The organism is Mycobacterium dioxanotrophicus (assembly GCF_002157835.1).
GTDB lineage: Bacteria > Actinomycetota > Actinomycetes > Mycobacteriales > Mycobacteriaceae > Mycobacterium > Mycobacterium dioxanotrophicus.
In genome coordinates this window covers 3,423,395-3,478,944 of the sequence record NZ_CP020809.1, presented here as the reverse complement: position 1 = coordinate 3,478,944, position 55,550 = coordinate 3,423,395, and the positions used below count along the sequence as shown (strand labels likewise).

Annotated in this window: 55 protein-coding genes and 1 pseudogene (2 of these 56 running past the window's edge); 33 read left to right on the top strand and 23 right to left on the bottom strand. The window is 66.5% G+C overall.

The annotated features are described in order from the left end of the window. The 3 genes in view from BTO20_RS16825 to BTO20_RS16815 are tightly spaced (each overlapping or abutting the next) and all read right to left on the bottom strand, a layout consistent with a single transcriptional unit that may run on beyond the window. A protein-coding gene (locus BTO20_RS16825; RefSeq protein ID WP_087077491.1) for a diol dehydratase reactivase ATPase-like domain-containing protein crosses the window boundary here: on the bottom strand, nt 1–840 show its 5' portion. It extends 729 nt beyond the left edge of the window; 840 of the gene's 1,569 nt are visible here — the first part of the coding sequence; it begins with the start codon at nt 838–840; the stop codon falls past the left edge of the window. Further along, the gene (locus tag BTO20_RS16820) at nt 837–1,196 is read right to left on the bottom strand and encodes a diol dehydratase small subunit (RefSeq protein ID WP_087077490.1); all 360 of its coding nucleotides are present in this window, start codon (nt 1,194–1,196) and stop codon (nt 837–839) included. The genes BTO20_RS16825 and BTO20_RS16820 overlap by 4 nt, the downstream gene beginning before the upstream one ends. Continuing rightward, on the bottom strand, nt 1,193–3,475 hold the full coding sequence (locus tag BTO20_RS16815; protein WP_087077489.1) for a propanediol/glycerol family dehydratase large subunit: 2,283 nt from the start codon (nt 3,473–3,475) through the stop codon (nt 1,193–1,195). Before BTO20_RS16815 ends, BTO20_RS16820 begins: the two co-directional genes overlap by 4 nt. 259 nt (nt 3,476–3,734) lie before the next feature. Between BTO20_RS16815 and BTO20_RS16810 the strand changes: the two genes are divergently transcribed. The 3 genes from BTO20_RS16810 to BTO20_RS16800 all read left to right on the top strand — a co-directional run bounded on the left by BTO20_RS16810 (nt 3,735) and on the right by BTO20_RS16800 (nt 6,926). Next, complete coding sequence (locus BTO20_RS16810; protein ID WP_087077488.1) at nt 3,735–5,168, top strand: APC family permease; 1,434 nt, start codon at nt 3,735–3,737, stop codon at nt 5,166–5,168. A gap of 148 nt (nt 5,169–5,316) precedes the next feature. Continuing rightward, complete coding sequence (locus BTO20_RS16805; RefSeq protein ID WP_087077487.1) at nt 5,317–6,369, top strand: PucR family transcriptional regulator; 1,053 nt, start codon at nt 5,317–5,319, stop codon at nt 6,367–6,369. 131 nt (nt 6,370–6,500) lie between these two features. Further along, nucleotides 6,501–6,926: a PASTA domain-containing protein gene (locus BTO20_RS16800; RefSeq protein WP_087077486.1), complete on the top strand. Its 426-nt coding sequence runs from the start codon at nt 6,501–6,503 to the stop codon at nt 6,924–6,926. A gap of 4 nt (nt 6,927–6,930) precedes the next feature. Here BTO20_RS16800 and BTO20_RS16795 read toward each other — a convergent pair whose 3' ends face one another. Further along, nucleotides 6,931–8,181, bottom strand: coding sequence for a S1C family serine protease (locus BTO20_RS16795; RefSeq protein ID WP_087082214.1), 1,251 nt, complete (start codon nt 8,179–8,181; stop codon nt 6,931–6,933). Nucleotides 8,182–8,680: 499 nt separating this feature from the next. Here BTO20_RS16795 and BTO20_RS16790 point away from each other — a divergent pair, with 499 nt between their 5' ends. Next, nucleotides 8,681–9,328: an FKBP-type peptidyl-prolyl cis-trans isomerase gene (locus BTO20_RS16790; RefSeq protein WP_198344416.1), complete on the top strand. Its 648-nt coding sequence runs from the start codon at nt 8,681–8,683 to the stop codon at nt 9,326–9,328. 78 nt (nt 9,329–9,406) lie between these two features. Here BTO20_RS16790 and BTO20_RS16785 read toward each other — a convergent pair whose 3' ends face one another. Genes BTO20_RS16785 through BTO20_RS16775 form a run of 3 tightly spaced genes read right to left on the bottom strand, consistent with a single transcriptional unit; the run spans nt 9,407 to nt 11,418 of the window. Beyond that, entirely contained in the window at nt 9,407–10,072 is a 666-nt protein-coding gene (locus BTO20_RS16785) for an FMN-binding negative transcriptional regulator (protein ID WP_087077485.1), read from the bottom strand. A 10-nt stretch (nt 10,073–10,082) separates the two neighbouring features. Next, complete coding sequence (locus BTO20_RS16780) at nt 10,083–10,808, bottom strand: B3/B4 domain-containing protein (protein WP_087077484.1); 726 nt, start codon at nt 10,806–10,808, stop codon at nt 10,083–10,085. Beyond that, nucleotides 10,801–11,418 carry a helix-turn-helix domain-containing protein gene (locus BTO20_RS16775; protein ID WP_087077483.1) on the bottom strand — a complete coding sequence of 206 codons (618 nt, stop codon included), beginning with the start codon at nt 11,416–11,418 and terminating at the stop codon, nt 10,801–10,803. Before BTO20_RS16775 ends, BTO20_RS16780 begins: the two co-directional genes overlap by 8 nt. Nucleotides 11,419–11,846: 428 nt before the next feature. On the opposite strand from BTO20_RS16775, the gene BTO20_RS16770 reads away from it, so the two are divergent. Continuing rightward, nucleotides 11,847–12,491 carry a GntR family transcriptional regulator gene (locus BTO20_RS16770; protein ID WP_087077482.1) on the top strand — a complete coding sequence of 215 codons (645 nt, stop codon included), beginning with the start codon at nt 11,847–11,849 and terminating at the stop codon, nt 12,489–12,491. A gap of 37 nt (nt 12,492–12,528) precedes the next feature. Further along, on the top strand, nt 12,529–13,146 hold the full coding sequence (locus BTO20_RS16765) for a 3,4-dihydroxy-2-butanone-4-phosphate synthase (RefSeq protein WP_087077481.1): 618 nt from the start codon (nt 12,529–12,531) through the stop codon (nt 13,144–13,146). A gap of 107 nt (nt 13,147–13,253) precedes the next feature. Here BTO20_RS16765 and BTO20_RS16760 read toward each other — a convergent pair whose 3' ends face one another. Genes BTO20_RS16760 through BTO20_RS16750 form a run of 3 tightly spaced genes read right to left on the bottom strand, consistent with a single transcriptional unit; the run spans nt 13,254 to nt 14,938 of the window. Continuing rightward, complete coding sequence (locus BTO20_RS16760; protein ID WP_087077480.1) at nt 13,254–13,952, bottom strand: GntR family transcriptional regulator; 699 nt, start codon at nt 13,950–13,952, stop codon at nt 13,254–13,256. A 33-nt stretch (nt 13,953–13,985) separates the two neighbouring features. Then, nucleotides 13,986–14,504 carry a flavin reductase family protein gene (locus BTO20_RS16755; RefSeq protein WP_087082210.1) on the bottom strand — a complete coding sequence of 173 codons (519 nt, stop codon included), beginning with the start codon at nt 14,502–14,504 and terminating at the stop codon, nt 13,986–13,988. Between the two features lie 5 nt (nt 14,505–14,509). Then, nucleotides 14,510–14,938 carry an ester cyclase gene (locus tag BTO20_RS16750; protein ID WP_087077479.1) on the bottom strand — a complete coding sequence of 143 codons (429 nt, stop codon included), beginning with the start codon at nt 14,936–14,938 and terminating at the stop codon, nt 14,510–14,512. 339 nt (nt 14,939–15,277) lie between these two features. Here BTO20_RS16750 and BTO20_RS16745 point away from each other — a divergent pair, with 339 nt between their 5' ends. The 16 genes and pseudogenes from BTO20_RS16745 to BTO20_RS16670 form a co-directional block, all read left to right on the top strand. Continuing rightward, a complete protein-coding gene (locus tag BTO20_RS16745) occupies nt 15,278–15,898 on the top strand; it encodes an amino acid synthesis family protein (protein WP_087077478.1) in 621 nt (206 codons plus the stop codon). Then, complete coding sequence (locus BTO20_RS16740) at nt 15,895–16,446, top strand: amino acid synthesis family protein (protein ID WP_087077477.1); 552 nt, start codon at nt 15,895–15,897, stop codon at nt 16,444–16,446. The genes BTO20_RS16745 and BTO20_RS16740 overlap by 4 nt, the downstream gene beginning before the upstream one ends. Before the next feature lie 6 nt (nt 16,447–16,452). Further along, nucleotides 16,453–17,196 (top strand): alpha/beta fold hydrolase, encoded by a 744-nt coding sequence (locus BTO20_RS16735; protein ID WP_087077476.1) that lies wholly within the window; start codon nt 16,453–16,455, stop codon nt 17,194–17,196. After that, nucleotides 17,189–18,676 carry an aldehyde dehydrogenase gene (locus BTO20_RS16730; protein WP_087077475.1) on the top strand — a complete coding sequence of 496 codons (1,488 nt, stop codon included), beginning with the start codon at nt 17,189–17,191 and terminating at the stop codon, nt 18,674–18,676. Before BTO20_RS16735 ends, BTO20_RS16730 begins: the two co-directional genes overlap by 8 nt. A 1-nt stretch (nt 18,677) precedes the next feature. Further along, nucleotides 18,678–18,884, top strand: coding sequence for a tautomerase family protein (locus BTO20_RS16725; protein WP_087077474.1), 207 nt, complete (start codon nt 18,678–18,680; stop codon nt 18,882–18,884). Further along, a complete protein-coding gene (locus BTO20_RS16720; RefSeq protein WP_087077473.1) occupies nt 18,884–19,927 on the top strand; it encodes an LLM class flavin-dependent oxidoreductase in 1,044 nt (347 codons plus the stop codon). Before BTO20_RS16725 ends, BTO20_RS16720 begins: the two co-directional genes overlap by 1 nt. Before the next feature lie 119 nt (nt 19,928–20,046). After that, complete coding sequence (locus BTO20_RS16715) at nt 20,047–21,519, top strand: purine-cytosine permease family protein (protein ID WP_087077472.1); 1,473 nt, start codon at nt 20,047–20,049, stop codon at nt 21,517–21,519. 44 nt (nt 21,520–21,563) lie between these two features. Beyond that, nucleotides 21,564–22,706, top strand: coding sequence for a zinc-dependent alcohol dehydrogenase family protein (locus BTO20_RS16710; RefSeq protein ID WP_087077471.1), 1,143 nt, complete (start codon nt 21,564–21,566; stop codon nt 22,704–22,706). Then, entirely contained in the window at nt 22,703–23,506 is an 804-nt protein-coding gene (locus tag BTO20_RS16705) for a poly(R)-hydroxyalkanoic acid synthase subunit PhaE (RefSeq protein ID WP_087077470.1), read from the top strand. Before BTO20_RS16710 ends, BTO20_RS16705 begins: the two co-directional genes overlap by 4 nt. Nucleotides 23,507–23,524: 18 nt before the next feature. Continuing rightward, nucleotides 23,525–24,628, top strand: a complete 1,104-nt coding sequence (gene phaC, locus BTO20_RS16700) for a class III poly(R)-hydroxyalkanoic acid synthase subunit PhaC (protein WP_087077469.1) — start codon at nt 23,525–23,527, stop codon at nt 24,626–24,628. Nucleotides 24,629–24,673: 45 nt separating this feature from the next. Next, a complete protein-coding gene (locus BTO20_RS16695; RefSeq protein ID WP_087077468.1) occupies nt 24,674–24,961 on the top strand; it encodes a hypothetical protein in 288 nt (95 codons plus the stop codon). A gap of 11 nt (nt 24,962–24,972) precedes the next feature. Further along, nucleotides 24,973–26,256, top strand: coding sequence for an acetyl-CoA hydrolase/transferase family protein (locus tag BTO20_RS16690; protein WP_087077467.1), 1,284 nt, complete (start codon nt 24,973–24,975; stop codon nt 26,254–26,256). A gap of 9 nt (nt 26,257–26,265) precedes the next feature. Further along, entirely contained in the window at nt 26,266–27,084 is an 819-nt protein-coding gene (locus tag BTO20_RS16685; RefSeq protein ID WP_087077466.1) for an alpha/beta fold hydrolase, read from the top strand. Between the two features lie 159 nt (nt 27,085–27,243). After that, nucleotides 27,244–27,627 carry a heme-binding protein gene (locus BTO20_RS16680; RefSeq protein ID WP_087077465.1) on the top strand — a complete coding sequence of 128 codons (384 nt, stop codon included), beginning with the start codon at nt 27,244–27,246 and terminating at the stop codon, nt 27,625–27,627. Then, nucleotides 27,627–27,947 carry a hypothetical protein gene (locus tag BTO20_RS16675; protein ID WP_087077464.1) on the top strand — a complete coding sequence of 107 codons (321 nt, stop codon included), beginning with the start codon at nt 27,627–27,629 and terminating at the stop codon, nt 27,945–27,947. Before BTO20_RS16680 ends, BTO20_RS16675 begins: the two co-directional genes overlap by 1 nt. A gap of 275 nt (nt 27,948–28,222) precedes the next feature. Further along, nucleotides 28,223–28,966: pseudogene (locus tag BTO20_RS16670) on the top strand (L,D-transpeptidase); the annotation flags it as partial. Nucleotides 28,967–29,057: 91 nt separating this feature from the next. Here BTO20_RS16670 and BTO20_RS16665 read toward each other — a convergent pair. Beyond that, nucleotides 29,058–29,669, bottom strand: a complete 612-nt coding sequence (locus tag BTO20_RS16665; RefSeq protein ID WP_087077462.1) for a hypothetical protein — start codon at nt 29,667–29,669, stop codon at nt 29,058–29,060. 174 nt (nt 29,670–29,843) lie between these two features. Between BTO20_RS16665 and BTO20_RS16660 the strand changes: the two genes are divergently transcribed. Then, a complete protein-coding gene (locus BTO20_RS16660; RefSeq protein ID WP_087077461.1) occupies nt 29,844–30,569 on the top strand; it encodes a Type 1 glutamine amidotransferase-like domain-containing protein in 726 nt (241 codons plus the stop codon). A gap of 2 nt (nt 30,570–30,571) precedes the next feature. Further along, entirely contained in the window at nt 30,572–31,408 is an 837-nt protein-coding gene (locus BTO20_RS16655) for a class I SAM-dependent methyltransferase (protein WP_198344415.1), read from the top strand. Between the two features lie 8 nt (nt 31,409–31,416). On the opposite strand, the gene BTO20_RS16650 is transcribed toward BTO20_RS16655, so the two are convergent. From BTO20_RS16650 to BTO20_RS16635, 4 genes are all read right to left on the bottom strand, one after another. Next, complete coding sequence (locus BTO20_RS16650; protein WP_087077460.1) at nt 31,417–31,827, bottom strand: transglycosylase family protein; 411 nt, start codon at nt 31,825–31,827, stop codon at nt 31,417–31,419. Nucleotides 31,828–32,587: 760 nt separating this feature from the next. After that, nucleotides 32,588–33,199, bottom strand: coding sequence for a hypothetical protein (locus BTO20_RS16645; RefSeq protein ID WP_087077459.1), 612 nt, complete (start codon nt 33,197–33,199; stop codon nt 32,588–32,590). Between the two features lie 181 nt (nt 33,200–33,380). Then, a complete protein-coding gene (locus tag BTO20_RS16640) occupies nt 33,381–34,535 on the bottom strand; it encodes an RNA polymerase sigma factor (RefSeq protein WP_087077458.1) in 1,155 nt (384 codons plus the stop codon). Nucleotides 34,536–34,553: 18 nt separating this feature from the next. Next, nucleotides 34,554–34,961, bottom strand: a complete 408-nt coding sequence (locus tag BTO20_RS16635; protein WP_064944003.1) for a YciI family protein — start codon at nt 34,959–34,961, stop codon at nt 34,554–34,556. Between the two features lie 200 nt (nt 34,962–35,161). Between BTO20_RS16635 and BTO20_RS16630 the strand changes: the two genes are divergently transcribed. After that, a complete protein-coding gene (locus tag BTO20_RS16630) occupies nt 35,162–35,413 on the top strand; it encodes a hypothetical protein (RefSeq protein WP_087077457.1) in 252 nt (83 codons plus the stop codon). A gap of 66 nt (nt 35,414–35,479) precedes the next feature. On the opposite strand, the gene BTO20_RS16625 is transcribed toward BTO20_RS16630, so the two are convergent. From BTO20_RS16625 to BTO20_RS16615, 3 genes are all read right to left on the bottom strand, one after another. Continuing rightward, nucleotides 35,480–37,054: a threonine/serine exporter family protein gene (locus BTO20_RS16625; RefSeq protein ID WP_087077456.1), complete on the bottom strand. Its 1,575-nt coding sequence runs from the start codon at nt 37,052–37,054 to the stop codon at nt 35,480–35,482. Nucleotides 37,055–37,126: 72 nt separating this feature from the next. Then, complete coding sequence (locus BTO20_RS16620; RefSeq protein ID WP_087077455.1) at nt 37,127–38,635, bottom strand: FAD-dependent monooxygenase; 1,509 nt, start codon at nt 38,633–38,635, stop codon at nt 37,127–37,129. Nucleotides 38,636–38,837: 202 nt separating this feature from the next. Further along, nucleotides 38,838–39,920: a threonine aldolase family protein gene (locus BTO20_RS16615; RefSeq protein ID WP_087082206.1), complete on the bottom strand. Its 1,083-nt coding sequence runs from the start codon at nt 39,918–39,920 to the stop codon at nt 38,838–38,840. Between the two features lie 417 nt (nt 39,921–40,337). Here BTO20_RS16615 and BTO20_RS16610 point away from each other — a divergent pair, with 417 nt between their 5' ends. The 5 genes from BTO20_RS16610 to car all read left to right on the top strand — a co-directional run bounded on the left by BTO20_RS16610 (nt 40,338) and on the right by car (nt 48,022). After that, nucleotides 40,338–42,326 carry a M6 family metalloprotease domain-containing protein gene (locus BTO20_RS16610; protein WP_087077454.1) on the top strand — a complete coding sequence of 663 codons (1,989 nt, stop codon included), beginning with the start codon at nt 40,338–40,340 and terminating at the stop codon, nt 42,324–42,326. Between the two features lies 1 nt (nt 42,327). Further along, nucleotides 42,328–43,116, top strand: a complete 789-nt coding sequence (locus tag BTO20_RS16605; protein ID WP_087077453.1) for a hypothetical protein — start codon at nt 42,328–42,330, stop codon at nt 43,114–43,116. Next, nucleotides 43,113–44,018 (top strand): ATP-grasp domain-containing protein, encoded by a 906-nt coding sequence (locus BTO20_RS16600; RefSeq protein WP_087077452.1) that lies wholly within the window; start codon nt 43,113–43,115, stop codon nt 44,016–44,018. The genes BTO20_RS16605 and BTO20_RS16600 overlap by 4 nt, the downstream gene beginning before the upstream one ends. Continuing rightward, nucleotides 44,015–44,323 carry a hypothetical protein gene (locus BTO20_RS16595; RefSeq protein WP_087077451.1) on the top strand — a complete coding sequence of 103 codons (309 nt, stop codon included), beginning with the start codon at nt 44,015–44,017 and terminating at the stop codon, nt 44,321–44,323. The genes BTO20_RS16600 and BTO20_RS16595 overlap by 4 nt, the downstream gene beginning before the upstream one ends. A 165-nt stretch (nt 44,324–44,488) precedes the next feature. After that, nucleotides 44,489–48,022, top strand: coding sequence for a carboxylic acid reductase (car, locus tag BTO20_RS16590; RefSeq protein ID WP_087077450.1), 3,534 nt, complete (start codon nt 44,489–44,491; stop codon nt 48,020–48,022). A gap of 2 nt (nt 48,023–48,024) precedes the next feature. Here the strand turns inward: car and BTO20_RS16585 are convergent, their stop codons facing one another. The 4 genes from BTO20_RS16585 to BTO20_RS16570 all read right to left on the bottom strand — a co-directional run bounded on the left by BTO20_RS16585 (nt 48,025) and on the right by BTO20_RS16570 (nt 51,814). After that, nucleotides 48,025–49,848 carry a fatty acyl-AMP ligase gene (locus BTO20_RS16585; protein WP_087077449.1) on the bottom strand — a complete coding sequence of 608 codons (1,824 nt, stop codon included), beginning with the start codon at nt 49,846–49,848 and terminating at the stop codon, nt 48,025–48,027. A 50-nt stretch (nt 49,849–49,898) separates the two neighbouring features. Beyond that, entirely contained in the window at nt 49,899–50,831 is a 933-nt protein-coding gene (locus BTO20_RS16580) for an extracellular catalytic domain type 1 short-chain-length polyhydroxyalkanoate depolymerase (RefSeq protein WP_087077448.1), read from the bottom strand. 213 nt (nt 50,832–51,044) lie between these two features. Further along, complete coding sequence (locus BTO20_RS16575; RefSeq protein ID WP_087077447.1) at nt 51,045–51,485, bottom strand: SRPBCC family protein; 441 nt, start codon at nt 51,483–51,485, stop codon at nt 51,045–51,047. Then, a complete protein-coding gene (locus BTO20_RS16570; RefSeq protein WP_087077446.1) occupies nt 51,482–51,814 on the bottom strand; it encodes an ArsR/SmtB family transcription factor in 333 nt (110 codons plus the stop codon). The genes BTO20_RS16575 and BTO20_RS16570 overlap by 4 nt, the downstream gene beginning before the upstream one ends. An 81-nt stretch (nt 51,815–51,895) precedes the next feature. Between BTO20_RS16570 and BTO20_RS16565 the strand changes: the two genes are divergently transcribed. After that, complete coding sequence (locus BTO20_RS16565; RefSeq protein ID WP_087077445.1) at nt 51,896–52,603, top strand: DUF899 domain-containing protein; 708 nt, start codon at nt 51,896–51,898, stop codon at nt 52,601–52,603. A 6-nt stretch (nt 52,604–52,609) separates the two neighbouring features. Here the strand turns inward: BTO20_RS16565 and BTO20_RS16560 are convergent, their stop codons facing one another. Continuing rightward, nucleotides 52,610–53,296 carry a M15 family metallopeptidase gene (locus BTO20_RS16560; RefSeq protein ID WP_087082204.1) on the bottom strand — a complete coding sequence of 229 codons (687 nt, stop codon included), beginning with the start codon at nt 53,294–53,296 and terminating at the stop codon, nt 52,610–52,612. A gap of 103 nt (nt 53,297–53,399) precedes the next feature. Between BTO20_RS16560 and BTO20_RS16555 the strand changes: the two genes are divergently transcribed. Both BTO20_RS16555 and BTO20_RS16550 read left to right on the top strand, forming a co-directional pair. Then, complete coding sequence (locus tag BTO20_RS16555; protein WP_087082202.1) at nt 53,400–54,680, top strand: GTP cyclohydrolase II; 1,281 nt, start codon at nt 53,400–53,402, stop codon at nt 54,678–54,680. Beyond that, a protein-coding gene (locus tag BTO20_RS16550; RefSeq protein ID WP_087077444.1) for a URC4/urg3 family protein crosses the window boundary here: on the top strand, nt 54,677–55,550 show its 5' portion. Its footprint extends 353 nt past the window's final position; the window shows 874 of its 1,227 coding nt (coding positions 1–874); the start codon lies at nt 54,677–54,679; its stop codon lies off the right edge, out of view. The genes BTO20_RS16555 and BTO20_RS16550 overlap by 4 nt, the downstream gene beginning before the upstream one ends.

The window sequence follows — 55,550 nt, the reverse complement described above, 5'->3', positions numbered from 1 at the left end:
GCCGCGGCGCGAATTGGCTTGCGCGGCGATGTCGGCCAGATAGACGAGCAAGGCCTCATCGCCACCGGTCGGTTCGGGTTGCGGGCAGGCAATCGTGGTGCGCGTGGCGCCGTCCAGCGCGACCACCGCACACACGCTGTCGAACAGCGAGTCGGCCACGGCAGAGGCGTCGGCACGTTCGTCATCGCGCAGGCCGAACACGTCGGCGAGCCAGAACGGATCGGTCAGCCGCTGCAGCGGTCCTGCTCCCTGCCGCACCTCCACCGCGACGAGGTCGGCCGACAGTGCGTGCCGCACATCGACGTCGTCGACCACCGGTACCCCAACCCGCAACCGGTTCGACACGAGCACCGCCTCGTCGTTGGCGGTCAGTACCGCGACGACGTTGCGGCCGGCCTCGACAGCCTCGTTGACCCGGCGGGCCACCGCGCCGTAGTCCCACTGCCTGGTCGCGCACGCCACGATGGGGTACTCGGATGTCGCCTCGCCGAGGCGTTCCACCGGCACCGGCACGCCGACGCCCGCGTCGTCTCCCGCGGTGGTGGCCGCCGAACGGGTCACGACCGTGAGCCGGCCGGTGGGACGTACCGCCAACCGGACGCGTTCGACGGCCGAGGACACCGGTGGGGTCGGCGCGAACGCGGCCCTGTCGACCACCAGTCCCTGGGCGTCGGCCAGTCGCCGCACGAGCTGTGCTGCGCCCTGCACAGCCCGCAGCGACCCCTTGCCACCGCGGGTCGGAGTCCGCCCGCTCGCCTGCACCTGCGATCCGTCGACTCCGGTGCAGAGCACCACCTCGGTGGTGGCGTTACCGATGTCGATGCCGGCCCACACGGTCATCGCAACAAGCCACGCCGCCGATACACCTCGGCCGCTTCACGCACGAACTCCGCGCAGGTGTGTGCCTCCTGCGCGGCGAGTCGGTGTGCCACCGCCTCCAGCTCCTCGAACGTGGAGCGTCCGGGCCGCAGCGCCTCGTAGGCGGCGAGCATGTCCTCGGCGCTCAGGGCGGTCAGCTCGGCTGCCCGCCGAAGGTTCTGGGCCAGTTGGACCGACCCGGCTTGTTCGGCGGTGTCGGCCTGACCAAGCAGCGTCTCCCGGCTGATCCGGACATCATCGAGCGTCAGGCCCCCGCTGCGGGCGGCCTCGACGGTGACTTCATGGACGCTGCGGCCCGAGTGTGACGTGGCAGTCATCGCTTGAACTCCAATTCGATGTGCGGGGTGCTGTCATCTCCGTTGCGGCATGCGGACTCTCGGCGCTCGATGGCGACCATCGCAACCACCCTGGTGTGGTATCGAGCGGTGATCGCCTCCTCGGTGTAGGCGTTGCGCATCGGCGCAGGCGTCGTGCCCTTGGCGTGCCTGCCCGCGTTGATGCCGATGAGCCGGTACATCTCCGGGGTGATCAGCGGAGCGATGCTGAGCAGCTCGAGATTGGCCAACGGGGACAGGTCGCGGCGATGGATGATCGTGGTGCCCTTGGCCTGCAGGCCGACCGAGATCCCGGACCCGGACAGTCGTGCTGCGGACTTCCCGATCGCGCCGAGGTCGATGCTCTCGGCGATCCGCACCAGCCGCGGCACGCACTGCTCTTCCTCGAGACCAGCGAAGATCTGCTCCAGAGCGTCGTAGATGGTCATGCCCGAAAGGGTGCGAAACAGCTTGGTGCCGAAGGCAGGTGACACCCCGATGACGACCTCCCGTGGGTCCTCGCCCACCCGCGCCGGGCCGCAGACGATCAGGCGGTCCGGTTCGGCGAAACCTGCCTGCTCCCTCACCAGATCGGTGACCGAGCGTGCCTGCCGCACACTGTCGATCTGCGCCTGCCGTTCGGCCGACGGCCGATAACCCGTGCCCGGGCCACGGTAGTCGTTGGGGTCGGTCAGGACCGACAGCACGTTCATGTCCTCGTCGAAGATCGCGGCGGTCTGCAGGTAGTCACCGGAGATCCGGGCGCGGGCCATGCCCAGGACGCGATCGGCGATGTCAGGGAATCCCGTCTCGGCGAGCGCGGCGACAACGTCCAGGACGGTGAGTCCGGACTGCTCGATCATCCTGGCCGCGCTGAGCACGCGCACCCCGTCGGTGCCGGGTAAGTCTTTCGAACCTTCGGCTCCCACAACCGCTTCGACGTGGTCGTCATCGAAGTCGGCGAGCCCTAGGTATTCGAAGACCGCGCGAGTGGCCTCGGCGGCCTGTCGGCGCATCGCTTCCAAGGTGGTCGGATCGACCGACCTCAAACCACCGTCGACACCCCAGTCGCGCTGTAACACCAGATAGTCGTCGAGGTCGCTCGCGTTGAAGTTGGAGGGCCCGAACATGTTGTCGTAGGCCATCACCGAGCCGAACCCGGAGAAGATGAAATCCGACCCGGACAACAGCACCGGAAGCGTCCGGCTGGTGCGGCGCATCGTCGATTCGGACACCAGGGTGTCGTTTCCGCTGCACGACTCCAGCCCGCGAAGCATGACCATGAGATTCTCGGCGATCAACTCGCGTACCCCCCCTGGCACCGAGGCCGTGATCGACGCGCCGTCGATACCGCCGTTCTGGACTCCCTGGGCTCCGATACCCTTGGCGAGGGCCACGCATCGGGACTCCAGGTAGTTCATCGACTTTCGCTCGGCCTCACCCATCAGAACCTCGGACCCGGCGCCGCTGGACAGCCGCATCTTGATACCGCGCGAGGCGTAGCACGAGGTCAGGAACGCCTTGGACCACGGGGTGTCGTCACCGTCGGTGAAAACCTGTTCGGTGCCGTACACCGACACCGTCTCGGCATACGAAACCAGGCCCCGCACACCCATTTCCAATTCACGGGCCTCTTCGACCGAACACTGGGTCAAGGCCCCGGGGGCGGGCACCTGGGAGCCGATCAGCAGGCCCACGGCAACGGCCGGGGCATCGTCGAGAACCGGGACGGTCGCCTCCAATTCCCGGAAGCCGTACACCACCGCGGTCGCGGCATCGGCCGCGATAAGCAACGGGTCGTCGAGTCGATTTGTCACGTGGGCCTGGTTGGCCGGGGTGCGACGGGCACGCATCTTCATCATCGCCATCTGAATTTCGACCGGTTGCAGCATCGCGACCACACGGGCCATCTTCGCCGGAGTCAGCCCGGCGCAGACCCTCAAGACCTGGTCGCGGGAGACGCTGGAATCTACGATCATGCGCGCCAGATCGACCTCGGCGATCGCCATCGACCGTGGCGCCTCGGCATGATCGATGGCGTACCGCACGATGAACTCGTCGATCGTGTCGAAGTCCGTGGCCCGAGTCGAATCCATCTCCAGCACGGTTCCGTCGTCGGCCACCACCCAGGACGGTTCCGGGTCGTGCGGCGACAGATGCGAGATCATCCCCAGTTCCGGATCGGCTTCGGCGAATCCGTCGAGGTTGACGCGCTGCTCGTCCAACATCCGGATCCGCCCCAGCCGGTGGTCCTGCTCAAACTCGCTGCCGCTCAGGTACATACCGGTCCCCCATACCTCTCTCGTACGTGACGCGCTCAGCATCGACGGAACTGCGGGGGCGCGACAACGGTCCGCACCCGGCTTCCAACAACATGTTGATGCAGTGCTCACCGCGGCGGCACCGGTGTGACGTGGCCTACAACAATGTGTTGGAAAGTCGTAGAGAGCCTCTGACAGCCGGCGTGCAGTTCTCGCAAACTTGCGCCGAGCTTCACGCAGCCGCCGTCCGCGACTGCGCTGTGAGAGGAGGAATCAACCCATGACCGAGGTTGTCAACGCGGACAACACGCCTCGCGGTGATACGTCACCGGAGCGTCATCCGGCCAAATTGCGCGGGCACCTCGGTGTGCCCGCCATCGTGTTGATGGTCGTGGCCGCTGCGGCGCCGCTGTCGACCATCGGTGGCAACGTGCCGATCGCAATGGTGCTCGGAAACACCACCGGCATCCCGGTCGCCTTCATCGTCGCCGGCGTGATCTTCCTGCTCTTCGCGGCCAGCTTCGTCGCGATGTCGAAGTACGTCACCGACGCCGGTGCGTTCTACGCCTACATCCGTGAGTCGCTCGGCCGGGCGGCCGGAACCGGCGCCGCCGTCCTCGCGCTCCCGGCCTACATGGCGACTCTGCTCGCTGTCGCCGCCTACGACGGCGTCATCCTCAACGGCCTCATCACGCGCTTCGACGGACCGAACATCCCGTGGTGGGTGCTCACCGGCGTAGTGCTCGCGATCGTCGCCTGGCTGGGCTACCGCGATATCGACCTCAGCGCCAAGGTCCTCGGTGTCTTCCTGGTCTCCGAAGTCGCCATCCTGCTGGTCTTGGACCTGGTCATCGTGGTGCGCGGCGGCGAACACGGCATCACCGGCGACTCGTTCACCCCACAGGGCATCGCAGGCGGATTCGGCATCGCCCTGCTGTATGCGCTGTGGGGTTTCGTCGGCGTCGAGGCAACCGCCGTCTTCCGGGACGAGGCCAAAGACCCCGACCGCACCGTGCCCCGCGCCACCTACTGGGCCGTGGGTATCGTCGCGGCGTTCTACGCCTTCTCCAGCTGGGCTCTCATCGAGGGCAACGGCGGACACGACGCCATCCAGGCGGCCAAGGATGATCCCGACAACTTCATGGTGAACACCGCGCAGCAGTACCTCGGGATGGTGGGCCGCGATCTGAACACCGCTTTCTGGTTCGTCAGTGTTTTCGCGTGCGCCTTGGCCTTCCACAACATCAGCTCGCGGTATGCGTTCGTCCTGGGGCAGAGCGGGGTCTTCTCGAAGAAGATCGGCCACGTGCACCCGCGGCACGGTTCGCCGTCGAACTCGTCGCTGGTCATCACGGTGGCGTCGTTCGTGATCATGGCTGTCCTCGCCGCACTGAAGCTGGACCCGGTGTTGCAGATCTTCGGCCCGCTGGGTGGCCTGGGAATCCTGGCGCTGGCGATCCTGTGGCTGCTGACGACCGTCTCGGTGGTGATCTTCTTCCGCCGCCGCGGAGGGTCCACCGGCACCGTGGTGCTCGCATCGGCCGCCACCCTCGTGCTGGCCGCGGCACTGGTGCTGGTGGTGTCGAACCTGACCCTCGTGGTCGGCGGGACAGCGACCCTTGCCGCGATCTTCGGCGTGATGCCGCTGGTGTTCTTCGGCGTCGGAATGCTGTTGAGCCGGCGGGCGACCGCGGAGCTCTCGGCGGCTCCGTGACTGCCGTCACCCACCGACCGATCTCCTGATTCCACTGCCTGGCAGGGCGCTGATACCGTCGGATCCGGTGTCGGCGCCCTGCGGCAGTCTCGCCGGCGCCGGTGCCGAACAACCGGGCCGAATACGGTCGATCAGTAGAAGGGACGACATGTCGCGGGACACGCCGCTGAGCGTCGCGGCGGCCTTGACCGTTCCGCCGTTGGACCAGGGGTCGGTCGTCGCCGGGCATCGCGGGTTGACGCGCGAAGTCCACTGGGTGGACATCAAGCACGCTCCGGCCGAGTCTTTCGTCCGCGCAGGCGATCTCGTGCTGACCACCGGCGCCGACATCCATCAGCCGGGGGTGCGGGAATTCCTCACCTACGTCGTGTCCTCCCGGGCAGCCGGGGTGGTGGTGAACCCTCCGCCCGACGTCGCAGTCCACGAACTCCTGGCCTCACTGGTGCCGCTCGCGGATCACCACGAGTTTCCTGTGGTGCTGCTGCCCTGGGAAGTCGCTTTCTCCCAGGTACAGCGAAACCTGCTGCCCTTGGTCAGCCCGTCATCGTCCGACGCCCAGATCGAAATGGCCATCGGCCGCCGGGAACACGAGCACGCGTCCTGGATCGAGATCGCGGGCGCCTTCGCGCAAGCCCTGCACGACTCGGCGGGCGCGGCAGGCCTGTCGGTGAGGTCATCGGTGACCGAAGACCTCGTGATGTGTCAGTTCTCGTCGGCCCAGCCGGCCGCGACGGTCTCGGCGTTGGTCGCGTCCGCCCAGCAGCTCAGTGCGCTGCCGGAGGACCTCGTCAATTGGGTCCTGCTGCCCGCCCTGCAAGGACAGGCCGTCACCGTCGCGCCGTCGGTGGCGGCACCGGTGAACGAAAAACCAGCCGGCTCATGGCAATTCGCCGAAGTGCTGCGTCAGCATCCGAGATGTATGGCCACCATCCTGCAAACCTTGCAGCCATTGGTCGAGTACGACAAAACCCGCCGCGGCCAACTCGTGCACACGTTGGAGATCCTCCTCGATGAAGCCACGAACATCAGCGCGGCCGCCCGCGCGCTGTTCTTGAACCGGCACTCCCTCATGTATCGGATCAAGCTCATCGAGGAGCTCACCGGCCTGTCGCTGAAGAATCCGGCCGACCGGTTCCAGTTGGAGGTCAGCGTTCGCGTCCACCGAATCAACGAGGCACGCGTCGCCAGTCTTCGTTCCTGACGGGGCGGTTCAGCCGGCCAACCGATTTTGCAGCGAAAGCCCAAAGAGCTGCCAGATCCATCTCAGCGTCCTAACAGTGCGCCGATCATAACGTCGTTCGCGCGACACGAAGGCAATCTGATCGGAGGACGATGAGCAAGCTGGTCGGCAAAGCCGCCGTAGCAATCGGCGCAGCAGCCATTCCGGTGGGAATCTTGGCGACCGGCGTGGCATCGGCGGACGACTACGCAGGTAAGACCTACGCCGACGCTCAGTCAGCGCTCTCCGCCGCGAGCATGAAGGGCGTCATCGCCACCCGCTCGGGCGATACGCTGCCCGACGACAAGTGTGTGGTGACCAGCTCGGAAAAGGCACCCTGGATCAAGGGCGACAAGTTCGCCGCGGTCACCGACACCGTGCTGCTCAATCTGAACTGCAGCGCCACGGTGGCCTCCGCCACTCAGGCCGGCAACTCCGCGGCCAGCCCCGAGGGACGGGCGGCGATTGCGGCCGCACAACAGCAGGCCGCCCAGGATCAGGCACAGGCTGCTGCCGACCAGAGCAGCAAGAAGCACTAGGCAGCTACGACTGCAGCTGGCCCAGGGTGACCTGAACGGTTCGGGAGGCGCCCGACGGGTCGTCGTACGTCAACGCGACGCTGTCCCCCGGTGCCTTTGAACGAACCGCCGCGACCAGCGCGTCCGGACCGTCGATCGCCTGGTTGTCGAGCTTGGTGATCACCGCGCCCCTGGGCAGACCGGCCTGGGCCGCCGGGCCACCGTCGACGACTCCGGCGACGGCCGCGCCGTGCGTGTCCTCGGCAGCCGCGAGCTGGACACCCAGGGAGGCGTGCTGGACGGTTCCTGTCGAAACCAGTTCATCCGCAATGCGTTTGGCCTGATCCACAGGTATCGCGAAGCCGAGGCCGATCGACCCGCTCTGCCCGCCACCCTGCGAGCCTTGGCCACCGCCCAGTGAGGCGATCGCCGAGTTGACCCCGATGAGGTCGCCGTTCATGTCCACCAACGCCCCGCCGGAGTTGCCCGGATTGATCGCGGCGTCAGTCTGGATGGCGCTCATCACCGAGTGCTGACCGGTCTGCTCGTCGCCGGTCGCGACGGGGCGGTCGAGTGCGCTGATGATGCCGGTTGTCACGGTGCCCTGCAGGCCCAGCGGTGACCCGACCGCCACGACGTTCTGCCCCACCTTCAGATCCTTCGAAGAACCGATCGTGATCGGCGTGAGCCCGGAGACGTTCTGGGCCCGCACCACGGCGATGTCGTCGGCGGGGTCGGTTCCGACGACGGTGAACGGCACCGTGCGGCCATCGGACATGGTCACCGTCGCCTGCGCAGCCCCGGAGACCCGGCCGGACGGCCTGGCGGACGGCCCGTCCGACGGATCCTGGGCGTCAGGTCCATCCTGGCTGTCCCCTGGGTACTGCCCACCAGGGAACATTCCGCCCGGCAGGCCGGGGATCCGCAGGCGGGGTCCGCTGTCGGAAGTCATCGGGCCCTGATTACCGGCATCCTGGGCGACGGCGGCCACCACGTGATTGTTGGTCAAGATGAGCCCGTCGGCGCTGAGGACGATGCCGGAGCCCTCCTCACGCCCCTGCCCGGTTTCGATCTGCAGTTTCACCACGCTGGGCAAAACCTTGGCCGACACCTGCTCGACCGATCCCGTGGGCGCGCCGCTTCCCGGCTGCACAGGCGCGGAACCCTTTGCCGGCGCGGGCTTTCCGATGTTCACCGGGGCGGGCGCCTGCGCGCTGGGTGTCGCGTGCCCCGCATGGTCCACCACGGCGACGGCCGTCGCGGCACCCGCAGCCATCGCCATCGCGGCCGTGCCGACGACGAGGACCCCGACACGAGAACGCGTCCGCGGGTGCAAGTTTTGCTGGGCTGGTGGTTCTAGGACCGCGGTACCCGCGTCGGGATGCGCCACGTACGGCGGCGGGTACGCGCCGGTGACACCGGAGGAGGTGGGGGGATAGTGGTAGCCGGACTGGCTCCACTGCTCCGGATGATGGTGATCAGACTGCTGTTTCGGGCGCCACTCATCGTGGCTTGGCTGTGACGAATTCCTCGACCAGTCACTCATTGCGTAGATTTCTCTTTCTCCAGACGCCGGTACCCATGCGCCGTACCGGCGCCTGAAGGTAGGTTGCCTGCGCCGACTGAGGCTTTGCTGAGAATGAGTTCAATGCCGGCCAAGACTTTTCGCGCCTCCCAGACGGGTGATTCTGCGAACCAACTGACGTGGCGTACTACAACACCTCGGCATAACCTGATGACCATCGAGCCGCTGGCAGGGCTGTAGCGTGGCGGCCGTGAACTCGTCTCGTGTGTCTCGTTCCGTCGCGTTCGCGGCCTGCGCCGCATCGATCGCCATGACGCTCGCCGCGTGCGGGTCGGAGGCGGGCAACCCGTCGGCGAGCACGTCAAGCGCTGCGGAGACGCACACGTCGGCTGTCGAAACAGCGCCGTCGCCCGTCAGCACGACGGCACCCATCGCCAGCACCTGCCCGACGGCGGCACCGAACACCGGCGGCACGCCCGAGTGGACGCTGGCGGGCGCCACCGGAAACGTCGCCGTCACGGGTTCGACAGATACCGCGGCGCCGGACGTCAAGGTGGGTGCACCGTTCAGCGTGACCGAGACCCAGGTGCACACCCTGGTTCCCGGCGACGGACCGGTCGTCGCGGACACCGCGACAGTGTCCGTCTGCTACATGGGCGTCAACGGACGTGACGGCAATGTGTTCGACAGCAGCTACCAGCGCGGCGAACCGGTTCAATTCCCGCTCGACGGAGTGGTGAGCGGTTTCAAGAAGGCCATCGCAGGACAGAAGATCGGTTCCACCGTGGCGGTCGCCATGACCCCGGCAGACGGTTACCCCGAAGGTGAGCCCCGGGCCGGGATCCAGAAGGGCGACACGCTGGTCTTCGCGATCAAGATCCTCGACGCCACCACCTGAGCCACGCCGCCCCCGCCGGAGCCGCCACCGCCAGGTTCCACGGTGGCAGGATCGTGCTGCGGGACGCGTGAGTCTTCGTCATCGCTTGTTACGGAACGTCTTCCAGTCGCCGATGGCGGCCAGTCGCCGGCGCTGTTGGGCTGCGGCGCCGCTGTCGAGACCATGGTTGCGGTCCTCAAGATTGCCGATGACGCGCTCGCGGTGCTCGACCGGATTGTGGTCGTCGTACTTGAACTTCGCCTCGACGCGCACAACGGACAGTCGCAGGCCGCGGATGCCCGGGAGCATGCGCCCGTACGGGCCGTCGGCGACGGCCACCTCGGCATGCCCGCCCTCGGGCTGGAAGTCCCCCAGCTGAGCAGCCAGAATCGACACCTTGCCCTCCGCATCGTCGACCACCGTGGGCCGGCACACGAACTGCACTGAGGTGTAGTAGCTGGTGGGCACGCCGTCCTCGTCGGGGCCGCCTGCCTTCGCGCGCCAATACGTCGGGATGTACGCGTAGTCACCGATCACCACCAGCCGAACCTCGCCGGCCGCCTCCATGTGTGGCCACGCCGGATTGGGCCGTGCCAGATGGACCAACAGTTCCTCGCCGGCGACGGTGAAATGAGTGGGCACGACCACCGGCGCCTGGGTGGGGTCGACGTTGTTGACCGCCAACATCCCGAACCGATCGGTGTTGGCCAACCAGTCCTGCCATTCGGCGGTCTCCAGTGCGGCGTCCCAGGGGTGGATCAGCATGTTCGGTCTCCTAGGTTGTCGGTGAGCTACTGGACATAAAGCGTTGTGCGATAAGGACGTTGGTTCCCAGACCACGCAACCGGGCGGCGAGGTCATCGGCGGCGGCATGCAGTTGCGCGTCCGTCATCGCACCGAGCGCGTCGAGGATGAACAGCGCCGAACTCGTGTCCTCCCGAAGCTGGGTACGGCGGGCCTGACGCCAATTCCACCGCCGGCATGTCACTCCGGCGTCGTCGCACCACACGACTTCACCGGGCTCGGGATGCTCGACGACCTCCAGACCGTCGGCCGTGGTGTCGAAACACTCGTCGCCGGTCGCGCGGATCAACTGTGGTGCCCCCTCGTACCGGGACAGGTCTTCACCGCCCACCGGCACCTGGTGCAACACAGAGATCGCGTTGTAGATGTCGGTGAGCCGGTTGACCCGCGGCAGACCCGAGCCGGCCCGACGCGTCAGCGCTTCCACGCTGTTGCGGGTGCGTTGCGGCTTCGCCCCGAACGCCCGGTACGCCTCGCGCCAATCCGCGATGTGTGGGAGCTTATCGACGGGAACCTCACTGACCGATTGCGCGGCAACAGATTCGGCCTGGCGCAGGAGCAGTTCACCCGCGTGGTCGCTGGGCCCGGGCACGAAGCCGTCGACCGCCAGCAGCACGGCGCGGTAATCGGGCCGCAAGGCGAAAACAGCGTCGTCGATGCGCGCGGCGTCGAGGAACGCCCCGAGAGTTTCAGCCATGGAGCGGCTCCGAAGGCGCAGATGCGCCGCCCACGCCGGGTTCGAACACAGCCAGCGAGAACCGCGCGGGGACGGTGTGCGGATTGGCATAGGCGTGGTCGACATCGCCGGGAAAGGCGATGGCATCCCCGGTTTCCAGTGCGATCACCTCATCGGCGACCTCGACCGTGATCGCCCCCTCCAGGACGTGCACCAGTTCCTTGGTATCGGCGGCGTGCGCCTCGCTGGCGTGCCGGTCTCCCGGTCCCAACGACCAGTCCCACAGCTCCATCACGTCGGGAGGGTTTGTACCGGCGACCAAAACACCGCGCCCGCCTGCCGCACCGGTCCACAATTCCGCGCCCTCACCGTAGCGAACCACCTTGACCGACTTGGGTTCCGGTGGCTCCACGAGCACCGGAAGCCCCACACCGAGTGCGTCGCTGAGCCGGAGCAGCGTGCCCACGCTGGGATTGACGGCACCTTGCTCGACGCTGACCACCATGCGGCGACTGACCGACGCGACCTCGGCGAGATGATCCAAGGTCCAGCCGCGGGCCTGACGCTCCTGCTTGACCCGCGCACCGATCGCTGTAGCGAGTTTGGCCACCGAATCCACGAAGTGCACCATAGCGCACTAATGGTGCATGACACCACACCGTTGAGCGCTCCGAGTCCGTTCCTCCCGTTTATTTGTTGCATGCCAGTAGCGACCGTGGAGCGTGGGCGCTCCCATCCGCTCACAGCACCGTCGCTCATCAGATGTGGGCGAGATAAATGCGTAGAACCTGGCTCTTTGGCGCTAACGGCCGCGCGGTACAGCCGGAATCTGCTGAATAACAAATTTAGGCCGCGCATCACATTGACATGCATTTGTGCCGACCGCTACATTCTGTTGCATACCACAGCCATCTGGTGAGGCAGCCAGCCCATCACGTGACCGTGGTCTCGCCGCAGCAATTGTTCGGCCCCGTTGACGCATCGACACCAGTCATCCCCGAAAGAGGTAAACCCAGTGCCTGCCGTCTGCCGCAGCAATACCCGCAGCTGTGACACGCCGTGAGCCGTCCGAAACCCGACCGGCTGATCGCCGAGATCCGCCGTCGCATCATCGCCGGTGAGATCCGACCGGGAGTGAACATCTCAGAACTCGCACTGGCCGAGGAGTTCGGGGTCTCACGCACCCCGGTGCGCGAGACGTTCAAGCAGCTGCAGACCGAAGGACTGGTCGAGATCCGGCCGCGCGTCGGCACATTCGTCACCACGCCCTCGCGACGCGAGATCGTCGAGCTGTTCGAGATGAAGGAACTACTCGAAGGCGCCGGCGCCCGCCTGCTCGCCCAACGCGGACGGGTGCCGGCGATCGATCAGCTGGAAGACAACCTTCGCCGAGCCAGTCGCGCAGTGGCCGACGACGACCGCGCTCGTTACGCCGAGCTGGTGCACGAATTTCACAACGTGCTCATGGCTGGTGCCGACAACGCCAAGTTGGAAGGCCACTACCGGACCTTGATGAACCAACTCGCCTACGCACGCCTGGTCACTACCTCACTGAGTCAACCCGGCAGGCTCGCCGAATGTGACCGCGAGCATCGCCACGTGTTCGAGCTGATCGTCGCCGGGGACGGCGCCAACGCCGAACGGGTGATGCGTGAACACGTCCGCGCCAGCCGGCAGGCCCTGATGGCCGGCATGCAGTTCTGAGCACTCCCCCGACGAACCAACAGACAGGAGCCGATCGATGACCAGCACACTCATCCCGTTCGCGACAGATGCCAACTGGGCCGACGGCTTTCGGGCCGAGGTCCGGGAGGCGTTCGCCGCGGGACTGCCGGGCGTGTTTCTCGACGGGGACGGCGCCCTGCTCGCATTCCCGGCAGCCACCGCCACCACGGCACAACTGCATTTCGCCATCAGTCACTCGTCCGGGATCGTGCACGCCGCGATGCCGAGTTCATTGCTGGACACGTTGCGGATACCGGACCAGCCGGTACTCGCCTCAGAAGACAGCGGCACGTCGTTCACGGTGGCGGTCGACGCCGTATCGGGTATCGGCACAGGCATTTCCGCACGGGATCGCGCACATACCGTGCGAGTGCTCGCCGATCCCACCACCGGCGTCGACGACCTGACCCGCCCGGGTCACGTCCTGCCGGTCCGCTGCGCAGACGGCGGTTTCGCAGAGCGAGCGCGGTCGTGGGAATACGCCGTCGATCTGACCAGAGCAGCCGGGCATCCGCCGGTCGCCGTGATGTGCCGACTCGTCGATGACGCCGGCGAAGTCCTCGACGGACTGAGCGCATCATTGTTCGCGCTCAAGCATCAGCTGGCACTCTGCGCCGATGTCCAGGCAGTGTGACCGAACTGACCAGCCCCGCGCAGCCGCATCAGCCGTCAATTGCAGTCAATACCAACAGGATTGACGCCGGAGGGACCGTCCGCTCCTGATGGGTGGACGACTGTCTGCTAGCCGGCGTGGCGCCGGCCGTGATCGCCGGTCGGTCCCGGCTCGAGACCAGCCAGCAGAGCCTGACGGCTGGCACGGACGTGTTCGCGCATCACCCGCTCGGCGGTGTCGCCGTCCTTGGCGATGATCAGATCCAGCACCAGGTGGTGCTCGCGATCGGATTGAATCGGCCGGCCGGGCTGGCTGAGCGACGTGGTCACCAGGCGTGAGTACGCAAGTTGGTTCATCAACGTCCGGTAGTGACTCTCCAACTTGGCGTTGTCCGCACCGACGATGAGCAGGTTGTGAAACTCATCGACCAGCTCGACGTACCGGTCTCGATCATCCGACGCGACGGCCTTGTCGAACTGGCGCAGGTTCTCCTCGAGCTGATCGACTTCGGGTACCCGGCCGCGCTGGGCGAGCAAACGTGCCGCGGCGCCTTCGAGCAGCTCCTTCATCTCGAACAGTTCCAGGATCTCGCGGCGCGACGGCGTGGTGACAAAAGTGCCGACGCGCGGCCGGATCTCGATCAGGCCCTCGGTCTGGAGCTGCTTGAACGTCTCGCGCACCGGGGTGCGTGAGACCCCGAACTCCTCGGCCAGTGCGAGTTCGGAGATGTTCACCCCGGGAGGGATCTCGCCGGAGATGATGCGACGACGCACCTCGGCAATCAGCCTGCTCTGGATAGAGCCATTGCTGGATTCGCCGCTTTTCACCGTGGGCCCCTCCGATGTCGCTCCCAGCCTGGTTCAACCCAGGGGCGACAGTGCGCCGCCATCGAAGAACTTACCGGCACTGTAAACCATCGGTGGCCGGTCGCTGACCGCGGCATGGACCACACGGCAGATGAATACCGTGTGGGTACTGGCCTGCAATCGTTCGCGGATCTCCACTTCCATCTGGGCGCCGCTGCGGTTGATCAGAGGGCTCCCGAACGGTCCCGGCGCCCAGTCCAGACCCGAAAACTTGTCCGGTGCTTTCGTGGCAAAGACACTGACGACGTCCAATTGATCGGTCGACAGGATGTTGATTGCCAGATGCCTGGCGCGGTAAAGGCAGTCGTGTGTGGATGACGTCCGCTGTACGGCGACCATGACCGTTGGAGGCTCCAGGGAGATGCTCGAAAAAGCGTTGACCGCCAAACCACGGGGGGTCTGGTCGTCGAGCGCGGTAACGACGGTCACCCCGCTGATGAACTGTCGATTGACCTGCTTCATCACATTCAGGTCGGGCTCGATCTGGGCCGTCGTGCCTTCGTCGTTGGACATCTCGATCACTGGTCCTGGCCGACAGTGATGATCCCAAGGGCCGTGAGAAGCGCTCTGGGGTCCCAGGTGACGAATTCTTCAACAACACGATCGTCGGCGAATCGCGCGAACGTCGAACCACTGATGCTGACGGTGCGCCGGGTGGCCGGTACCCCCATGAAGGGATGCTGGTGGGTTCCCGTGCTGTGCCAGCGGATCGCGGCGCGGTCGCCCTCGATGACGACTTCGTCGATCACGGTCAGAAGATCCGGGAATGCGGCACGGGTGCTGACGATCGAAGCCTTGAAATCCGCCAAACTCTGGCCGCTACTGGATGTTCCGAAGCGCAGGTAGGCCGGACTCAACAGCTTGTCGAGATCATCGACTTCCCCGCGGTCCCAGGCGGCCTCCCACACCTGCTGGATCCGAACACGCCGCTCATCGACATCAGACATATCCAAACTTTCCTTTCACTGTGCACCTACCGGTCTGTGCATGCGGCTGCGCGATGGCCGAGGAGCCTGGCCACACAAGAAAAGCCATGGGCTTGCATACAACAGAATGTAACGTGGCTCATAGTTCCATGTCAATGTGACTGCGACCAGCGGGGCGCCGCTGCACTCGGCAGACACCTACGACCACGGACCGACGGATGGCAGTGACGATGAATCTTGCTGTACTAAAGGCTTTTTAGTGATGCGCGTCGGCGTCCGACCGGAGTTCGGATCGGCACTCAAGGCCTGCGGCGCACAGACTATTGACCACGGCCAGGTTGAGGTCTACTGTGCTGTGGCATGCAAGAGAGTAGACGGGAAGACAGCATCGGACTGCGGAAGCTGGTTCTCTATCGCGAGACGGTGGTGACCGAGGCCGGTGAGCAACCGGCCGATCCGGCGCTACAGGCCACTGTCGCCGCGGTGATCACCAATCCATGGTTGGGAACCGGTCCGTCACGCGACCTTTCGCCGGAGGTCACCCGGATCGCTCCGGTGCTCGCCCAGCTGCTCAGCGATCGCCTGATAGCGGTGCTAGGTGGGGTCGATGCGGTCGAGGCGTTCGGCAAGGCCGCCATCGTCGGTAATAGCGGAGAGATTGAGCACGGCGGCGCGCTGATCCACACCCCGTACTTCGGCAACCTCATGCGCGAGTTCCTGGAGGGCGAATCGATCATCTGCTTCGCCGATACTCGGTCCGAAGCCGGTGCGGCACTGGTTGTTCCGCTCTGGCACAAGACCCACGCCGCGACCCGCAGCCATTACCAGACCGTCACCGCCAGGGTGTCCGACGCACCCCGCCCCGACGAGATCGTCATCATCGCCGCCGGATCAACCGGTCCACGGCCCCACCCCCGCATCGGGGATCGCACCACCGACCCTGCTGTCACCGTCAAGAACCTGGAGAGTGCCCTGCCATGAAGCTGCGCAAGATCGTCACCGTCGTCGAAGAGATCCGAACCGAGGGCGGCCGCGAGGTCAACCCACCGGCCCGCGTCGCCGTCGTCGCCGCAGTGATCGAAAACCCTTGGGCTGGACAGGGTTTTGTCGATGACCTGGCACCCGGCATCGATGCGACCGCGTCCGATGTGGGAGCGCTGTTGGCACCTCTGGTGCTCGAAGCTCTCGAAGGGACCGCGGAGGCCTACGGCAAGGCCGCGATCGTCGGCCTCAACGGCGAGATCGAGCATGGCTCCGGGCTGATCCACACCCTGAAGTTCGGTGATCACTTCCGCAAGGCCGCCAACGCCACCACGCTGCTGCCCGCGGTCGAGAAGCGCGCGCCGGCCGGCGTCGTCTTCGACATCCCGCTCAAGCACATCACCGACGCCACCATCCGATCGCACCACCAGACCATCGAGGTGCGAATCGCCGATGCTCCCCACGCCGACGAGATCGTCATCGCGCTCGCAGCGGCCACGCGGGGCCGGCCGCAGCAGCGTCTCGCCCCGCTGAGCAGCGAGAAGTAATCGTCGATGACCGGGCCGACACTTGTCCTGCTACACGGCGTGGGCCTTGACCACACCGTGTGGGAGCCGGTGACCGCGCTGCTGTCCGACCGGTTCACGGTCCTGGCTCCGGACCTGCCCGGGCACGGCAGCCGGCCACCGGCCCCGGCAGGAATTACGTTGGCCGATTTGGCTGATGGAGTCGCCGACGAGATTCCTGCCGGGGCGCACCTGGTCGGATTCTCCCTCGGCGCACTCGTCGCCCAGTATCTGGCGGTGCACCGGCCGGAGTTGGTCGCGTCGCTGACCTCCGTCTCCTCGGTGTGCCAACGCACACCGCAGGAGCGGGCCGCGGTGCTGGCCCGGCTCGATACCGCCGCCGCCGACGTGGCGGCGAGTTCAGAAGCGTCCCTGCATCGTTGGTATGACGGTACCGACGTCGACGACGAACAGATCGCCCGAACCAAGGCCACGCTGCTGGCCAACGACCCGGACAGCTTTGTGAACTGCTACCGAGTGTTCGCCACCGGCGATGCCGAGATCGGCCCTGAACTCCATCGCATCACCGCACCGGCCCTCGCGGTCACCGGTGAGCTCGATCCCGGTTCCACCCCGGCGATGACGACCCGCCTTGCCGCCGCCATCCCCGGCTGCGAGGCAGTCATCATCCCCGGCGCGCGGCACATGCTCCCGGTGCAATGCCCGCACGAACTGGCCGAGGCACTGTCCGCATTCTTCGGAAAATTCATCGGAGGTTACCCACGTGTCTGAACCGCGAAAGCTCCAGCACTTCATCGGCGGAAAACCGGTGGAGCCCAACTCCGGTGAATACTTCCCGAGCACCAACCCCGCCACCCGCGAGGTTCTGTACCTGGCCGCCCGCGGCGATGCGGTCGACATCGACGCCGCAGTGCAATCAGCGGCCGAGACGTTCCTCGATCCGCGGTGGCGGGACCTGAGCCAGACCAAACGTGGTCACCTGCTGCGTCGGCTCGCGGATCTCATCGGCGAGAACGCCGAGGAACTGGCCCGTTCGGAGTCGCTCGACAACGGCAAACTGCTGCGCGAGATGCGCGGCCAGATGGCGACGCTGCCCGAGTATTACTACTACTACGCGGGTTTGGCCGACAAGATCCACGGTGCCGTGGTCCCCACCTCGGACCGGCAGGTGCTCAACTACACCATGCGTGAGCCGCTCGGCGTGGTCGGCGCGATCACGCCGTGGAACTCGCCGCTGACACTGACCACCAGCAAGCTCGCGCCCGCGCTGTGCGCCGGGAACACCGTGGTGATCAAGCCGTCCGAATACACCTCGGCCACCGTACTGAAACTGGCCGAACTGGTCATCGAGGCCGGCTTTCCGCCCGGCGCGGTCAACGTCGTCACCGGATTCGGCGCCGAGGCCGGCCAGCCGTTGGTGGATCACCCAGGGCTGGCGAAGATCTCGTTCACAGGCAGCACCGCGACCGGGTCACGGATCGCCGCCTCGGCGGCGGGCCGGTTCATCGGATCCACCCTGGAACTCGGCGGCAAATCGCCCAACATCGTCTTCGACGACGCCAACGTCGCCAACGCGGCAATGGGTGTGGTGGCAGGGATTTTCGCCGCCGCCGGACAGACCTGCATCGCCGGCAGCCGCGTCTTCGCACAGCGGGCGATCTACGACGAACTGCTGCAACTGGTCGCCGACCGGGCGAGCAGCATCCGGATGGGCAACCCGCTCGACGAGGACACCGAGATCGGTCCACTGGCATTCGAAGACCAGCGCGACAAGGTGGCGTCCTACGTCGACCTGGGCCGTGACGAAGGGGCCCGGGTGCTCACCGGCGGGCGCGCCACCGATGCCGGACTGGGCGGGTTCTTCTACGAACCAACGGTTCTGGTCGACGTCAACAACCAGATGCGGGTGGTGCGCGAAGAGATCTTCGGGCCGGTCGCGGCAATCATGCCGTTCGACACCGAAGATGAGGTCGTGCAGCTGGCCAACGACACGGAGTACGGCCTCGCCGCCGGCGTCTGGACCACCAACCTCGCGCGCGCCCACCGCATGGCCTCGCGGCTGGACGCAGGCACCATCTGGGTCAACACCTACCGGGCCATGTCACCGATGTCGCCCCGGCAGGGGTTCAAGAGCAGCGGCGTCGGCGTCGAACACGGCACCGAAACCATGAAGGAGTACACCCGCCTCAAGAGCGTGTGGATCAACACCAACGAGGGCCCGGTGCCCGACCCGTTCGTGATGCGGAGCTGACATGCCACTCGTCGAGGTCACCCTCGCGGCTGGTCGGTCGGACGACCAGATCCGCACCATGATCCACGAAGTCCACGAGGCTGTGCTGCGGACCGTGAACACCCAACCCGAGCACATTCGGGTCATCGTCCGCGAAGTCCCCCGAACACATTGGGCCACAGGTGATACCACCATCGCCGAGATGGACCGCAAGAAAGGTAGTGCGTGATGAGATTCTCCTTGTTCGTCCACATGGAACGATGGGACGAGTCGGTCAGCCACCGGCAACTCTTCGAGAATCTCGCCGAGCTGTCCCTGATGGCCGAGGCAGGCGGATTCGGCACGGTGTGGATCGGGGAACACCACGCCATGGAGTACACGATCTCGCCCAGCCCGATGCCGTTGCTGGCTTACCTCGCCGGTCAGACCAGCACGATCCGCCTGGGGGCCGGCACCATCATCGCCCCGTTCTGGAACCCGATCCGGGTCGCCGGCGAATGCTCGCTGCTCGACGTGATCAGCAACGGCCGCATGGAGGTCGGACTGGCCCGGGGCGCCTATCAGTTCGAGTTCGACCGCATGCTGCCCGGCCTGCCCGCCTCCGACGGCGGTAAGTACCTGCGGGAACTGGTGCCTGCGGTACGCAAGCTCTGGCAGGGTGACTACGCCCACGACGGCGAGATCTGGCAGTTCCCCACCTCGACCAGCGTCCCTAAGCCGCTGCAGCAGCCGACCCCGCCGATGTGGATCGCCGCGCGCGATCCCGATTCCCATGACTTCGCCGTGGCGAACGGCTGCAATGTGATGGTCACCCCGCTCATGAAGGGCGATGAGGAAGTCGTCGACCTCAAACGCAAGTTCGACACCGCCGTCGGCAACCACCCCGAAGTTCCGCGCCCCGAACTGATGGTGTTGCGCCACACCCATGTTCATTCCGCCGACGACCCCGACGGCTGGCGCCCGGCAGCCGCGGCGATCTCCAAGTTCTACCGCACGTTCGACGCCTGGTTCGGGAACAAGACCACGCCCGTCAACGGCTTCCTCGAACCGAGCCCCGAGGAGAAGTTCGCCCAGCGCCCCGAATTCGAGCTCGAGTCGCTGCACCGCACCGCGATGATCGGTACGCCCGAAGAGGTCATCGAGCGGCTGCGCTTCTACTCCGAACTCGGGGTCGACGAGTTCAGCTTCTGGATCGACAACAGCATGCCGCACGAAGAGAAGCGCAAGTCCCTCGAACTCTTCATCAAGGAAGTGGTTCCCGCCTTCACCTGACATGCGTTGTACTGCAAGTTCATAACGCATCTTCGCTGACTCGCGCCACCGTCGTGGCAGTCGGTCGGCTCCCCCTACCCATCGACCGACCGTGAGAAGCAGGACCGAAAGGCAGACCAATGAGTGAAGACGTTTCGCTCGCATCCACCGGTGAGGTGACAGCCGATCTCCACTATCGGAACAAGATCGCCGCTGTCGAGCCCTACAGCACCGACGCGATACCCGATTCCGAGCGGCACGGCAAGGCCGTATCCCAGTTCTTCATCTGGTTCGCCGCGGGTATGAACTTCCCGATCATGGTGCTCGGGTTCGCCGCAGTGGGGATGGGACTGTCGCTGGTCTCGGCGGTCACCGCGATCCTCGCGGGCTCGTTCCTCGGGGCGCTCGTCATGGGCATCATGTCCCGGATGGGCGGCAGACTCGGTGTCCCCCAACAGATCCAAGCACGTGGGCCGCTGGGGTTCTTCGGCAACTTCGTCCCGGTCGCCTACGTCAACGTCTTCGCGGGCATCGGGTGGGCCGCTGTCACCGTCATCCTCGGTGCGCAGGCAGCACACGCCCTGATGCCGTTCATCCCGTTCTGGCTCACCGCCCTGGTGCTGGTCAGCCTGCAGCTCACGGTTGCTGTCTACGGGTACAACATGATCCATTTCCTCGAACGCATCCTCACCGTGGTGTTGTGCGCCGGGTTCGTGCTGATCACCGTCGTGTCGCTGTCGCGCGGATGGACCGGCGCCTTCCCCTCCAACCCGAGCGCCAAGGGATGGGTCGGCGGCGTCGGCGGTTGGATCACCTTCTGCGGATTCTTCCTGTCCTTCCTCATCGCCTGGTGGCCGTTCGCCTCGGACTACTCGCGCTATCTCCCGGATGAGGATCACGTCAACCGTGCCAGCGGATTCTGGACCTTCGCAGGCAACTTCCTCTCACTGTCCTGGCTGGGTATCACCGGCGCCATCCTTGGGAACTTCGCCGCCGCGGGCGAGAGCCCGATCGAGGCACTGCACCGCCTCACCGCGGGCCCCTTCGCCGCGATCGCACTGCTGACCGTGCTGTTGTCGTCCTTCTCGCAGAACTTTCTCAACGTCTACGGCGGTGCCATCTCCATCCAGACCTTGCGGATACCGGTCAGCCGCACCACCGGAGTCGTTTTCATCTGCGTGGTCGCCTACGCCATCAGCCTGTGGGCCGACGAAGGATTCGAGAGCAAGTTCAAGACCTTCCTGTTCATGGGCTCCTACATGATCGCCCCGTTCGGCGCCCTGCTGCTGCTGGACTACGTCCTCAACCACCGTCACGACCGGTCCAAGATCGCCGAACTCTACGACTCACGCCGGATTCTCGAGTGGGGCTTCGTCGCATGGCTCATCGGTGTCGCCGCGTCCATGCCGTTCTGGCAGTTGGCGTTCTTCACCGGCCCCATCGCCGCCAAACACCCTGAGTGGGGCGACCTTTCGTACGTCATCGGATTCGTGGTCGGTGGGCTCGCATTCGTCGTGCTGAACCGCTTCCCTCCGCTGTGGCACCGAGACACTCCGGTCTTCCGCGACGAGCACCTGGCGGCCCCGGCATCGGGCGCTGCCGAAAGCTCCTAGCGAACCCGCCCCGCCGGCAAAGCTTCAGGAAGGTAACGCAAGTCATGGAGATCAGAGCAGCTGTCCTCGATGCCATGGGTGCCAGCGCGCCGTACGCGTCATCGAAGCCGTTGACGGTCGAAACCCTTGAGCTGCAGGCGCCCGGCCCCGGTGAGGTGCTCGTGCGCATCAAAGCCGCCGGGCTGTGTCACTCAGATCTGTCTGTCATCAACGGAAACCGGCCACGGCCGATGCCGATGGCATTGGGACACGAAGCCGCCGGCATCGTGGAAGAGGTCGGCCCTACTGCCGGCGGGGCCGGCGGAGACGATCTCAAGCCCGGCGACCACGTCGTTTTCGTCTTCGTCCCGTCGTGCGGTCATTGCGAACCCTGTACCGAGGGCCGGCCGGCGCTGTGCGAGCCGGGCGCGGCGGCCAACGGTGCGGGAACCTTGCTCTCCGGAGCCCGTCGGCTGCAGCGCCTGGACGGGACGCCGGTCAATCATCACCTCGGCGTATCCGGTTTCGCCGAGTACGCGACGGTGTCGCGCCGCTCCCTGGTCAAGGTCGATCCCGAACTGCCGCTGGTGGAGGCGGCGCTGTTCGGCTGTGCCGTACTCACCGGCGTCGGCGCGGTGATCAACACCGCGCACATGCCTGCCGGTGCGTCGTGTGCCGTGATCGGGCTCGGCGGCGTCGGTTTGGCGGCGCTGCTCGGTGCCGTCGTTGCCGGCGCTCGCACGATCGTGGCGATCGACCTCTCCGACGACAAGCTGGCATTCGCCGCGGAGCTCGGTGCCACCGACACCGTCAACGCCGCAGACCCCGACGCCGCGACGAAGGTTCGTGCGGCCACCGGCGGAGGCGTCGAATTCGCGTTCGACTTCACCGGTTCCACCCGGGCGCTCGATCTCGGGTACCAGATCACCCGTAGGGGCGGAACCACGGTGACCGCAGGCCTGCCGGCGCCGAACGCGACCATGCCGCTGGCACCGGTCACCCTGGTCGCCGAAGAACGCTGCCTCAGAGGCAGCTACATCGGCACCGCCGTCCCCACCCGCGACATACCGCGCTACATCACGCTGTATCAACGAGGCAGACTCCCGGTCGATCGCCTGCTCACCGGGACCCTCGACCTCGACGACATCAACGATGGATTCGACCGGCTCCACGACGGGCAGGCAATCCGGCAGGTCATCACGCTGTGACCGCCAAACCGTGGGACGAGATGACGACGCGGTGGCGCGAGATGTACGAAGCGCAGACCGCTCGAGCCCAGCAAGCCTGGCTTGACGGTCAACGGCACCTGAACGCAGCGCTCGCCGGAACACCGAAGACCGATGACGACGCCGGAGCGGCCGCACTCACCGAGTTGTGGCGCTCATGGCTGGCCTTGGGCGACTCGTCCTGGAGCGCTGCGGGTTCCAGCGCGCCGACCATGGGCACGTTCGGCGGTATGTCGCCCGAGGCCATCTCGCTCTCGATGGCCAGCGGTGGCGCGGTGACCGACATGTTGCGGCGCATGGCGGAAGGCCCACGATTCGCCGACGTCGGGACATCTGAGCGGCTGACGGCCCAGGTGATGGAGAAGTGGCTGTCGGTCCAGGCGTCGTCGCGCACGTACGAAAGCGTGCTCGCGGGAGCCTGGGCGGAAGCCAATACGCGCTTCGCCGCGTATCTTTCGGAACGCCGCCGCACCGGTGAAGAAGTGCCGACCGGCCGTGCGGCGCTCAAAACCTGGCTGGACATCTCCAACGATGTCCTGCTGGAAACCCAACGCTCGGAGGGTTTCCTGGCCGCGCAGCGTCAGCTCATGCGCGATGGACTCGATTTCATGCTGGTGCAACGCGAGTTCCTCGAGGCGCTCACGGGCCCGATCGGCCTACCGACCCGATCGGAGATCGACGAGATCCATCAAACCGTGCATCAACTCAAGCAACGGATCCGTGCCCTCGAGAAGCGCTCGTCACCCACGCGGACATCACCGTCACCTGCAGCATCCGACTAGCACCGGAGGACTGAGCCAATGTCGTTGCCGATCCCCAACGCGACCGAGCTGGCGCGCGAGGTGGCCGCGCTCAACACCAAAGTCGCCGCCGGCGTGGAGAAGCTGCGCACCATCCGCGACGACGACGTCGAGATCGCCACGACGCCAAAGGATGAAATCCTGCGGACCGACAAGGTGACGCTGTATCGATATCGTCCCCTGAGCGAGCGCACGGTCAGCACCCCGGTGCTTGTCGTGTACAGCCTCATCGGCCGCTACACGATGACCGACCTCCAAGAGGACCGCTCCCTGGTGCGCAACCTCCTCAATCTGGGAATCGATCTATGGGTGGTGGATTGGGGCAACGCGTCACGGGCCGACCGATGGGTCGGTATCGACGACTACGTCTCCGGGTATATCGACGAGTGCGTCGCTGCGATGTGTGAGACAACCGGGGCGGACAAGGTCAACCTGCTCGGCATCTGCGAGGGCGGCGTGTTCACGCTCGCGTACGCCGCGCTCGAACCTGACAAAGTCCAGAATCTGATCATGGCGATCACGCCGCTCGATTTTCATGCCGACGAACAGGAGGATGACCCGGGAAAAGGGTTCATCAACCTCTGGACCCGTAATCTGTCGAAAGAAGACATCGACAAGATGATCGAAGTTTGGGGTGTGCTGCCCGGCGAATTCATGGGGGCGCTTTTCGCAATGCTGACGCCCGTGAGGTCAGCCACGAAATACAATCTCGACATGCCCGACGTGATCGACGACGAGAAGAAATTCCTCAACTTCCTCCGCATGGAAAAGTGGCTCTCGGACCGGCCCGATCATGCCGGCCAGGCTGCCAAAGAATGGCTGCAAGATCTCTACCAGGAGAACCGGCTGATCAATAATTCCTGGCAGCTGGGCGGTCGCGACGTCGACCTGCGAGCTGTCACCATGCCGGTACTCAACATTTACGCACTGGCCGACCACATCATTCCGCCGGCGACGTCGCGGGCCCTCAGCGGAAAGCTGGGCACCGACGATTACACCGAGTTGGGACTGCCGGGCGGCCACATCGGATTGTTCGTATCCACCAAATCTCAGGGAATCGTCGGCGAGGGCATCGTCGATTGGCTGTCCAAGCGCGACGTGTGACCATTTCTACACCTGGCCCGCCATCAATAAAAGGAGAAAACCACCATGGATTTCGGTGCATTCAAATCGCCTCAATTCGACAACGCGAGCATCGACGAAACCATTTCCCGAATTCGCGAAATGAATGAGCGTCTGATCGAAACCTCGAAGACCGCGGGCCGTGCGTCCCTCGACGCCTACGAGGCCACCTTGAAGAGCATGGTCGACTTCTCGAAGAAATCGGCCGGCGGCACCCAGCTGGACTGGCTGTCGGCCTTGGCGACCGCGCACGCACAGTTCATCCAGGACCTCAGTGCCGCCTACATCAAGGCGACGCGCGAGGCGCTCAAATAGGGACCGACGCCATGACCTCATCTGTTCTCCCCAAAGCGGTACCGCCGGAAGCCGTTCTGGAGCACATCAAGCCTGGCGCCGACATTGTGATGCCGAACGCGAACGGGGAAGCCGTCACGCTCGTCGACACGCTGGAGGAACACGCAGACCAGCTCGACGGTGTCCGAATCCATCAGATGCACGCGTTGCGGGAGCGCCGGTACATCAACGGGGAGTTCGGTGATCACCTTCGGCACGTGTCGTACTTCCTGGCGCCTGCGACGCGCAAGGCGTATGCCGAGGGCAAATGCGATCTGGTGCCCAATCATTTCAGCGAAGTGCCCGACCTGATTCGGCGGTCCACCAATTGCTCGTTGGTGATCGCCGCGGCCTCGCCGCCGAACCGGCACGGGTACTTCTCGCTCGGAACGAACTGTGACTACACGGCTTCTCTCATCGGGCGAGTGCCCTTCTTCCTCGAGGCCAACCGGCAGATGCCGCGGACGTTCGGGGGCAACCAGGTTCATGTCAGCCAGATCGCGGGCTGGACCGAGGTCGACTATCCCCTGGTCGAAGCCCACACCGTCGTGCCGACCGACAAGGACCGGGCTATTGCGGCGATGGTGGCCGAGCGCATCCCCGACCGTGCGACTCTGCAGGCGGGAATCGGTGGGATGCCCAACGCCCTGCTGGCGATGCTCAAGGACCACAAAGACCTTGGGGTGCATACCGAATTGCTGTCTGACGGTGTCATCGATCTGGTCGAGTCCGGTGTGGTCACGGGTACGCACAAGCACTACCGACGCGGGAAAATCGTGACGACGCTGGCACTGGGCTCCCAGCGGCTCTACGACTTCCTGCATGAGAACTCCGCTGTGGACTTTGCCCCTGTCGACTGGGTGAACAACCCCAGAGTCATTGCGCAAGAACCGAATTTCGTTTCCATCAACGCAACCACCGAGGTCGATTTCTTCGGCCAATGCGCATCGGAGACCGTCGGCGGCCGGTACTTCTCCTCAAGCGGCGGCCAGTACGACTTCGCCCGGGGTGCAATGTATTCCGAAGGCGGCCAGGGCTTCATCGTCCTGCAGTCGACGACGCGCGACGGCTCCATATCGAAGATCCGTCCCACCCTGTCCCCCGGTTCTGTCGTGACCACCTCCAAGAACACCGTCGACAAGATCGTGACCGAATACGGTGTCGCCGAGATGCGAGGCAAGACCCTCCGCGAGCGCGCAACAGCATTGATCTCCATCGCAGATCCCAAATTCCGTGACGAACTGACCGCCGCGGCCAAACAGCTGGCCCTGATCTGATGGGGTGCCGTGACCACCGATTACAGCACTGACTGCGTGATCGCCTCCGACGACACCCGGCTGCACGTGTCCGAGAGCGGCAGCGGCGAAGACGTGCTGTTCATTCCCGCTCTCGGGTACGCGTCGTGGTGCTGGCACCGCCAGATCAAACCCGTCTCCGACGTCGCCCGTGTGCTTCTCATGGACAACCGGGGCACCGGACTGTCGGGCAAGCCGACCGCACCCTACTCGATCGCCCAAATGGCAGACGACGCTTACGAAGTGCTTCGTCAACGCGGAAACGGGCCGGCCCACGTCGTCGGCGCCTCGATGGGCGGTTACATCGCACAGAGCCTGGCGTTACGTCATCCCGACGCAGTGAAGTCGCTGGTGCTGATCGCCACGACAAGTGGAGGGCCCGGATCGCGGCCCGTTCCGATGGAGACCCAAAGGGCCTGGGCCGCAGCGGTTCCCCTCGGCTCTGCGGGGTTCGCCCGAGCGACCATGCCGCTGTCCTTCGCTCCAGGATGGGCACAAGACCATCCCGAAGAGTTCGAGAAGTTACTGGCACTGCGGTTGCGTTCGCCGACGCCGACGGCGTGCTGGCGGTTGCAGTACACCGCTGCGGCCACCTTTCTGCGCCGTGGCCTACCCCGCGGGGAAGTGACACAACCGACCGTGATCGTGCACGGAACAGCCGACCGGGTGGTGCCCTACGAGAACGCGGCCCACCTGGCACGGCGATTGCCACACGCAAAAGTCGTCACGCTCCACGACGCGGGCCACCTGTGTTGGATCGAGCAAGACGATGTGGTCAACGACATCGTCCGAGCCGTGGTGTGCGCTTAGGACGGCGCAACTGCTCGCCCACGAAGACGGACGAGGACTACGAAGACGCCGGAATACCAGGGGAATTCGGCAACCCGCGCGGTATGGGACCCGCTATAATCCTGCTGCGCTGCGCCGCAGCTCGATGTCGGTGCCACAACCGGGAAGGATCGCCCTGCCATGCCAGTGACTTCTTCGATTGCACGACGAGCAGGACTGCCCATGGCGGGCGCTGCCGCCGCGCTCATGGCCTGCCTGTTCATGTCGCCGACCGCGGCAGCCGAGCCCGTTGACGCGCCCAACTGCACGGCGGCAGACCTGGCCGGTGTCTCCGCCGGTGTCGCAGCATCGGTATCGGCCTATCTGTTCACCCATCCGGACGTCAACGACTTCTACACCAGCCTGCGCGGCCAGCCGCGCGACCAGATGGCGGATGCGGTGCGCACCTACTTCGACGGCAACCCGCAGGCGCATACAGATCTTCTCGGTATCCGCCAACCGCTCGTCGACTTCCGCAACCGCTGCGGCATGTCCGAACCCGACCAGCCACTGCTAGGACAGTGATGTTGAATACATCGACCCCGTCCCGGTCACGCCGGTCCTGGATCGCGGCCGCGTTGGCGACCGCTGCCGTACCGGGCGCGCTCGTGTTCATCACGCCTGCGGGCACCGCCGCGGCCGACGTGTGCGTCGGCGCGGGCCGCCGGATCAATGTCAGCGGCTGCGCGAACATCGCCGACGCCATCGCGCCATATGTCCCTCCGCCCACGTACTACGCGCCGTTGCCAGAGGACGTTCCACCACCGCCACCCCCTCCGCCGCCGGCCATCACCGGCTGCGTCGGCTACAACGGTCGGTGGGTCAGCGCCAACGGCTGCCGATAAGCGCCCCGCCCACACACATACGCCGTAGGTCCTGACACCGCGCCGAAGCGGTTTCTGTGCGCGCCGCGTCACAGCTTCGCTGACAGCGTCGATGGCTAGGATGCCTAACGACTGGGTCCGAACCGGATCCGCATTCGTGAATCGGAGTATGGCCAATGGTGAGTGCAGTGCGGACGTCGATGCTGCTCGGTTCGGTGGCGACAGCGCTGACTGCACTGCTGTGCGCACCGGCGGGGGTGTCGCATGCCGACGATCCCGGCCTGCCTCCGCCGTCGCTGACCGGGACGTCGGGTGCGCCTCTGCAAGCAGGCGCGACCTACGGCGTCGGGATGGTCGTGGTCGCACACTTCGCCGGCCCCGTCGACGACCGCGGCGCAGCCGAACGGCAACTCGCGGTGACCACGGACCCGCCGGTGGCCGGGGCGTGGCACTGGGTGGACGACCACACCGCGCATTGGCGCCCGCCGCAGTACTACGCACCCGGCACCGTGGTCACCGTGGGTCAGGACGCGCCGTTGACGTTCACCATCGGGGCGTCGCACGTGTCCATCGCCGACGATGCGACCAAGCAGGTCAGCGTCTACGACGGCGGCACCCTGGTGCGCACCATGCCGACCTCCATGGGACGCGGCGGCACCGAGAAGGTGGGCGACAAGACGCTGAGCTTCTGGACCCAGCCCGGGGTTTACACCGTCATGGACAAGAGCAACCCAGTGGTGATGGATTCGTCCACTTACGGACTGCCGATCAACTCACACCTCGGGTACAAGGAGTCGATCAACTACGCCGTGCGGATCAGCTCGGACGGCGTGTACCTGCATGAGCTCGAAGCCACGGTCTGGGCACAAGGAAAGACCGACACCAGCCACGGCTGCCTGAACCTCAACCACGACAACGCCGCCTGGTTCTACAACTTCTCGGTGCCCGGCGATGTCGTCGAGGTCAAGAACACCGGCGGAAAACCGTTGCAGCTGTGGCAGAACGGCGACTGGAGCGTGCCATGGGACCAGTGGACCTGATCGAGCGCCTCCACGGCGACGCAAACATTAAGCCACAGAACCGGATTCGGCTCGGCCACGCAGAAGGCGACCGCGCCGAAACAGGGTCAGTTCAGCCCTGCGCGAGAGCCGCGTAGAGCGACCGCTTGGCGTCGGTGACGGCGGCCAGGATCGTGTTCCTCGCCTCCTGAAGCTTCTCCCTCTGCTCGTCCGTCCCGGTCCACATGATCGTTCGGGCCAGACCGGCGACCTCGAACAACTCCTTGCGCAGCTTGAGAACACCGGCGAACTTCGAGGCCTGCGCCAGGAACGCGTGCGCGGTATCGCTGTTGATGCCTCGCCAGGCCAGGATGTTCTCGCCGAACTCAGTCAGGGTCGCGACACCGTCGTCGACGGTCACCACGCCCCGCCCCGCCAACAAGCCGATGCCCACCTCCGCGGCCCCTTCGGGCGGCGTGAAAGCGCCGTCGGTCGCCTCGGTAACCCGCCTTGTGATCTCCGCTGCGTCGGCGGGACCGTCGAGCAGCAGAGCCGCCGTCGCTGCCGCCGCGAACTTGCCGCGGCCGAACCCGTGGCCGCCGAAACCTGGGCCGCCCCATCCCGGCCCGCCGAAGCCGCCACCGAAACCGGGCTCACCGAAGCCGGGCCCACCGAAACTTCCACCGAAGGGCCCGAAACCCGCTCCCCCGAAGCCGAATCCACCGGGGAATCCACCGTGAAACATGTCTGCCTCCCTCTCGTGAGGTCTTCACCTGTTCGATTCAACGCTGCATCGCGTCAATATCACGATATATCGTTAACTTGTCGAGGTGGGCTATCTAATCCAAACTCTCAGCGAAAAATCAGGCGCACGGAAAAGCGGTTGTCGACACGAGAAGACAACGCCTACGGTCGGGCTATGCCCGCAGACGTGCCGACGATTCTGGCGACGAGCGGTGGTATCGGAGCGGGCCGCCGAACTCGGTTCGCCTTCACCGCCCTCACCGACTTCGCTGTCGAATTGTCCGGCGTGACCGGTCGCTCCCCGCGCCTCTGCCTCTTGGCGACGGCAATGGGTGATGACAAGGCTGTCCTGCACTACCTCACCGAGGCAGCACAGGCTCGCGGCTTCACCCCCTCACACGTGTCGCTGTTCCCCATGCCCAATGTCGAGGACATCACCGAACATCTCCTTGCCCACGATGTCGTGTGGGTGTTCGGTGGCAGCGTCGCCGGGCTCCTCGCGATGTGGCGACTGCACGGCGTCGACGTCGCCCTACACACCGCATGGCAGGCCGGTGTCGTTCTGACCGGCATATCGGCCGGTTCGATCTGCTGGCACACCGGCGGCACGACAGACTCGTTCGGGCCGCAACTACAACCTCTCGGCAACGGCCTTGGCTTCGTCCCGTATGCCAACGGCGTGCATTACGACTCAGAGGATCAACGTCGCCCCTTGCTGCACAAGCTCGTCGGCGACAACGTGTTGCCGGCGGCGTACGCCACCGACGACGGTGCGGGCTTGCTCTACCGCGGCACCGAACTCACCGAAGCAGTCGCCGAAAACTCCTCGGCAGGTGCATATTTCGTTGACGCATCCGACCGCGCGGTGACCGAGACCGCGCTCGATGTCCGACGGCTGTGAGGATGATGACCGACTTCTTCGACGCGAACCGTGCCAATTGGGACGATCGTGCCGGGCTGCACGCTGCCCGTGACGGTTCCGGATACCGCGTCCAGCAGTTCATCGAAGACCGGTCAGCGCTGTCCCACGTCGTACGGTTCGATCTCCCCCGGCTCGGCGACATCAACGGCGTCCGGGCGGTACATCTGCAGTGCCACATCGGCACCGACACTCTCTCGCTCGCCCGGCTCGGCGCAAGGGTGACGGGTCTGGACTTCTCCGGGCGCTCGGTCGAGGAGGCGCGACGACTCGTGGCCGAGACCGGCGACACCGTCGACTTCGTCCAGGCAGACGTCCGCGATGCCACGTCCGTCCTGCCTGCCGGAAGCTTCGATCTGGTCTACACGGGCGTGGGCGCGCTGTGCTGGCTGCCCGACGTCGGCCAATGGGCGAATGTAGTGGCCTCGCTGCTCGCTCCGGAAGGGGTCGTCCACATCCGCGAGGGGCACCCGATCCTGTGGTCGATGGACGAATCCCTGGATGATGACCTGCATCTGCGGTTTCCGTACTTCGAGCACGAGACCCCCATGGAATGGGACGACGCGTCGACCTACGTGCCGACCAGCACCACGCTGCATGCGACCAAGACCTACGAGTGGAACCACTCAGTCGGTGACATCATCACCGCCGTACTGGATGCCGGCTTGCGGCTGGAGATGTTCGTCGAACACGACAGCGTGCCCTGGGAAGCACTGCCGGGCCAGATGACATTGCGCCCCAACGGGGAATGGGCACTCGCCACGCGGTCCGGCGTGGCACCGCTCAGCTACACCCTGCGGGCCCGCAAGCCCGCCGGGTAGGTGCGGGCTCAGCCGAACGGGTTGAGCAGCAGCGTGCACAACCGCGGCAGACGCCCGATGGGTATCCAGGCCATCATCGAGCGGCACGTCCCCGAGGCCATCCCGACCGGTCCACCACAGACCGGCCAGGCACCGAGTCCCTGCGTCTGCAGCACATTGCGCGCCACCCGGATCTGCTCGGCGCGAGGGGCGGCAGCCGGCGAACCCGTCCCGCCGTTGGCCGCCCATGTGGCCGGGGTGAACTGCAACCCTCCGTAGAAGCCATTACCGGTGTCAGCCGACCAGTTCCCGCCCGATTCGCATTGAGCCATCGCGTCCCAGTTGGGTTCAGCGTCGGCAGCCGGGACTTGCAGGGTGGTTTGGGCCACGGCCATCGCACCGATGATCGCGAGCACCGTGACGATCTTTCGCACGAGCATGTCGATCCCTTCATTGGGCCGTGCGCCAAGGCGCACGCCGTTAAAGGCAAGGGCGAGACGCTTTTCCCACCCTCCATCGTGATACGGAGTTTACCAACGGGGCAGAAGTTAATCAGGCGTGCTAGAGAGTCTAATTGTCTTCTTTGAGTTTATTTAATAGTTATGTGCCAAATGGGACTGGTGAGAGCTGATTCACCCCATCGTCGCAGGTCAGAAAGTCACCTACATCGACAACACCAGCGGCGGCACCCATCCGCGCTCACACAATTTGACCGAATAGCTGTGACAAATGGTGGATTTGATACGCATTGTCTCAAAGTTGCCATAGTGGCAATAATGAATAGTGTTACTGGTGTGATATGTGAGGTAGCTGTGGTTATTGTGGTTCAACCGCAGCCCGGTTCCCGAACCGTTCGATGACGATCCGCTCGCTCCCTACTTGAGCAATGGCAACAACCCGATGAGCGGCATGCCCCCCGCTTCCGGCCCCAGTTCTAGTGCGGGATGGCACGCATTGCGCATAGATCCGAAGCCTGGGCGGCCCCCGGTTCGGCCTGACACGGTGCTCCCGAACGAGCCGGGCTGGTTGCCGCCGACCTACACCGACGCCAACGGATTCACGCCGGTGAACTTCAACCAGGGGTTACACACAGCGCCGGACACTTGCCATCGGCCGCCCGTGGCCGGCGAGCAGGCTCCGCAGCGGCGGCGCGACGGCCCTCGGCCCGACACTGCGCAAAAAACGTCGATGAGGTGTTTGTCAGGATGCCGGAGCGGGGGTCACAGGCTCCCCGGGCGCGGGCGGCTGTGGTTGACCACCCGGTGCGTTGTTGAACTGGTATCCGGGCGGCGGCGGGCCGTTCAACGGGTAGTACCCGGGCGGCAGGGCCGGACCGGCAGGCGCACTGCCCGGGGCAGGCGCGGTCACCGGGGTCTCAGAGCCCGGCGCATTGATCGACACGTATCCCGGCGGCAGTTTCGGTGCGGGCCCCGCGCCGGGCGGGGGCGCGACGCCGCCGGCCACGTCGGGATCCTGGAACGCGTACGGGTCGCGAGCCTGGTGCCACAGATCTCGCAACGACCCGATCGGGCCCGAACCGTACTGGCCGGAGCCATAGACCGGATTCGCGATCTCAGGGACCTGAGGCGGGCCGACCGGCGGCGCGGCAGGCGGACCCGCCGGGCCGTCGTTCGTCACGACAACCTGGCCGGGAGCCGCGGCGGCCGGATCGGCCGGAGCCGGTGTGGGAGCTGGAGCGGGCGGATCGGCCAACGCCGGGGCGGCGGGGGCAAGAACGGCACCGACCGCGGCCACGCCTGCGATCGCGAACTTCACAGTGCTGGTGGAGAGCGTGGCACGGCGCTGGGTCATCGATCCGGCGGTCCTCTCTGTTGCCCCGTGGGAGTCTGTTGCGGCCCCGGAGTTCATGACGAACGAGCCGAGCGTAGAAGGCATCGTCGCACACATCGGAGCGGCGCACCTATCGCACGGCGAATGTGCCCGGCCCGCTGCTCGCCGTCGTTCCGTACTCGATCAGCCGTTCATCGGAGCCTCAGCAGGCACCGGACGAGAGCCGCTGGCGCAAGACTGCCGCCTGCAGCGTGAGGTGGTTGCGCTCGGCCAGATTCTGCGCGTGGGTCGCAGCCTCGGTGTAAAGCCTTGCGGCCGTGGCGATATCACCGGATCTTTCGTGCAGGTACGCGGCTGCCGCGGGGTACCTCGGCAACGTCGGATCGAGCTGTGCCAGCGCCGCAAGACCCGCCTGTGGTCCGTCGGCCTCACCGACGGCGACAGCGCGGTTGAGCCGGACGATCGGGCTGTCGGTGAGCCGGACGAGTTCGTCGTACCACTCGACGATCTGCACCCAGTCGGTCTCCTCGACGGTCTGCGCGTCGGCATGCAGCGCCGCGATGGCCGCCTGCGCCTGGTACTCCCCCAGTCGGTCACGCGCCAACGCAGCCTGCAGCACCGCGACCCCCTCGGCGATGAGGTCACGCTCCCACAGGCCGCGGTCCTGCTCGGACAGCGACACCAGGCTGCCGTCCGGGCGGGTCCTGGCCGTGCGTCGTGCATGGTGGAGCAGGAACAGCGCGAGCAGGCCGGAGACCTCGGGGTCATCCGTCGCCGCTGTCAGCTGCCGCGTCAGTCGAATGGCCTCGACGGCGAGATCGACGTCGCCGGTGTACCCCTCGTTGAAGACCAGGTACAGCACCCGCAACACCGTGTGCAGATCGCCGGGACGGTCGAATCGCGCGGCACCCACGGTCCGCTTCGCGCGGCTGATCCGCTGAGCCATCGTCGCTTCGGGTACGAAATACGCCTGGGCGATCTGGCGGGTGGTCAGGCCACCGACCGCGCGCAGTGTGAGCGCGACGGCCGAGGACGGCGTCAGACTGGGGTGCGCGCACAGGAAATACAACTGCAGCGTGTCATCCGTCGAGCTGCTGGGCCCAGGCGGCGGCTCGGCCGACAGCCGGTCCTCGCGGTTGCGTCGTGCCGTGTCGGATCTGACGAGATCGAGGAAACGGTGCCACGCCGTGGTGATCAGCCAGCCCTTGGGATCGTCCGGCGGCGTATTCGGCCATGTCTCAACGGCTTTGACGAGCGCCTCTTGGACGGCGTCCTCGGCTGTGATGAAGTCGGCGCCGCGGTGGACGAGCGCCGCGAGCACACCGGGGATCAGATCCCGGAGCTGTGCCTCGTCCACCGCAAAGCCGTCCGACCGCTACTCGGTGACGGTCGGCGTGTGGGTCAAAAACGGCCGCACCTCAAGCCATTCGTGGATCGGCGCACCTCCGGCGCCGGGCGCTGCGGACAACTCGCCGGCCAGCTCCACTGCGCGGTCATACGAATCGACGTCGATGATCATCCAGCCCGCGATCAGGTCCTTGGTCTCGGCGAACGGGCCGTCGGTCACCGGCGGCTTGCCCTGGCCGCCGTATTGCACCCAGGCGCCCTCGGGTGCGAGGGCCTGGCTGTCGACGTATTCGCCGCTTTCCTGCAGCCGAGCCGCAAAATCGTTCATATAGCCGATGTGCGCCTCGATCTCGGCGGGCGTCCACTGATCCATCGGCACATCGTTGACGGCAGCAGGCGCGCCGCGATAGTGCTTGAGCAGCAGGTACTTGGCCATGACATTCTCCGTTTCTGGTCCGCTCGGTGAGCGACCCTAGTTGGTTGTTCACGTCTGGGACGGAGCCGCGACAACGTTCTCGACATCTCTCGTCATCTTTTTTCGCGCCGCTACCAAGGCGACTCGACTGACACGCGATCGCTTAGATTGGTTAAGCTTCACGTGTCCGACTTCAGTCCCAACCGCCGAGGTACGCAAACATGATCCTCACCAGCAAGAGCGCTCTGGCGGCCGTCGCGGTCGCCGGCGCGATCGCCGGCTCAGCAGTCGGTCTGGGCGCCGCCACCGCGAGCGCCGACCCTGCTGCACCGCCGCCATCGCTCGAGGCACCGGCCTCGGCGCCGCGCAAACCGGCGCAGACGTGGCAGGGCCAGCCGGTCGTGTGGTGGGACTGGGGTTCGGGCGGTCACTGGGGCGTGTGGATCAACGACGGGTTCATCCCGCTCACCTGATCCGCGTCCGCCTGCGGCGTAGTGCCAGTCGCGTGGTTGGGCTCGGCAACTGCCAACCCGCTGAGGTCAATCCGACGTGTCGTCCTGGCCGTTGGCGTCCTCCGCGTCGCCGGGCTCCGTGGCGGGCTTCGGTTTGAGCGCGAAGTTCCGTTGGCGTCGCGGGCTGGGCTCCGACGGTGGCGTCACGGCCGGGCGTAGCCGCGCGACGCGGCCCACCACCCGCCGCAGGCCCGGCGGCCCTTCGATCCGGAAGAAATCACGAATCCGTCCGGTGCCGTGTCGCAGCGGGGACCCGAACAGCTCACCCATCACCACACCCGCGCCCAGCGCCAATGCTGTGGCGCCGGCCGCCACCATCTGCGCGACGCCATCGGTGAATCGGTCCTCGACGGCGAAGAAGAAGACCGCACGGAACACCGCCATGCCCGGCAGCATCGGCATGATGCCCGCCGTCGAGGTCACCAGGGCGGGTGCCCGCCGCCGGACCGACACCAGCGTGGCGAACAGGCCGACGCCGGTGGCCGCGATACCCGTCGCCACCAGTTGGCCGAATCCGGCCAGGCCCAGGCCGATCAGCACCAATTCGGCCAGCGCGGCTGCGAGCCCGGCCGGTGCGGCCGAACGCAGTGGTGCATAGCTCGCGATCGTGAAGCACACGCTGGCCAGCGCGGCGCCGGCAACCGCCAGAAAGATGGGCAGCGGCCGGTCCACTGGGACGAACGTCAGCGTCGTATCGACATGCAATCGGATCTCGATGCCGGCGACGGTGACGACCTGCAGGCCCGCGATGATGCCGACGACTATCCCGGCGGTGAGGAACAGCGCCTCGCTGAGCCGGGCCACCGCGGTGATCATGTGACCGGTGAGCGCGTCCTGCGTCGCGCCGACCAGCGTCAATCCTGATAGCAGCATGACGATTCCGGTGGCGACCAGCGCCGTGAGTCCCTCGCCGGTGGCCAGGTACGCCCCGATCGCAACGAGCGTCGCCACGGCCGCGCCGACGACGTTCTGGAAGAAGAACGGCGTGCCCATCCGGTTGAGCACACGCCCCAGCCGATCGATGGCGGCGGCGGTCAGCGCAGCCAGCAGGCAGGTGAACCAGGTACCGCCGAGCAACATCGCAACGCCGAGGGCAAAGCCCGCCCAGCCGGCCGTCGCCAGCCACCGCGGGTAGGGATGGGGACGTTCGGTGAGCCTGTCCATGGCCTCGTGGGCATGATCCAGCGTGACCTCGCCGGAAGTGATCTGCTGGACCAGTCGGTCCAGGTCCGCCATCCGGGTGTAGTCGGTTGCCCGGGTCCGCACCGATCGCACGATCGTCACGGGCGCGCCATCCACCGTCGGCGGAGCCGACACGAAGATGGTGGTGAACGCGATGTCGACGACGCAATCCGTGAGCTGGTACGCCTGTGCCACATCCTTGGCCGTGGCCACGACGTCAGCGGTGCCCGACCCCGACGACAGCATGACCTCGGCGAGCCGGATGGTGAGGTCCAGCACCTTCCGGGTGTGTACCTCACCGATCTCGCTGGGAGTCCGGCTGCGTTGGCCTGCAAGGGGTGCCGGGTCACGGCGTCCGGGTAGCGCAATCCACGCCCCGCTGCGGAAGCGGGGCAGGCCGCCTGATCGATCTCGTGCCATCACCCGAAACGATACTGAGCGGCCGGCCCAGGCGCGCCACGGCTCTCGTTGCAGAGCGGTCACCGGTCGCCGCTACGCGGCCGTCGCCGGTGGACCGAACCAGGTGGTGAGCGCATCGGTGAGCCCAGCCCCGCGCGCGTCGCCGACCCAGGCGACATGACCGTCGGGCCGGATCAACACGGCTTCCGGTGTGGGCACCACGCCTAGAACTGGAAGCTCCCATGCACCAACGTGTTTCGCGTCGACCGACTGAACCCTGCCGGACCACGGGGCAATGTCGAACACACCGGGCTCAGCGAAGTTGAGCAGCACCGGTCTAGCGGCGTGGAGCAGGCCGAACACCCGCGCGGGGCCGTCCGCGGTGACGAGATCGAGGTCGGGCATCCGGTGCCCGAGCAACGGATGCTGCTCACCGTGGCACGTAAGCGGGTAGTGGATGTCGAGTCCCGACATCATCGCACCGAAGCGTGTACGCGGTTCTTGCATGCCCAGCAGCTCGGACACGCTGTCGTGCAACGCTTTTGTCCGGTCGTCCTGGCGCAGCAGGGCGAGCTGGGCCAGCGCGTTGTGCAGTACCCGCGCCCCGACCGGATGCCGTTCGGCGTGATAGGTGTCCAGCAGGCTCTCCGGCGACAGCCCGTGGACCACCTGGGCCAGTTTCCAACCCAGGTTCACCGCGTCCTGCACACCGGTGTTGAGTCCCTGCCCTCCGATCGGGTGGTGCACGTGCGCGGCATCGCCGGCGAGCAGGACCCGACCAGCGCGATACGACACGGCCTGCCGTGCGGCATCGGTGAACCTGGAAATCGAAGTGGGACTTTGGACTCCGTAGTCGGTTCCGTACACCGCGATGAGTGCCCGACTCAGATCGGCGAGGGTCGGTGCGCCGGCCCCACCGAGCTGCTGCTCAGTCACCATGACCCGCAGCGGCTCACCGTCCTGCTCGGGCATCGCGAGGGCGTGCACACCGACGGCGTCGCGCCGGATGCCCCATTCGGGCTCGGCGTCCGACGCCATGTCGACCTGGGCGATCAGATAACTCGTCGTCGGATCCCACCCGACGAAGTCGATGCCGACAGCCTTGCGCACCACGCTGCGTCCCCCATCGCAGCCGACGACGTACCGGGCACGCAAGAACTGCCCGCCCGTCAGTTCGATGTCGACACCGTCATCGTCCGCGGCGATGCCCGCCACCTCTCGGCCGCGACGGATCGGCACCTGCAACTCGTCGACCCAGTCGGCCAGGATGCGCTCGATGTGGTTCTGCCACAGCGCCAGCCCGTACGGATGCCGGGTGGGAAAGTCGCTGATGTCCAAGCGAATCTGGGCGAATCCGCTCACCTGGGCCGGGCGGCCCTGCTGGAGGAACCGATCGGCGATCCCGCGCTGATCGAAGATCTCGATGGTGCGGGCATGCAGTCCGCCGGCCCGCTGTCCGACCAGGTTCTGATCGGTGCGCCGCTCGATGACCACGACGTCGACGCCCGCCAACGCCAACTCAGCCGCCAGCACCAGGCCTGTCGGCCCTCCCCCGACGACGACGACCGCGTGCTCGGCTACCGGAATCGATGACACCCGCATATGAAACCTCCCCTGTTCAGCGAGTTCGCGCTTCGGCCAGCGATTTTGCGGCATACCGGGGGTCTTGCCGCAAGCCCCCCGGTGCGCTATACGTTGAAAGTGAGGGGGAAAGTTCTTGGACGCGGGCCCCTTCGTTGGAACCGGAACCGCGAGCTGTTCGTCAGGTTGAATCGAAATGCATTGTTGCCGCGAGGTTTTGGAGCTAACTCTGCCCGCGGCCGAACTCCTCGCCGATGATGGCGACGAACCGGTCGACGTCGGCTTCGGTGGTGTCCCACGCCGCCATCCAGCGCACCTCGCCACGGGCGCGGTCCCAATCGTAGAACCGCACACGTTCGTGGATCCGGTCCGCGACGGCGGTCGGTAGCGTCGCGAAGATCGCATTCGCTTGGCTGGGTTGGGTGAACGCCAACCCGGGAAGCGCCCCGTCTGCGACGCCCGCCTCCAGCGCCGACCGCAGCCGGGCCGCCATGGCGTTGGCGTGCGCGGCGCTGCGCAAGCCCAGATCGTCGTCGAACAGAGCGAGCAGCTGTGCAGACGCGAAGCGCATCTTGCTCGCCAGTTGCATCGTCAGCTTCCTCAGGTAGACGAGGCCCGCGTCGGGGGTGGCGGCCAGCACGACGACCGCCTCCGCCCCGAGCAGACCGTTCTTGGTGCCGCCGAGGCTCACGATGTCGACCCCGGCATCGACGGTGAACTCCCGAAACGGCACCCCGAGGGCCGCCGCGGCGTTCCAGAGCCGCGAGCCGTCCATGTGCACCGCCATGCCGTGCTCGTGGGCGAAGTCCGCGATCGCGCGTACCTCTGCGGGCGTGTAGACGGTGCCCAGCTCGGTGCTCTGGGTGATGCTGACAGCCAGCGGCTGAGCCCGATGCTCATCGCCCCACCCCCACGCCTCGCGAGCCACCAACTCCGGCGTCAGCTTGCCGTCCGGAGTCGGCACGGCGAGGAGTTTGATGCCGGTCATGCGCTCGGGGGCGCCTGCCTCATCGGTGTTGATGTGTGCCGTGGTCGCGGTTACCACCGCACCCCACCGTGGGAGCAGGCTGGTGAGCGCGACGACGTTGGCGCCGGTGCCGTTGAAAACCGGAAACGCCTCGGCGCGCTCACCGAACTGCTCGCGAATGACCTCCTGCAGCCGGGCCGTGTATCGATCGCCTCCGTAGGCCACCTGGTGACCACCGTTCGCCGCGGCGATCGCCGCGAGAACCTCCGGGTGCACTCCGGCATAGTTGTCGCTGGCAAAGCCACGCCACTGCACGTCATGGATTGAAGAGATCGCCACGTGTCCATCTTCGCACCGGCGAACCACCTGCCCGACCCGGGCAGCACCCCGGCGAGTAGTCGAGTACTCATTCCTTCCGACGGCGCGCCGGAGATGCCTCAAATGCCCTCTCGGGCAGTGCAAACCGCCGGTCCGACCGCGACGCCGTGCGATGCGGTCGTGGTCGTACTTGCGGACGCAAACAATTCCGGCGTCGCAGGTGAGCCATGTCGATAGGTTGAATTACTGGTACACAACGACATTCACGCGCCACTGCGCTCAGAGCGCGGGCGCACGGTCCCCGCCGCCGACCCGGCGCCGCAGCCGGATACTCGCGAATACCACCATGCACCACCGTTATTGGGCATCACGAGGGATGCAAATGAAGTAGTCGACTACTCGGGATACCTGTGCGGATATTCAATACTGTCCCGATCCATGACTACCAAACCGTTTCGGGAGCCCTCCGAGGCCACCCATCACCGCGCTGTCGACGCGATCGCCACCGGCGACGTCCGACCCAACCACAACGAGCACTCCGTCATCGCCCGCTACAGCGACTTCTGTGCCGTCGGTCCGAGCCCAGAACTTCGCGACCGCTGGGCCGCCGAGCTTCAACGCGTCAAGAAACGCGGGACGCGTGCCGAGACCAATGCCCTGGGCCTGGAACGAAAACCACGCCGCCTCGGTTTCGACGACGGCGTGATCATCCCTCCGGAGGAGTTCCCGCTCGGCACGCCGGTCAGCGTCATCAGCCGCGCGGCTGCCGACCGGGCTCCGCTGCGCGGCACCGTCCGGGTGATCGTCGTGCTCGTCCAGTTCTCCGACAAAGCGATGGGCAACGACGCAAACCACTTCCGCGATCTGTTCTTCTCCACCGGCGTGCTGCCGCACGGCAGCGTCAAGGAGTACTACAACGAGGTCACCAACGGCCTGGTGTCACTGTCGGGTGACGTCGTCGGTCCGTACCAGATGCCGCAGACGCTCGCGTGGTACGCCAACAACAACTACGGAATCGGCAAGGGCGGCGGTGCCTTTCGCTCGCCGCAGCTCGCGCACGACGCGGCGGTGGCAGCCGATCCCGACGTGAACTTCGGGCCGTACGACAACGACGGCAACGGCTTTGTCGACGCTTTCATCGTCGTGCATGCGGGACAGGGCGCGGAGGTCACCGGCAACGCGGGTGACATCTGGTCACACAAGTCGACGCTGTCCACCGCCTACAGCACTGACAACACCAAAATCTATGGCTACCTGACCATTCCGGAGGACGCCAAGATCGGGGTGTGCGCCCACGAGCTGGGCCACCTGCTGTTCGGATTCCCCGACCTCTATGACACCGACTACACCTCGGAAGGCATCGGTAACTGGTGCCTGATGGCCGGTGGCAGTTGGAACGGCGGCGGTGATGTACCGGCTCACCCGTCTGCGTGGTGCAAAGCGAACCAGGGATGGGCCTCGGTAACCAGCATCACCGCCAATGGCTCGGTGAGCATCCCCGACGTCAAGACGAGCCACAATCTCCTGCGGCTGTGGAAGGACGGCACCGCGGGACCGGAGTACTTCCTCGTCGAAAACCGCCAACGCACCGGCTTCGACGCCGACCTGCCCGGCGACGGTCTGCTCGCCTGGCACATCGACGAGAACCAGCCCGGCAACACCGACGAGAACCACTACAAGGTCGCCCTGCTGCAAGCCGACGGCAACCGTGACCTGGAGTTGAACCACAATCGCGGCGACGCCGGCGACCCCTACCCGGGCAGTAGCAACAACACGTCGCTGACGGCTGGCTCCACGCCGAACACGAAGTCGTACGCCGGCCAGGACACCTGTGTTTCGATCACCAGCATCTCGCCTTCCGGGCCGACGATGACAGCGACGATCAGCGTTCACTGCGGCAAGACCCTGGTGAAGGATCTGAAAGACGGTCCGAAGGATCTGAAAGACGGGCCCAAGGACGTCAAGGACCTCCGCAAGGACACCAAGGAGCTGGCCAAAGACCTCAAAGACGGCCGCAAAGATCTCAAGGACGGCCCCAAGGACGTCAAAGACCTCCGCAAGGACATCAAGGAGAGCCTCAAGGACAGCAAGGACGCCGCGAAGGAAGGCAAGGACCTCAAAGAGGGTGCCGGCGACAAGCCGTTCGATCGGCCCGGTGGCGGTGACCTCGGCGGTGGCGGCTTCGGAGCCGGTGCCGATTACTACGACGCCGATTCCGGTGCGGGATACGACCGGATCGGCGAACTGGAAGCGCGCGTGGCGGCCCTGGAGGCCACTGTCGCCGCCGGAGCGGCCCAGCCGTTCATCGGCAGCGATCTGCGTCCCGACCTGATCGGTGGACCCGCCGCCGACCAGGGCAACCTGACCGGTCGCATGGCCTCGGCAGACCCGAGTGCCAAGCGAGAGTTCGACACCGCGCCGTGCTGACGTGGCCGACATAGTGATCGTCGCCGACCCCGGCGACGCAGGTGCTGCGGCGGTGGCGTCGGCCATCGCCGCACTCCACGCCGATCTGTGGGTGACCGTCGTGACGCCCGCGAGCCTGTCCGGTGCCGCATGGACACATACGGTCGACCGGGGCGGAGCCACCACGACGACGATCGTCCTGCCCGGAGGGCGACGGATCGACAGCACCGAGCTTGCCGCGGTCCTGGTGCGCAGTGAGGCGGCGCCGGTCCCCCGGTTCGCGAAATCGAGTACCGCTGACCGTAATTACGCGGCGGGTGAGTTCCGGGCGCTCATGGTCAGTTGGCTACATAGCCTCGGATCGCGCGTGATCAACGGTGTCGACGGCATGGGTCTGAGCGGGCCGTCCTGGAGCCCGCAGCGATGGCTCGTCGAGGCGGGCCGGGCCGGGCTGCCGGTCGCGGACTCCGCCCGGTCCAGCTCGGCCCGCATTGTCGAGGGCTGGCGGGGATCGCCCTACGATGCCCGCCGCCCCTACCTGGCCACCGGCACCCAGGTGGGCTCCACCAACGAAATCGCCGTCATCGCTGGGGATGTCGTCGCAGCCGACCGGCGCGGCCTCGATCCCGTGCCGTACCTCGCGTTGGCCGCCGCCGCACGGTGTCGCGTGCTGGAGGTCGAGCTCGCCGGCGCGCACGTCGTCGCGGTACAGCCGGTGCCGTTCCGGACCGTCACCCATCCGAGGGCGGTGAACGCGGTCGCTGCCCTGGTGGCGCGCGTGGCCCTCACGACTGCCGGAGTACCAGCATGATCGTCTTCTACGGGTATCCCGACGACCGGCCATTGGAGCGTGCCATCGACGCGGCCGCCGATCTCGGGCTCGACTATCTGGTGATCGACCAGCGGCACGCCGCGCACAGCGACATGTGCCTCGAGGTCCGCGACGGCGACGTGCGGGGGCGACTGGTGGTGAGCGGCAGCAGTATTCGCATCGATGAGATCGAGGCCGTCTACGCCAGGCCGCTGACCACACCGATGCGCGGCGATCAGCGCGACCACGAACGGGCCCGCGTCTTTGACGACGTGTTCATCGAATGGCTCGACGTCGCCGACTGCCTGGTCGTCAGCCGACCGGCGGCCATGCATTCGAACGCGTCAAAACCATTCCAGGCCCAGGAGATTGCCGCCTGTGGATTCGCGGTGCCCGACACCTTGGTGAGCACCGACCCCGACCACGTCCGCGAGTTCTGGGCTCGGCACGGCAGTGTGGTGTTCAAGTCGATCAGCGGCATCCGGTCGATCGTGCGGCCACTCGACGAGCAGCGTGCCGCCGGGTTGGACCGGGTGCGCGATCTGCCGACCCAGTTCCAGGAACTGGTCGAGGGCGTCGACGTGCGGGTCCATGTCGTCGGGCAGCGGGTCTTCGCCACCGAGATCAGCAGCCCGGTGGTCGACTACCGCTACGCGCACCGCGACGGTGCCGATGCGGTGCTCAGGCCCGTCGACCTACCGCCGGACGTCGCGGCCCGGTGCGTCGCGCTCAGCGCACGACTGGACCTGCCGTTCGCCGGGATCGACCTGCGCCGGCGCCCCGACGGAGAGTATGTGTGCTTCGAGGTCAATCCCATGCCCGGATACAGCTATTTTGAAGCCGAGGCAGGTCAACCCATCAGCACCGCGCTGGTCGAGTTCCTCGCCGGGAAGGCCGCGTGATCATGGTCCAGGTCGTCGAGAACCGAACCGACATCGAGGGCGGGATCCGCTCCCGCGCGCCGCATCCGTCCCTGAATTCCTACGACGTGCTGGCAGTGGCGGTGGACGATGCGTGGCCCGTCGAGGGCTACGCCGATCTGTTGTCGGCCCGGGTCGGATCGGTACTCGACCTCAACGTCAAGCGGTCCCTGCTGCCCGACGACGACATCGGTGGTTGGCGCATCAAGTGTCGCGCGTACATGGGCGGGCCCGGCGAGGTATTCGCCGAAGCCGAGGCCGACCGCTGCACCGTCAGCCGCCCGTGACCGGACGGCAGAAAGGCGCTGTGGCCGAACGGTTTTGCTCCCACGGGTGAGCGGTGCACGCCGCCGCAGCCATGTCTGTGTGTTGCCTGAACGCGTGGAAACCTCCGTCGCCAAGTGGTGTAGTGGGTAGATGCGTATCCGGTACGACGGGGGGACGACACCACGATGACCGACGACGCCCGACAGCAACGACTCGTCCAGCGCATCCAACAGTTGCACGCGACAGACCCCCAGTTCCGGGCCGCCGCCCCGGATCCCGATGTCAGCCTCCGCATCCAGGATCCGGAGCTGCGACTGTGGCAGGCGATCGACGCGTGCCTGACCGGCTACGCCGACCGCCCCGCACTCGGCCTGCGATCCCGTGAGGTGGTCCGCGACCCGGCCACCGGGCGCACCACCACCAGCCTGCTGGCCGGCTTCGACACCATCACCTACGGGCGCCTGCGGGACAACGTCGTGGCACTGACCAACACCTGGCACGCCAGTGGGTTCAAGCCCGGCGACTTCATCGCGGTGCTCGGTTTCACAAGCATCGGCTACACCGTGATCCAGCTGGCCTGTGCCCGCCTCGGGGCCGTTTTCGTTCCCCTGCAGACGAGTTCATCAGCACGGCAGCTCGCACCGATCATCGCCGAGACCACACCGCGGATCTTCGCCGCGAGCGTGGAGTCCCTCGACACCGCCGTCGAGTTGATCATCGAGGCCCCGTCGGTGCAGCGTTTGGTGGTCTTCGACTACTCCGAGGCCGACGACGACCAGCGTGAGCATGTCGAGGCGGCGACCGCCCGCCTGGCCGCCGCAGGCCGCGCGGTCGAGGTGGTGCCGCTGGTGGCCGACATGGACGCGGGGCGGTCGATGGCCGAGGCCGCACCGTTCTTGCCTGCGCCCGGTGAGAACCCGCTGGCCACGCTCGTCTACACGTCGGGCAGCACCGGCGCCCCGAAAGGGGCCATGTACACCACCGATCTGATGACGCGGCTGTGGCAGCGGCCGCGCAGCCCATCGCTGGACATCGGTATCGAGATCCCCGCGATCCACCTGCAGTACATGCCCCTGAGCCATGTGTACGGGATGGCCTGGCTGATCTCGACGTTGACCTCGGGCGGCATCGGCTATTTCGCGGCCAAGAGCGACATGTCGACCCTGTTCGACGACATCACGCTGGTACGGCCCACCGCGCTGAACCTGGTGCCGCGGGTGTGTGACATGTTCTTCCGCCGCTACCGCAAGGAACTCGACCAGCGCACCGCGGCCGAACCCACCGCGGCGGATCTGGAGGAGACCGTCAAGGCCGAACTGCGCGAGGACTTTCTCGGCGGCCGGGTGATCTCGGCGATGTGCGGCAGCGCACCGCTGTCGAAAGACATGCACGCGTTCGTCGAATCGCTACTGGACACCGCCGTCAGCGATGGCTACGGGTCCACCGAGAACGGCGGCGGCATCATGCGCAACGGCGTGGTGCAGCGCCCACCGGTCACCGAATACAAACTCGTCGACGTACCCGAACTCGGCTACGCCACCACCGACAAGCCGCACCCGCGCGGCGAGCTGTACCTCAAGACCACCACCCTGATTCCCGGCTATTACAAGCACCCCGAACTGTCCGCCGATATCTTCGATGCCGACGGCTTCTACAAGACCGGGGACGTGATGGCCGAGATCGGCCCGGATCACCTTGTGTACCTGGACCGCCGCAACAACGTCATCAAGCTGTCACAGGGCGAGTTCGTGGCGGTCTCCAACCTGGAGGCGAGCTACTCGACCAGCCCTTACATCCGGCAGATCTACATCTACGGCAGCAGCGATCAACCGTTCCTGCTCGCCGTGATCGTGCCGAACGCCGACGGTGTGGGAGCGGGTGACGCCCGGTCGCTGATCACCAACTCACTGCAGCACATCGCCGCCGAGAATCACCTCAATCCCTATGAGATTCCTCGGGATTTCCTGCTGGAACCCGAGCCCTTCACGCGCGACAACGGTCTGCTCTCCGGGGTGGGCAAACTGCTGCGCCCGGCACTGAAGCGCCACTACCAGGACCGCTTGGACGCGATATACGCGGAAATCACCGCCGGGCAGGACAATCAGCTCGACGCGCTACGCGCCGCGAGCCGTCATCAACCCACCATCGAGACCGTGCGAGGTGCGGCCGCCGCGACGCTCGGCCTGGAAACCGGCGGACTGGACCTGCCTGCCGACGCCAAATTCATCGACCTGGGCGGTGATTCGCTGTCGGCGTTCTCGTTCGCGACGCTGCTGGAGGGGATCTTCAGCATCGATGTGCCGGTGCAGACCATCGTGAGCCCCACCGCGACGCTGACCACCACGGCCGAGTATGTCGATGGTGAACGCCAATCCGCCTCTACCCGGCCCACTTTCGCGTCGGTGCACGGTCGCGATGCCGAGGTGGCCAAGGCGACAGATCTGACCCTGGACAAGTTCATCGACGCGGCCACCCTCGCCGCCGCACCGACTCTGCCCGCCCCGAGTGCCACCGTGAACACGGTGCTGATGACGGGTGCGAACGGCTATCTCGGCCGATTTCTGTGCCTGGACTGGCTGGAACGCCTCGCCCCCACCGGCGGCCGGCTGATCTGCCTGGCGCGGGGCGCGGATCCGATCGCCGCGCGGCAACGCATCGAGGCGGCCATCGACTCCGGCGACGAGACGTTGTCCAAACGCTTCCGCGAACTGGCCGACAAACATCTCGAGGTCCTGGTCGGCGACGTGGGTGCGGCCAATCTCGGCGTCGACACGGCGACATGGAAGCGGCTGGCGGACTCGGTCGACCTGATCGTGCATTCCGCTGCGCTGGTCAATCACGTTCTGCCGTATAGCCAATTGTTCGGGCCGAATGCCGTCGGCACCGCCGAGATCATCAAGCTCGCGATCACCGACCGGCTCAAAGGAGTGAACTACATCTCCACAGTCGCGGTGACCGCCCTGCCCGACGGCACCTATGTCGGCGAGGATGTCGATGTGCGGGCAGCCAGCCCGGCCCGGTCCCTGGGCGCGGCGTACGCCGGTGGTTACGCGACGAGCAAGTGGGCCGGCGAAGTCCTGCTGCGCGAGGCGAACGATCTCTGCGGGCTACCCGTCACGGTGTTCCGCTCGGACATGATCCTGGCGCACAGCACATATTCGGGTCAGGTCAATGTCACCGACATGTTCACCCGGCTGATCTTCAGCATCGTCGCGACCGGCCTGGCGCCCAAGTCGTTCTACACCCTCGACGCTGCGGGCAACCGGCAGCGGGCCCATTACGACGGGCTGCCCGCGGATTTCACCTCGGCGGCCATCACCGCACTTGGGGCCGCGAGCACCACCGGCTACCACACCTACAACGTGCTCAACACCCACGACGACGGGATCTCCCTCGACGAATTCGTCGACTGGCTCATCGCGCAGGGACTTCCCATCGAACGCATCGACGACTACGACGAGTGGCGCGAGCGATTCGAGGAGGCCATGAAGGCGCTGCCCGAGGACCAGCGCAAGAACTCGGTGCTGCCCTTGATGAGCGCGTACGCGCACCCGGCGCCACCGACCGGCGGGGTTGCGATGCCGGCCGAAAAGTTCCGCGCGGCAGTGCAATCCGCCGGCATCGGGGCCGGCCGCGATGTCCCCCACCTGTCCGAGGAGCTGATCGCCAAGTACATCGCCGATCTGCGCCAGCTCGGCCTGTTGCACGACGCGGGGTAGCGCTATCCGGCGAGCTCGCCCGCCAGATACTGCGCGCGGCAGGCGCGGCGGGCGAGCTTGCCACTGGTGGTGCGCGGGATCGCACCGGCCGGGACGAACTTCACATCGGCGGCCGACAGTCCGTGCCGGTTGCTCACCGCGGCCCGGATCGCCTCGACCGCGGGCTGCGGGTCGCTGCGCCCGGTTCCGGTGGCACGTTCGGCGATGATCACCAGTTCAGTGTCCTCCGAAGAGTTTTCGGTGCCGGGTATGGCGAATGCGGTGACGTGCCCACGCCGGACGATCGGCGAGGCGTCGGCTACGGTCGCCTCGATGTCCTGCGGGTAGTGCTGACCGGCGGCGATGACGATGAGATCGGCCATCCGGCCGGTGACATAGAGTTCGCCGTCGAGGTACACCCCGAGGTCGCCGGTGCGCAGCCACGGACGTGCCGGGTCCGCACCGTCGGTGTGACCGCTCGCAAGACGCGTCCGCAGTTCGGCACCGAACGTCTGCCGTGATTCCTCCGGCAGCCCCCAGTAGCCGCGCCCGATGTTGTTGCCCTGCAACCAGATCTCACCGACCGAGCCATCAGGCAATTCCGCGGCGGTCGCCGGGTCGACGATCGCGGCCTGCAGGCTGCGCGCGATCTGGCCGCACGCCACGTGCGCAACCGCGCCGACCGCATCGGCCGCGACGCGCACGGCACGGCCGGCCGCGAGCTGCTCGCGGTCGAAGTAAGTGGCGGCGGCTTGCTCCTGCGGGGCGATGGTCGACACGAACAGGGTCGCCTCGGCGATCCCGTACGAGGGCTTGAAGGCCGTGGCGGGCAACCCATATGGCGCGAACGCCTTGTTGAAGGTGGTGATGGCGCCGATGCTCACCGGTTCGGAGCCGATGATCAACACCACGTTGCTCAGATCGATGTCGTCGCCCGGCGCGGGCAGACCCCGTTGCGCCGTCCACTCATAGGCGAAGTTGGGTGCCGCGGTGATCACCCGACTGTTCCGCGATTCGTCGGACAGCGCGCGGATCCACCGCTGCGGCCGCCGGATGAACGCGGTCGGCGACATCAACGTGGAATGCCCGCCGTAGACGGCGGGAAAGCCGATCATCGACAGTCCCATATCGTGATAGAGCGGTAACCAGCTGACGCCGTGGGTGTTTCGATCGAGCAGATCGATCGACAGGATCATCTGCAGCAGATTGGTGCCGACCGCGCGGTGCGTGATCTCGATGCCGACCGGCGGTCGCGTCGATCCCGAGGTGTACTGCAGATGCGAAACGTCGTCGGCGTCGATCACCACCGATTGGAACGTCTCCCCTGCCGCGTCGGGAATCTCGTCGATGCACACGACATGCGGACGCCGCTCGGGCTGCAGCGTCCCGAGGAACTCGGCGACCGCGGCGTATGCGGCCGTCGTCGTCAGGATCACCGCGGGCCGCGCGTCGAGCAACGCGGTCTCCAGTCGTTCGGCGTGGCCTTGCAGTTCCGGGGCGAACAATGGGACCGCGATCATGCCCGCCTTGATCGCGGCGAAGAACCCGGCGATGTACTCGAGGCCCTGCGGCGCGAGGATCGCGACGCGCTCACCGCGGGCCGTGATCTGTTGCAGCTGCGCTCCGATGGCACGCAACCGGACACCGAGTTGGGTCCAGGTCAGCTCGGTGGTCTCGCCGTCCGAACGGCCGTGGTCGAGGTACCGGTAGGCGACGGTGTCGCCGACATTGGCGATGTTGCGTTCGATCAGGGAGATCAGGTGTACCCCCGGAGGCAGGACGACATCGCCGTGAGCGTCGAGGCAATCCTCGATCCGCAACAGACCTTCCGGTGCCTCAAAAGCCATGCTGGCAGTCTAAAGCGCACCGCGGACCGGCCCGCTGAGCTGCGAGGCCGCTACCTCGCGTGGCTGTCGAAGAACTGCCACGACTCCTCGGAGGCGTCGAACCCGTGGGTGGCCGGCCCGACCGCCTGCGCGGGCAGGATCTCCGGGGCGCCGGGCCAGGTGTGGCCGCCGCCGTCGACCCGCATGAACACCACGGCCGTGCCCTGGGCGCACGGCGCGTAAGTGATGCGTTGCGTGCCCGTGCCGTCGCCGGTCGAAGGAAGCTCGTCCGGCGCGGACGCGGCCGGGCAGCCGTTCACCTGGCGCCACCGGTCGATCAGCGCCGGTGCGGACAGGATGTCGCTCGGTCCGCCGCGACCGGTCATCGTGCCGCCGTCGAACGGCACGATCGGATCCGCGGTTCCGTACGTGCCCAGCACCGACACCGGCCGCGACGGGCTGCAGCCCGCGTTGACGCCGAGGGTGCCTGCGACCGGGGCGATCGCGGCGAACAAGTCCGGGCGGTCACATGCCAGCCGGTTGGCCATGAAGCCACCGGCCGACAAACCGGTCGCGAACACCCGGCCCCGGTCCACGTGATACTCGGCGACCAGTTGGTCGACCAGGGCGGAGATGAATCCGACGTCGTCGACGCCTTGCCGGTCGGGCACCGAGGCCCCGCGCCCGTCGGCCCAGCTCATGTCGATGCCGTCGGGATACACCACGATGAAACCGTGGGCGTCGGCGACCGCGTCGTAGTGGGTCAGCGCCGCCTGGTCACGGCCCGTCGCCCCCGCGGCGTGCAGATTCACCACCAGGCCGGAAGGGTGATCGACCCCGGCCGGGACGTGCAGCTCGTAGCTGCGGGCCAATCCGCCGACGTCGATCTGGGCCGCCGCCCAGGGCGCAGGAGAGGCGTACGCCGTCGCCCCCGGGGCAAGCGCCGCAACCATCACGACGGCAGTGGCAATCATCGGGCCGATACGTCCGAAGGCGAGCCGCATGGTGTCAATATGCCCCAATCCGTTCCGAGGGGCTGGGTGTTGGCTGAGAACCCCGGGTCGCCGGGTGGCACGGACATCGTGCTGTGCAGTCGACTAGCAAGGACCCCACAACCATCGACCCTGCGTCCAGGGCACCAAATACCGCGAAGACCGCGCCCTGAGCGCAGACTCAACGGCCCCCGGCGAGCGTGCGGCGCGCCGGTCCGGGCCGTGTCAGCGCCGCGCCAGTACCGCCGCCAGCTGATCCAGCGTGAGGATCCAGCCGTTGTGGAAGTTCTCGAATTCCTCGGACGGCAGCAGGGAATGCTCGATGGCCATGAGCGTTTGATCGTCGGGTTGCGCGGTGAACGTGACGTTGACGATGCTGGATGCGGTCGGGTCAGACCAGTCCGAGTTGGACCACGTGAACCTGAGCAGATGCGGCCGGTCGATGGTCAGGAATTGCCCGGTGATCAACACGCGGGAGCCCAGGTCGTCGACGTCGAAGCGGACCAGGCCGCCGACACGGGGTTCGACCTGCACCGTCACGCATCGCACCGGGCGTGGGCACATCCAGTCCCGCAGGGCCTCCGGATCGAGCCATTCGTCGAAGACCTCCTCGGGCGTGGCGGGCATGACCCGCTGCACCCGGACCACCACCGTATCGGTGCTCATCGACCACCCTTCTTCCGCCGCAGCCGCTCGGCCAGCGCATCGGTACGCACCGACCAGAATTCGGTCTGCTCGTTGATCCACTGCTGGGCCAGCGCCAGTCCGTCTGGTTGCAGCGAGAGCCAGTGTTCACGGCCGCGCACCTCGCGCCGGACCAGCCCGGCCGATTCGAGTACTCCGACGTGGCGGGACACCCCGGCGAAGGTCATGGGCAGCGGCGCAGCCAGATCGGTGATCCGCGCGTCGCCGCGGCGCAGCGCCTCCAGCAGCTGGCGACGGGTCGGATCGGCGAGCGCCGCGTACGCCCGGTCCAACACCTGATCTTCAACCACATTGTTGACTATATCCGGATGTCGTGGTGTCCTGAAGAAACGGATATTCAACCGTGTTGTTGAACGACAGGAGGAGCCCACATGAAGACACCACCGATCGTCACGGCACAGGAATGGGACGCCGCCCACCGCGACATGCTGGTCCGCGAAAAAGAATTCACCCGGGCCCGTGACGAACTGGCCGCGCAGCGTCGCCGCATGCCCTGGACCCCGGTGCGCGCCGACTACGAATTCGACGGTCCCGACGGCACTGTCACGCTGCTCGACCTGTTCGACGGCCGTCGCCAGCTCATCGTCTACCGCGCGTTCGTCGAGCCGGGCGTGGACGGCTGGCCCGAACACGGTTGCGTCGGTTGCTCTTTGATGGCCGACCACATCGGCAACCTCGCTCATCTGAACGCCCGCGACACCACGCTGGTGTACGCCTCGCGCGGGTCACAGGCCGACATCGCGAGGATCAAGGCCCGGATGGGCTGGCACATCCCGTGGTACACCATCAACACAGAGCCGGCTGCCGGGCAGCCGTTCGATGTGGATTTCGGCGTGGACCAATGGCACGGCACCAACGCCTTCATCCGCGACGGCGACCGCGTCTTCCGCACCTACTTCATCAACAACCGTGGCGACGAGGCCTTCGTCAACACCTGGAGCTTCCTCGACATGACGGCCCTGGGACGTCAGGAGAACTGGGAAGATTCGCCCGAGGGCTATCCCCAGTCCGCACCGTACGAATGGTGGGACTGGCACGACGAATACGGCAACACACGGCCGGCCGCGACGTGCCACTGAACCGGGTCAGCGCGTCTCGAAATGCTGGTAGTCGATCGGTGATCGCCACGCGCCACCCCACTGCCAGCCTCGATCAGTGAAGGCCCGCACCGCGGGATCGTCGCCGTGCAGCAACCCGGGATCCGTGCGCGTGCGATCCAGATACCGTGCGGCATTCGCCGGTTCCAGATCCGTGCCGTCGAGGTACGGATTGAGCAGCGGGTTGAGATCGATGGCCCGGCCGTAGGCATGCAGTGACCAGTTGCCCGAGCCCGGGATACCGCGGCAGTTGAACGCTGAGGTGTTGTTGTCCTCCATCGACAACTCGTCCGCTGCCCGCAGGTAGTGATCCACCGTACGCATCCGCTCGATCGGGTAGCGCATCCGATAGAGCTGGTCGAAGATCGCAATCACTTGCGGGACAAGGCTTTCGTGCACGACGAGCGCACCGCGGCGGGTCTGACCGTCGAAGCCGAGGTAGTCGAGCCCGACACGGCGCAACTGCTCGGGGCCCAACGGGCAGCCGGGATGCCAGGTTGCGCCGAGCTCGTCGGCCGTGACCCGATCGACCGTCGGCGGCGCCTGCACAGACCTCGACGACGACGAGCTCGCCGACGGCTGCCGCTGCGGCGGCGGCGCGGGAGAACACTGGACCAGCGCGACGGCGGCCGCCACCACGGCGACCGCGCGCCGAGCCGGCGTCTGGTCCACCATCTCTTTGTACTCGGCGATCTCATCACACTGTGGCGACGCCGCTGCGCGCCCGCCGAATTCGAGGTTGACTGGAGGCCTCACGCCACAGAAAGGGGCCATGGCCATGGTTGTGGATCCAGGCTCTGCCGCGCAGGCACCGGGTCACGGCCCGGCTCGGCACATCCGGCTGACCTCACACAGCGGTGCGGCCGACGCCCTGACCATCCACTGGGGCGCGCCCACCGCGGCCGAACGGGGCCCCGTCATCGGAACGACGATCACGCGCGCCCACCGCAACGTGATCGGCACGCACAGCGGCTCTTACAGCGTGTACCGCGCCCTGGCGGTGGCAGCCGGAGCACTGTCGCGCGACCACCGCGCCGATCTGACCAACACCGCCCCCACCGACGTGATCGGGCCCTACCCGCAATGGTGCGAGCCGGCCACGATCGTGAGCCTGGACCCGTGGGGCGCCATGGTCGCCGAGGCGTTCACGGCCGAACTCGCCGCCGGCTACGACATCCGCCCCACCATCGCGGTGACCAAGGCTCACGTGATCCTGCCGGAGATCGCCGAAGCGGTCGCCAAAGGCAGGCTCAAGCCCGACGGCCAGATCCTGATGCCGAGCGGTGCCGCCGTGGTCACCAAGGCCGCGATCGAGCCCGTCTGGCATCTGCCCGGCGTCGCGGCGCGCTTCGGGTGCAGCGAGAACGACCTACGCCGGGTGCTGTTCGAGGAGACCGGCGGCATGTACCCCGAACTCGTCACCCGGGGTGATCTCGAGGTGTTCCTGCCCCCGATCGGCGGCCAGACCGTCTACATCTTCGGCACCCCGCGCGATCTCGCCGATCCCGGCGTCGAACTCACCGCGCGGGTCCACGACGAATGCAACGGATCGGACGTCTTCGGTTCCGACATCTGTACCTGCCGCCCATATCTCACCCACGCGATCGAAGAGTGCATCCGGGGCGCGCAGGGTGGCGGCGTCGGGGTGGTGGCCTATTCCCGCAAGGAGGGGCGCGCCCTGGGCGAGGTCACCAAGTTCCTGGTCTACAACGCCCGCAAGCGCCAAGAAGGCGGCGACACCGCCGAGGCGTACTTCACCCGCACGGAATGTGTTGCCGGGGTACAGGATATGCGATTCCAAGAACTGATGCCCGACGTATTGCACTGGCTGGGTATCCGCAAGATCCATCGCCTGGTATCCATGAGCAACATGAAGTACGACGCCATCACCGGATCCGGCATCGAAGTCGGCGAACGGGTGAACATCCCCGACGAGCTGATCCCGCCGGACGCTCGAGTCGAGATCGACGCGAAGATGGCCGCAGGCTACTTCACGCCAGGACCGGTACCCGACGCCGAGGAGCTCAGGATCGCCAAGGGGCGCGGTCTCCTGCCATGACCGCCGCCGACACCGAGGCCGCAGCCGCGGTCGCCACCCTGCGCACCACCGCCGCCATCCGGGAGCGGGCCGGCGTCCTGCTGCAACGGGCCAGGGCCGGGCGCTCACCCTGGTTCGTGGTCGACGACGAGGCGTTGCCGCGCGCAGCCGCCGAAGTCGCCGCGGTCACCCGGGAGCGCTATCCGGATCTGCGCATCCCCTATCACAGCCGGTGGCGCCACTTCGAAGCCGGCGGCGTCGACCGCAAGGCCGAACTGGACGCCCGGCTGGCCGATCTCGACCCGTCAGCACGGGCCAGGACCGTGATCGATCTAACCGTCGTCAGCGTGCTGCTCGACGCCGGGGCAGGCCCCGGCTGGCAGTACCGCGAAGCCACCACCGGGCGCAGCTTCGCCCGTTCCGAAGGTCTCGCCGTCGCGAGCTGGCACGCGTTCTTCGACGGCGTGTTCTCCAGCGACCCGGGCCGACCCTGGCAGGTCGACGCAGCGGGGCTCAGCGCTCTCGATGACGACGCGCTGGCCCGGGCATTCCAGGTGGACTCCCGCAATCCCCTCGTCGGCCTCGACGGGCGGGCACAGCTGCTGCGTCGGCTGGGTGCCGCGACGGCAGGCCAACCCGCGGTCTTCGGTGAGCCCGGCCGCCCCGGCGGGCTCTTCGACACCGTGGCAGGCCCGACCGTCCCCGCCCACACCATCCTGACCCGGCTGTTGACCTCGCTGTCCGGTATCTGGCCGGCCGACAACGCCATTGACGGTCAACCCCTGGGTGACTGCTGGCCGCACCCCGCAGTGCCCGGCGACGGACCGTCGTGGGGCTGGATGCCGTTTCACAAGCTGTCGCAATGGCTGACGTACTCACTGCTCGAACCGT

What these genes read in the sequence shown, in the direction of transcription:
- BTO20_RS16710 (WP_087077471.1), top strand. Translation starts at nt 21,564, where the DNA reads ATGGAGATCAGAGCAGCTGTCCTCGATGCCATGGGTGCCAGCGCGCCG.
- BTO20_RS16750 (WP_087077479.1), bottom strand. Translation starts at nt 14,938, where the DNA reads ATGTCTGATGTCGATGAGCGGCGTGTTCGGATCCAGCAGGTGTGGGAG.
- BTO20_RS16585 (WP_087077449.1), bottom strand. Translation starts at nt 49,848, where the DNA reads ATGGCTTTTGAGGCACCGGAAGGTCTGTTGCGGATCGAGGATTGCCTC.
- BTO20_RS16690 (WP_087077467.1), top strand. Translation starts at nt 24,973, where the DNA reads ATGACCTCATCTGTTCTCCCCAAAGCGGTACCGCCGGAAGCCGTTCTG.
- BTO20_RS16780 (WP_087077484.1), bottom strand. Translation starts at nt 10,808, where the DNA reads ATGGCTGAAACTCTCGGGGCGTTCCTCGACGCCGCGCGCATCGACGAC.
- BTO20_RS16725 (WP_087077474.1), top strand. Translation starts at nt 18,678, where the DNA reads ATGCCACTCGTCGAGGTCACCCTCGCGGCTGGTCGGTCGGACGACCAG.
- phaC (WP_087077469.1), top strand. Translation starts at nt 23,525, where the DNA reads ATGTCGTTGCCGATCCCCAACGCGACCGAGCTGGCGCGCGAGGTGGCC.
- BTO20_RS16630 (WP_087077457.1), top strand. Translation starts at nt 35,162, where the DNA reads ATGATCCTCACCAGCAAGAGCGCTCTGGCGGCCGTCGCGGTCGCCGGC.
- BTO20_RS16695 (WP_087077468.1), top strand. Translation starts at nt 24,674, where the DNA reads ATGGATTTCGGTGCATTCAAATCGCCTCAATTCGACAACGCGAGCATC.
- BTO20_RS16610 (WP_087077454.1), top strand. Translation starts at nt 40,338, where the DNA reads ATGACTACCAAACCGTTTCGGGAGCCCTCCGAGGCCACCCATCACCGC.
- BTO20_RS16635 (WP_064944003.1), bottom strand. Translation starts at nt 34,961, where the DNA reads ATGGCCAAGTACCTGCTGCTCAAGCACTATCGCGGCGCGCCTGCTGCC.
- BTO20_RS16775 (WP_087077483.1), bottom strand. Translation starts at nt 11,418, where the DNA reads ATGGTGCACTTCGTGGATTCGGTGGCCAAACTCGCTACAGCGATCGGT.
- BTO20_RS16580 (WP_087077448.1), bottom strand. Translation starts at nt 50,831, where the DNA reads ATGCGGCTCGCCTTCGGACGTATCGGCCCGATGATTGCCACTGCCGTC.
- BTO20_RS16715 (WP_087077472.1), top strand. Translation starts at nt 20,047, where the DNA reads ATGAGTGAAGACGTTTCGCTCGCATCCACCGGTGAGGTGACAGCCGAT.
- BTO20_RS16735 (WP_087077476.1), top strand. Translation starts at nt 16,453, where the DNA reads ATGACCGGGCCGACACTTGTCCTGCTACACGGCGTGGGCCTTGACCAC.
- BTO20_RS16815 (WP_087077489.1), bottom strand. Translation starts at nt 3,475, where the DNA reads ATGTACCTGAGCGGCAGCGAGTTTGAGCAGGACCACCGGCTGGGGCGG.
- BTO20_RS16575 (WP_087077447.1), bottom strand. Translation starts at nt 51,485, where the DNA reads ATGAGCACCGATACGGTGGTGGTCCGGGTGCAGCGGGTCATGCCCGCC.
- BTO20_RS16720 (WP_087077473.1), top strand. Translation starts at nt 18,884, where the DNA reads ATGAGATTCTCCTTGTTCGTCCACATGGAACGATGGGACGAGTCGGTC.
- car (WP_087077450.1), top strand. Translation starts at nt 44,489, where the DNA reads ATGACCGACGACGCCCGACAGCAACGACTCGTCCAGCGCATCCAACAG.
- BTO20_RS16810 (WP_087077488.1), top strand. Translation starts at nt 3,735, where the DNA reads ATGACCGAGGTTGTCAACGCGGACAACACGCCTCGCGGTGATACGTCA.
- BTO20_RS16745 (WP_087077478.1), top strand. Translation starts at nt 15,278, where the DNA reads ATGCAAGAGAGTAGACGGGAAGACAGCATCGGACTGCGGAAGCTGGTT.
- BTO20_RS16645 (WP_087077459.1), bottom strand. Translation starts at nt 33,199, where the DNA reads ATGACCCAGCGCCGTGCCACGCTCTCCACCAGCACTGTGAAGTTCGCG.
- BTO20_RS16820 (WP_087077490.1), bottom strand. Translation starts at nt 1,196, where the DNA reads ATGACTGCCACGTCACACTCGGGCCGCAGCGTCCATGAAGTCACCGTC.
- BTO20_RS16675 (WP_087077464.1), top strand. Translation starts at nt 27,627, where the DNA reads ATGTTGAATACATCGACCCCGTCCCGGTCACGCCGGTCCTGGATCGCG.
- BTO20_RS16555 (WP_087082202.1), top strand. Translation starts at nt 53,400, where the DNA reads ATGGTTGTGGATCCAGGCTCTGCCGCGCAGGCACCGGGTCACGGCCCG.
- BTO20_RS16795 (WP_087082214.1), bottom strand. Translation starts at nt 8,181, where the DNA reads ATGGCTGCGGGTGCCGCGACGGCCGTCGCCGTGGTGGACCATGCGGGG.
- BTO20_RS16600 (WP_087077452.1), top strand. Translation starts at nt 43,113, where the DNA reads ATGATCGTCTTCTACGGGTATCCCGACGACCGGCCATTGGAGCGTGCC.
- BTO20_RS16620 (WP_087077455.1), bottom strand. Translation starts at nt 38,635, where the DNA reads ATGCGGGTGTCATCGATTCCGGTAGCCGAGCACGCGGTCGTCGTCGTC.
- BTO20_RS16625 (WP_087077456.1), bottom strand. Translation starts at nt 37,054, where the DNA reads ATGGCACGAGATCGATCAGGCGGCCTGCCCCGCTTCCGCAGCGGGGCG.
- BTO20_RS16565 (WP_087077445.1), top strand. Translation starts at nt 51,896, where the DNA reads ATGAAGACACCACCGATCGTCACGGCACAGGAATGGGACGCCGCCCAC.
- BTO20_RS16560 (WP_087082204.1), bottom strand. Translation starts at nt 53,296, where the DNA reads ATGGTGGACCAGACGCCGGCTCGGCGCGCGGTCGCCGTGGTGGCGGCC.
- BTO20_RS16740 (WP_087077477.1), top strand. Translation starts at nt 15,895, where the DNA reads ATGAAGCTGCGCAAGATCGTCACCGTCGTCGAAGAGATCCGAACCGAG.
- BTO20_RS16665 (WP_087077462.1), bottom strand. Translation starts at nt 29,669, where the DNA reads ATGTTTCACGGTGGATTCCCCGGTGGATTCGGCTTCGGGGGAGCGGGT.
- BTO20_RS16765 (WP_087077481.1), top strand. Translation starts at nt 12,529, where the DNA reads ATGACCAGCACACTCATCCCGTTCGCGACAGATGCCAACTGGGCCGAC.
- BTO20_RS16680 (WP_087077465.1), top strand. Translation starts at nt 27,244, where the DNA reads ATGCCAGTGACTTCTTCGATTGCACGACGAGCAGGACTGCCCATGGCG.
- BTO20_RS16785 (WP_087077485.1), bottom strand. Translation starts at nt 10,072, where the DNA reads ATGCTGATCCACCCCTGGGACGCCGCACTGGAGACCGCCGAATGGCAG.
- BTO20_RS16660 (WP_087077461.1), top strand. Translation starts at nt 29,844, where the DNA reads ATGCCCGCAGACGTGCCGACGATTCTGGCGACGAGCGGTGGTATCGGA.
- BTO20_RS16655 (WP_198344415.1), top strand. Translation starts at nt 30,572, where the DNA reads ATGATGACCGACTTCTTCGACGCGAACCGTGCCAATTGGGACGATCGT.
- BTO20_RS16800 (WP_087077486.1), top strand. Translation starts at nt 6,501, where the DNA reads ATGAGCAAGCTGGTCGGCAAAGCCGCCGTAGCAATCGGCGCAGCAGCC.
- BTO20_RS16805 (WP_087077487.1), top strand. Translation starts at nt 5,317, where the DNA reads ATGTCGCGGGACACGCCGCTGAGCGTCGCGGCGGCCTTGACCGTTCCG.
- BTO20_RS16650 (WP_087077460.1), bottom strand. Translation starts at nt 31,827, where the DNA reads ATGCTCGTGCGAAAGATCGTCACGGTGCTCGCGATCATCGGTGCGATG.
- BTO20_RS16755 (WP_087082210.1), bottom strand. Translation starts at nt 14,504, where the DNA reads ATGTCCAACGACGAAGGCACGACGGCCCAGATCGAGCCCGACCTGAAT.